General features: G+C 64.7%; 48 protein-coding genes (1 of these 48 running past the window's edge). 24 read left to right on the top strand and 24 right to left on the bottom strand.

What is annotated here, in order from left to right; genetic code table 11:
- A protein-coding gene (locus V1280_RS37040) for a YcjF family protein (protein ID WP_334535565.1) crosses the window boundary here: on the top strand, window positions 1-513 show its 3' end. 516 nt of this gene lie to the left of the window's left edge; the window shows 513 of its 1,029 coding nt (coding positions 517-1,029); its start codon lies off the left edge, out of view; the stop codon is at window positions 511-513.
- A gap of 392 nt (window positions 514-905) precedes the next feature.
- Here V1280_RS37040 and V1280_RS37035 read toward each other — a convergent pair whose 3' ends face one another.
- Window positions 906-2,474, bottom strand: a complete 1,569-nt coding sequence (locus V1280_RS37035) for a glycosyltransferase family 39 protein (protein ID WP_334538501.1) — start codon at window positions 2,472-2,474, stop codon at window positions 906-908.
- A gap of 327 nt (window positions 2,475-2,801) precedes the next feature.
- Here V1280_RS37035 and V1280_RS37030 point away from each other — a divergent pair, with 327 nt between their 5' ends.
- The 4 genes from V1280_RS37030 (at window position 2,802) to V1280_RS37015 (ending at window position 6,600) form a co-directional block, all read left to right on the top strand.
- Window positions 2,802-4,535 (top strand): adenylate/guanylate cyclase domain-containing protein, encoded by a 1,734-nt coding sequence (locus tag V1280_RS37030; protein WP_334535564.1) that lies wholly within the window; start codon window positions 2,802-2,804, stop codon window positions 4,533-4,535.
- A 135-nt stretch (window positions 4,536-4,670) separates the two neighbouring features.
- Entirely contained in the window at window positions 4,671-5,870 is a 1,200-nt protein-coding gene (sorA, locus tag V1280_RS37025) for a SorA family sulfite dehydrogenase catalytic subunit (RefSeq protein ID WP_334535563.1), read from the top strand.
- Between the two features lie 12 nt (window positions 5,871-5,882).
- Window positions 5,883-6,191: a SorB family sulfite dehydrogenase c-type cytochrome subunit gene (gene sorB, locus V1280_RS37020; protein ID WP_334535562.1), complete on the top strand. Its 309-nt coding sequence runs from the start codon at window positions 5,883-5,885 to the stop codon at window positions 6,189-6,191.
- Between the two features lie 208 nt (window positions 6,192-6,399).
- The gene (locus V1280_RS37015; RefSeq protein ID WP_008134691.1) at window positions 6,400-6,600 is read left to right on the top strand and encodes a cold-shock protein; all 201 of its coding nucleotides are present in this window, start codon (window positions 6,400-6,402) and stop codon (window positions 6,598-6,600) included.
- Between the two features lie 167 nt (window positions 6,601-6,767).
- Here V1280_RS37015 and V1280_RS37010 read toward each other — a convergent pair whose 3' ends face one another.
- Window positions 6,768-7,229 carry an Lrp/AsnC ligand binding domain-containing protein gene (locus tag V1280_RS37010; RefSeq protein ID WP_018317238.1) on the bottom strand — a complete coding sequence of 154 codons (462 nt, stop codon included), beginning with the start codon at window positions 7,227-7,229 and terminating at the stop codon, window positions 6,768-6,770.
- 113 nt (window positions 7,230-7,342) lie between these two features.
- On the opposite strand from V1280_RS37010, the gene putA reads away from it, so the two are divergent.
- Window positions 7,343-10,363, top strand: a complete 3,021-nt coding sequence (putA, locus tag V1280_RS37005; RefSeq protein ID WP_334535561.1) for a bifunctional proline dehydrogenase/L-glutamate gamma-semialdehyde dehydrogenase PutA — start codon at window positions 7,343-7,345, stop codon at window positions 10,361-10,363.
- On the opposite strand, the gene V1280_RS37000 is transcribed toward putA, so the two are convergent.
- Window positions 10,348-11,475, bottom strand: a complete 1,128-nt coding sequence (locus V1280_RS37000) for an L-dopachrome tautomerase-related protein (protein ID WP_334535560.1) — start codon at window positions 11,473-11,475, stop codon at window positions 10,348-10,350. The two genes, putA and V1280_RS37000, sit on opposite strands and share 16 nt — an antisense overlap.
- A gap of 172 nt (window positions 11,476-11,647) precedes the next feature.
- Between V1280_RS37000 and V1280_RS36995 the strand changes: the two genes are divergently transcribed.
- Window positions 11,648-12,010: a winged helix-turn-helix transcriptional regulator gene (locus V1280_RS36995; RefSeq protein ID WP_334535559.1), complete on the top strand. Its 363-nt coding sequence runs from the start codon at window positions 11,648-11,650 to the stop codon at window positions 12,008-12,010.
- Between the two features lie 35 nt (window positions 12,011-12,045).
- Here the strand turns inward: V1280_RS36995 and V1280_RS36990 are convergent, their stop codons facing one another.
- Window positions 12,046-14,139, bottom strand: coding sequence for a tetratricopeptide repeat protein (locus tag V1280_RS36990; protein WP_334535558.1), 2,094 nt, complete (start codon window positions 14,137-14,139; stop codon window positions 12,046-12,048).
- Between the two features lie 227 nt (window positions 14,140-14,366).
- Here V1280_RS36990 and V1280_RS36985 point away from each other — a divergent pair, with 227 nt between their 5' ends.
- Both V1280_RS36985 and V1280_RS36980 read left to right on the top strand, forming a co-directional pair.
- A complete protein-coding gene (locus V1280_RS36985; protein WP_334535557.1) occupies window positions 14,367-15,572 on the top strand; it encodes a CaiB/BaiF CoA transferase family protein in 1,206 nt (401 codons plus the stop codon).
- 283 nt (window positions 15,573-15,855) lie between these two features.
- A complete protein-coding gene (locus tag V1280_RS36980) occupies window positions 15,856-16,503 on the top strand; it encodes a glutathione S-transferase family protein (protein WP_334535556.1) in 648 nt (215 codons plus the stop codon).
- Between the two features lie 360 nt (window positions 16,504-16,863).
- On the opposite strand, the gene V1280_RS36975 is transcribed toward V1280_RS36980, so the two are convergent.
- The 3 genes from V1280_RS36975 to V1280_RS36965 form a co-directional block, all read right to left on the bottom strand.
- The gene (locus V1280_RS36975; RefSeq protein ID WP_187436817.1) at window positions 16,864-17,028 is read right to left on the bottom strand and encodes a hypothetical protein; all 165 of its coding nucleotides are present in this window, start codon (window positions 17,026-17,028) and stop codon (window positions 16,864-16,866) included.
- A gap of 17 nt (window positions 17,029-17,045) precedes the next feature.
- The gene (locus tag V1280_RS36970; protein WP_334535555.1) at window positions 17,046-18,614 is read right to left on the bottom strand and encodes a hypothetical protein; all 1,569 of its coding nucleotides are present in this window, start codon (window positions 18,612-18,614) and stop codon (window positions 17,046-17,048) included.
- Window positions 18,615-18,708: 94 nt separating this feature from the next.
- Window positions 18,709-19,677: a hypothetical protein gene (locus tag V1280_RS36965; RefSeq protein ID WP_334538500.1), complete on the bottom strand. Its 969-nt coding sequence runs from the start codon at window positions 19,675-19,677 to the stop codon at window positions 18,709-18,711.
- Between the two features lie 282 nt (window positions 19,678-19,959).
- Between V1280_RS36965 and V1280_RS36960 the strand changes: the two genes are divergently transcribed.
- Together V1280_RS36960 and V1280_RS36955 are read left to right on the top strand one after the other, a co-directional pair.
- Window positions 19,960-20,331: a Crp/Fnr family transcriptional regulator gene (locus V1280_RS36960; RefSeq protein WP_334535554.1), complete on the top strand. Its 372-nt coding sequence runs from the start codon at window positions 19,960-19,962 to the stop codon at window positions 20,329-20,331.
- Window positions 20,328-21,140 carry an MBL fold metallo-hydrolase gene (locus tag V1280_RS36955; protein ID WP_334535553.1) on the top strand — a complete coding sequence of 271 codons (813 nt, stop codon included), beginning with the start codon at window positions 20,328-20,330 and terminating at the stop codon, window positions 21,138-21,140. The genes V1280_RS36960 and V1280_RS36955 overlap by 4 nt, the downstream gene beginning before the upstream one ends.
- A 126-nt stretch (window positions 21,141-21,266) precedes the next feature.
- Here the strand turns inward: V1280_RS36955 and V1280_RS36950 are convergent, their stop codons facing one another.
- Genes V1280_RS36950 through V1280_RS36940 form a run of 3 tightly spaced genes read right to left on the bottom strand, consistent with a single transcriptional unit; the run spans window position 21,267 to window position 23,272 of the window.
- Entirely contained in the window at window positions 21,267-21,764 is a 498-nt protein-coding gene (locus V1280_RS36950) for a TPM domain-containing protein (RefSeq protein WP_334535552.1), read from the bottom strand.
- Between the two features lie 5 nt (window positions 21,765-21,769).
- Window positions 21,770-22,648 carry a TPM domain-containing protein gene (locus V1280_RS36945; RefSeq protein ID WP_334535551.1) on the bottom strand — a complete coding sequence of 293 codons (879 nt, stop codon included), beginning with the start codon at window positions 22,646-22,648 and terminating at the stop codon, window positions 21,770-21,772.
- Window positions 22,649-22,663: 15 nt separating this feature from the next.
- Window positions 22,664-23,272, bottom strand: a complete 609-nt coding sequence (locus V1280_RS36940) for a LemA family protein (protein WP_148772383.1) — start codon at window positions 23,270-23,272, stop codon at window positions 22,664-22,666.
- 172 nt (window positions 23,273-23,444) lie between these two features.
- On the opposite strand from V1280_RS36940, the gene V1280_RS36935 reads away from it, so the two are divergent.
- From V1280_RS36935 to V1280_RS36925, 3 genes are read left to right on the top strand one after another with little or no spacing between them, the layout of a single operon-like run.
- On the top strand, window positions 23,445-24,296 hold the full coding sequence (locus V1280_RS36935; protein ID WP_334535550.1) for an enoyl-CoA hydratase: 852 nt from the start codon (window positions 23,445-23,447) through the stop codon (window positions 24,294-24,296).
- Between the two features lie 4 nt (window positions 24,297-24,300).
- Complete coding sequence (locus tag V1280_RS36930; protein ID WP_334535549.1) at window positions 24,301-25,449, top strand: acyl-CoA dehydrogenase family protein; 1,149 nt, start codon at window positions 24,301-24,303, stop codon at window positions 25,447-25,449.
- Window positions 25,450-25,464: 15 nt separating this feature from the next.
- Complete coding sequence (locus V1280_RS36925) at window positions 25,465-26,661, top strand: acyl-CoA dehydrogenase family protein (RefSeq protein WP_334538499.1); 1,197 nt, start codon at window positions 25,465-25,467, stop codon at window positions 26,659-26,661.
- Window positions 26,662-26,766: 105 nt separating this feature from the next.
- Here V1280_RS36925 and V1280_RS36920 read toward each other — a convergent pair whose 3' ends face one another.
- Window positions 26,767-29,088 carry a xanthine dehydrogenase family protein molybdopterin-binding subunit gene (locus V1280_RS36920; RefSeq protein ID WP_334535548.1) on the bottom strand — a complete coding sequence of 774 codons (2,322 nt, stop codon included), beginning with the start codon at window positions 29,086-29,088 and terminating at the stop codon, window positions 26,767-26,769.
- 114 nt (window positions 29,089-29,202) lie between these two features.
- A complete protein-coding gene (locus V1280_RS36915; RefSeq protein ID WP_334535547.1) occupies window positions 29,203-30,078 on the bottom strand; it encodes a dihydrodipicolinate synthase family protein in 876 nt (291 codons plus the stop codon).
- Window positions 30,079-30,190: 112 nt separating this feature from the next.
- Here V1280_RS36915 and V1280_RS36910 point away from each other — a divergent pair, with 112 nt between their 5' ends.
- The 3 genes from V1280_RS36910 (at window position 30,191) to V1280_RS36900 (ending at window position 32,440) form a co-directional block, all read left to right on the top strand.
- Entirely contained in the window at window positions 30,191-31,024 is an 834-nt protein-coding gene (locus tag V1280_RS36910; protein ID WP_334535546.1) for a transporter, read from the top strand.
- A 181-nt stretch (window positions 31,025-31,205) separates the two neighbouring features.
- The gene (locus V1280_RS36905; protein ID WP_334535545.1) at window positions 31,206-32,072 is read left to right on the top strand and encodes a S1C family serine protease; all 867 of its coding nucleotides are present in this window, start codon (window positions 31,206-31,208) and stop codon (window positions 32,070-32,072) included.
- A complete protein-coding gene (locus V1280_RS36900) occupies window positions 32,069-32,440 on the top strand; it encodes a response regulator transcription factor (protein ID WP_334535544.1) in 372 nt (123 codons plus the stop codon). Before V1280_RS36905 ends, V1280_RS36900 begins: the two co-directional genes overlap by 4 nt.
- 10 nt (window positions 32,441-32,450) lie before the next feature.
- Here the strand turns inward: V1280_RS36900 and V1280_RS36895 are convergent, their stop codons facing one another.
- The 6 genes from V1280_RS36895 to V1280_RS36870 form a co-directional block, all read right to left on the bottom strand.
- Window positions 32,451-33,692: an amidohydrolase family protein gene (locus V1280_RS36895; RefSeq protein WP_334535543.1), complete on the bottom strand. Its 1,242-nt coding sequence runs from the start codon at window positions 33,690-33,692 to the stop codon at window positions 32,451-32,453.
- Between the two features lie 29 nt (window positions 33,693-33,721).
- Entirely contained in the window at window positions 33,722-34,810 is a 1,089-nt protein-coding gene (locus tag V1280_RS36890) for a sensor histidine kinase (RefSeq protein ID WP_334535542.1), read from the bottom strand.
- Window positions 34,797-35,489, bottom strand: a complete 693-nt coding sequence (locus tag V1280_RS36885) for a response regulator transcription factor (RefSeq protein ID WP_334535541.1) — start codon at window positions 35,487-35,489, stop codon at window positions 34,797-34,799. Before V1280_RS36885 ends, V1280_RS36890 begins: the two co-directional genes overlap by 14 nt.
- A gap of 97 nt (window positions 35,490-35,586) precedes the next feature.
- Entirely contained in the window at window positions 35,587-36,144 is a 558-nt protein-coding gene (locus V1280_RS36880; protein WP_334535540.1) for a hypothetical protein, read from the bottom strand.
- A 120-nt stretch (window positions 36,145-36,264) separates the two neighbouring features.
- Complete coding sequence (locus V1280_RS36875) at window positions 36,265-38,601, bottom strand: Tex family protein (RefSeq protein ID WP_334535539.1); 2,337 nt, start codon at window positions 38,599-38,601, stop codon at window positions 36,265-36,267.
- Between the two features lie 1,083 nt (window positions 38,602-39,684).
- A complete protein-coding gene (locus V1280_RS36870; RefSeq protein WP_334535538.1) occupies window positions 39,685-41,103 on the bottom strand; it encodes an IS1182 family transposase in 1,419 nt (472 codons plus the stop codon).
- Window positions 41,104-41,291: 188 nt separating this feature from the next.
- Here V1280_RS36870 and V1280_RS36865 point away from each other — a divergent pair, with 188 nt between their 5' ends.
- The 3 genes from V1280_RS36865 (at window position 41,292) to V1280_RS36855 (ending at window position 44,910) form a co-directional block, all read left to right on the top strand.
- Window positions 41,292-42,410 (top strand): ring-opening amidohydrolase, encoded by a 1,119-nt coding sequence (locus tag V1280_RS36865; protein WP_334535537.1) that lies wholly within the window; start codon window positions 41,292-41,294, stop codon window positions 42,408-42,410.
- Window positions 42,411-42,518: 108 nt separating this feature from the next.
- Window positions 42,519-43,994: an amidase gene (locus V1280_RS36860; RefSeq protein WP_334535536.1), complete on the top strand. Its 1,476-nt coding sequence runs from the start codon at window positions 42,519-42,521 to the stop codon at window positions 43,992-43,994.
- Window positions 43,995-44,028: 34 nt separating this feature from the next.
- The gene (locus tag V1280_RS36855) at window positions 44,029-44,910 is read left to right on the top strand and encodes a DUF1186 domain-containing protein (protein WP_334535535.1); all 882 of its coding nucleotides are present in this window, start codon (window positions 44,029-44,031) and stop codon (window positions 44,908-44,910) included.
- 9 nt (window positions 44,911-44,919) lie between these two features.
- Here V1280_RS36855 and V1280_RS36850 read toward each other — a convergent pair whose 3' ends face one another.
- Complete coding sequence (locus V1280_RS36850; protein ID WP_334535534.1) at window positions 44,920-45,234, bottom strand: hypothetical protein; 315 nt, start codon at window positions 45,232-45,234, stop codon at window positions 44,920-44,922.
- A gap of 149 nt (window positions 45,235-45,383) precedes the next feature.
- Between V1280_RS36850 and V1280_RS36845 the strand changes: the two genes are divergently transcribed.
- Together V1280_RS36845 and V1280_RS36840 are read left to right on the top strand one after the other, a co-directional pair.
- A complete protein-coding gene (locus V1280_RS36845) occupies window positions 45,384-46,292 on the top strand; it encodes a PaaI family thioesterase (RefSeq protein ID WP_334535533.1) in 909 nt (302 codons plus the stop codon).
- A gap of 66 nt (window positions 46,293-46,358) precedes the next feature.
- Window positions 46,359-46,724, top strand: a complete 366-nt coding sequence (locus V1280_RS36840; protein ID WP_187436821.1) for a hypothetical protein — start codon at window positions 46,359-46,361, stop codon at window positions 46,722-46,724.
- Between the two features lie 161 nt (window positions 46,725-46,885).
- On the opposite strand, the gene poxB is transcribed toward V1280_RS36840, so the two are convergent.
- The 3 genes from poxB to V1280_RS36825 all read right to left on the bottom strand — a co-directional run bounded on the left by poxB (window position 46,886) and on the right by V1280_RS36825 (window position 50,265).
- Entirely contained in the window at window positions 46,886-48,622 is a 1,737-nt protein-coding gene (poxB, locus tag V1280_RS36835) for a ubiquinone-dependent pyruvate dehydrogenase (protein ID WP_334535532.1), read from the bottom strand.
- A gap of 81 nt (window positions 48,623-48,703) precedes the next feature.
- Complete coding sequence (locus V1280_RS36830) at window positions 48,704-49,336, bottom strand: 2-dehydro-3-deoxy-6-phosphogalactonate aldolase (protein ID WP_334535531.1); 633 nt, start codon at window positions 49,334-49,336, stop codon at window positions 48,704-48,706.
- Between the two features lie 14 nt (window positions 49,337-49,350).
- Window positions 49,351-50,265 carry a 2-dehydro-3-deoxygalactonokinase gene (locus V1280_RS36825; RefSeq protein ID WP_334535530.1) on the bottom strand — a complete coding sequence of 305 codons (915 nt, stop codon included), beginning with the start codon at window positions 50,263-50,265 and terminating at the stop codon, window positions 49,351-49,353.
- Window positions 50,266-50,485: 220 nt separating this feature from the next.
- Here V1280_RS36825 and V1280_RS36820 point away from each other — a divergent pair, with 220 nt between their 5' ends.
- Window positions 50,486-51,583 (top strand): LLM class flavin-dependent oxidoreductase, encoded by a 1,098-nt coding sequence (locus V1280_RS36820; RefSeq protein WP_334535529.1) that lies wholly within the window; start codon window positions 50,486-50,488, stop codon window positions 51,581-51,583.
- 57 nt (window positions 51,584-51,640) lie between these two features.
- On the top strand, window positions 51,641-52,195 hold the full coding sequence (locus V1280_RS36815) for a flavin reductase family protein (RefSeq protein ID WP_334535528.1): 555 nt from the start codon (window positions 51,641-51,643) through the stop codon (window positions 52,193-52,195).
- 185 nt (window positions 52,196-52,380) lie between these two features.
- Here the strand turns inward: V1280_RS36815 and V1280_RS36810 are convergent, their stop codons facing one another.
- Both V1280_RS36810 and V1280_RS36805 read right to left on the bottom strand, forming a co-directional pair.
- Complete coding sequence (locus V1280_RS36810; RefSeq protein ID WP_334535527.1) at window positions 52,381-54,231, bottom strand: sigma-54-dependent Fis family transcriptional regulator; 1,851 nt, start codon at window positions 54,229-54,231, stop codon at window positions 52,381-52,383.
- Between the two features lie 95 nt (window positions 54,232-54,326).
- The gene (locus tag V1280_RS36805) at window positions 54,327-57,632 is read right to left on the bottom strand and encodes an acetyl-CoA carboxylase family protein (RefSeq protein ID WP_334535526.1); all 3,306 of its coding nucleotides are present in this window, start codon (window positions 57,630-57,632) and stop codon (window positions 54,327-54,329) included.
- Window positions 57,633-57,671 lie beyond the last annotated feature (39 nt).

The raw sequence follows: 57,671 nt of genomic DNA, 5'->3' as shown, positions 1-57,671 counted from the left end.
GAAAGTCATTCCGGCGAAATCATCGACGGCGCCGACATGATCCGGCTTGCCGAGCGCGAGTTGATGTCGCCGCTGGATGCGGAGGCACGGCGATTGGTGTCGTCGGCGGCGCAGCGGGTATCGATCGTCACCGCCGTTTCGCCGCGCGCACTGTTCGACGTGCTCTTCGTGCTCGTGGCCTCGCTGCGCCTGATCCGCCAGCTCGCCCGGCTCTATGGCGGCCGGCCCGGCGCGCTCGGCATGATCCGCCTGCTCCGCCACGTCATCGCCCATCTCGCCATCACCGGCGGTCTCGCCGCCAGCGACAGCCTGGTGCAGCAGATGCTCGGGCATGGGATTGCAGCAAAACTGTCGCAGCGGCTCGGTGAAGGCATGCTCAACGGGCTGTTGACGGCGCGGCTGGGATTGGCCGCGATCGATGTCACGAGGCCGCTGCCGTTCGCAGCGCTGCCGCCGCCGAAGCTGTCGGATCTCGCGACGGATCTGCTGCGGAGAAAAGAGGACGAGGAGTAGTGCTCTTCCTACCCGCCCTGGAGGGCAGGGCAATCGCATATGGGTTTTACGAAGATTGTGCGGGCTTGCTCCGCCTCTCCCGCTTGCGGGAGAGGCCGACGCGCTCGCAGAGCGTGGCGGGTGAGGGCTCTCGCAACGCAGGGACATTCTCCGCAATCCGCGACAATCCCGACGCGGAGACACCCCCACCCCAGCCCTCCCCCGCAAGCGGGAGAGGGAGCACCAGTGCCGATGCCGCTGCCTCGTGCACTCCATATGCGATTGCCCTGCCCTGGAGGGGGAGGGTCGGCACGTGATCGAGCGAAGCGAGACATGAGACGGGGTGGGGTGACGGTCTCTCCGCATCCAACACTGCCCGCGTGGAGAGATCACCCCACCCCACCCCGCTCGCGCTACGCGCGATCGACCCTCCACCTCCAGGGGAGGGTAAGCAAGTGCGTGACTCTCATGCTGAACTCCCCCGCAAGCACCCGCCACTGGAATAGCGGCGAGTCCTTTGGCGGGGAAAGCTCCGGGGTCCAGCCGGTGAGCTTGTCGATTGTGTAGGTGTCGATCAGGGCGCCGCGCCAGCGGCGTTCGACCTGCCCCAATGGTGCGCGCGTCGCGGGGATCGACTCCCAGAGATGCGAACGATCATCGGGCTGGCGACCGACATAGATCCCCGCCTGCCCCTTGATCCGGTCCATGCCGGGATCACGGAAATCCTGGAAGCGACCGCGTTCGTTGATCTCGACCACGGGGACACGGCCGCGGAACAGCCAGCGCATCATGGCATAGGTGCGGTAATCCGTCGTCGCGATCCAGGTCGCGCCGGTTTCATCCAGTGCGGCCTGCGCGCGCGCGGCAACCTGCTCGTAGCCGGCCTCGGCGCCGATCGGATCCATCTTGCCGAGGAAATTCCAGGGCGCCGCGACGTAATAGAGCAACACAATCACGACAAAGGCGATCCCCGACACCAGCGCCGCCTTCGCCCAGAAGATGCACGACCGGATCATCCCCGCCGACCAGCCGTCCTCCGGCATCATCGCGAGGTTCACCGCGACGGCAGCGAAGCCGACCGGCCACATGAACATCGGCCAGGTGTCGCCAACCCTGAGCGTCAGTGACTTGAAGAAGAAATAGGCGAACGGCACCAGCACCGCGGTCGACAGCAGGATCGCAACCGGCTCACGCCGGCGATAACCGCGCCACACGGTCATCGTGAGGCCCAACAGCACCACAGGCAGCATGACAAAACCGACGAGGCCGAATTGCAGGCCGATAAAATCGCCGATGGTGCGCAGCGAGATGCCGTAATTGGCGGTGGCGCGCACGCCCTGGAAGCGGAACGAGGCCCAATCGTGCTGCGCGTTCCAGATCAGCACCGGCGAGAACATTGCAATCGCGATCAGCGCAGCGAGGTAGGGGTACGGGCTGCGCAGCCAGCGCCAGCGCCAATCCGGCACCAGCAGAAACGCGGCGACGGCAGGCGCGAACATGATGGCGGTGAATTTCGACAGCAGCGACAGGCCGGCGAACAGGCCGGCCGCGAGCCACCAGCGTCCATCCCCGCTCTGCGTCAGCCGCACCAGCGACCACACCATCGCCACCGCAAACGGGATCATGACGACGTCGGGGGCGACCTTGGCCATCAGCAGGCCGTAATAGAGCGCGGCCTCCGGCATCAGCACCGCCACTATGATCGCGCGCACATCATGGGTGAGGCGGCGGACGATGTCGGCCAGCAAAAGCTGGGTCACCAGCATCGCAACGATGCCGCCAAAGCGGACCCCAAGCACGGTGTCGCCGAAAATCGCGGTGCCAAAACGGATCAGCCAGGCGATGCCGGGCGGATGATCGAGGAAGCTCAGCGCCGCCTCCTTCGACCAGGTCCAGTAATAGGCCTCGTCGGTGCGCAGCTCGATCACGGAGGCATAGACGATGCGCAGCACCGTCATCGCGGCGATCACCAACGCGGCCATGACAAGCGGCCGGCGCGACGCGCCGTTGGGCTTCACAGTGATGTCCGGAGCGATCGTCACGGCCGCGCTTTTCCCCGACTTGGGAAGGGGAGTCAATGTGGTGGGTGTTGCGATCGATATCTGTCGTCTCGCGCAACTACCGTAGGGTGGGCAAAGGCGCTCTGGCGCCGTGCCCACCACTCCCAATGGTGGGCACGCTTCGCTTTGCCCACCCTACGAGACTTACCGTTACGTAACCTTGTCGCTTATGTGATCCGTCTGGCCCCTCGCCCGCGGAATTTAACTCTCCGCTGGCTGTTCTCCTCAGTGAACTGGTACAACCGAATCATGGCCACGACCGCCCTTTCACGATTGCCCGAACTCGTTCGCTCGACCAGCGCGCGGCAGGTGCGGCTGGTCTGCGGCGTCATCCTGTTCTCTTACGTGGTGAGCCATTTCCTCAACCATGCGCTCGGCAATATCTCGGTCGATGCCATGCAGATCGGAGTCTATTACCACACGTCGTTCTGGCAGTTCCTGCCCGTCGCGATCGTGTTCTATGGCGCAGCTCTGACCCATATGGGGCTCGGCGTCTATGCGCTGTATCAGCGCCGCCAGTTCCACTGGCGGACGATCGAGCCGCTGCAGCTCGTGCTGGGCTTGAGCATCCCCGCGCTGGTGATGGCGCATGTGATCGGCGTGCGGCTCGCCCGGACGCTGTACGGACACGAGAAGCTGTATCCGCAGGAGCTCTATCTGTTCTTCGTCGCGGCGCCCGGCCGGCTCTGGACGATGACGATCCTGCTGATCATCGCCTGGGTGCACGGCTGCATCGGCATCTATTTCTGGCTCCGGCTCAAACCGTTCTTCATCCGCGCGGCGCCGTATCTGCTGGCGGCCGCCGTGCTGATCCCGACGCTGGCGCTGCTCGGCATCTACCAGGGTGGCCGCAGCGTCGCCGCCGAGAGCGAGGACGGCGAGTGGCGCACGCATAATTTCACGCAGCGCCAGGTCGGTACGGTCGCAGAGGCGGATACGCTCGATCGCATCACCGGCGGACTGATGATGGGTTACGTCGGCCTGCTCGGACTGGTGCTGCTCGGGCGCGGTGTGCGCGGCTGGCGCGAACGGCGCGGCGGCATGATCGCGCTGTCCTACGGCAACGGCAAGACCGTGCGCGTGCCCAAGGGCCTCTCCGTGCTGGAAGCCAGCCTGCGCCACAACGTGCCGCATGCCAGCGTCTGCGGCGGCCGCGCCCGCTGCTCGACCTGCCGCATCCGCATTATCGGCGACCACGGCACCTTGCCCGAGCCGTCGCAGCGCGAGGCCTTCGTGTTGGCCCGCGTCGGCACCGCCGATCCCTCGATCCGGCTGGCCTGCCAATTACGGCCGACCTCCGACCTCTCCTTCTTCCAGCTCTTCATGCCGCAGACGCTGTCGGCGAACACTGCGTCGTCACCGGCCCGGATTGGCCAGGAGCGCTACCTCGTCAGCCTGTTCGTGGACATGCGCGGCTCGACACAGTTGGCCGAGAAGCGGCTGCCGTTCGACACCGTCTTCATCGTCAATCGCTTCCTTGGCGCGGTGTCGCAAGCCGTGATCGAGAACGGCGGCCAGCCGAACCAGTTCGTCGGCGACGGCATGCTGGCGCTGTTTGGCCTCACGAGCGACCCGCAGACCGCCTGCCAGCAGGCGCTGAAGGCGGTCGCGAGCATTGCGACCCACGTGGACGAGCTCAACGAGCTCTTGAGCCACGATCTGCGCCAGCCGATCCGTTTCGGCATCGGCGTCCACGGTGGCGAGGTCATCATCGGCGATATCGGCTACCGCGACCACATCGTCTTCACCGCGCTCGGCGACGCCGTGAACGTCGCGGCCCGGCTTCAGGACATGACCAAGACGCTGGCCTGCGAGGCAATCGTCTCCGAGGAGGTCCGCCGCACCGCCGGCCTTCACGACGATGCGCTGCCGCAGCAGGAGGTCGCGATCCGCGGCCGCGACGAGCCGATGGTGGTGCGCGTCATCACCGACACCAGGACATTGTCCGCCCTCATTGCCGGCGGCGAGCGCGTCGCCGCGTAACACCGGCTTGTTGCAGCGCAATGGCATGGGCTTGCTGCGAAAGCACGAATTGACTTCGCCCGAGTCGTTGCGACAGATGAGCACGGGATCGCGGTGATGACCGCGAGCCAACGAAAAGCTCCGGGAGGAGACTCAATGTTCGATCGACGCGACCTGCTCAAAGGAGCGGGACTTGCCGCTATTGCCGCCGCACTGAACTCAACCAAAGCCCTCGCGCTGGACACCGTCACCCTGCCCTTCGCCAATGGCGAGCGGCCGCTGGTGAAATATCCGCAGAAGCGGCCGATGATCGGGCTGACCAGCCGACCGCCGCAGCTCGAGACGCCGTTTGCGATTTTCAACGACGGCCCGATCACGCCAAACAACGCATTCTTCGTGCGCTATCACCTCGCCGACCTCCCCTACAATCTCGATCCCGACAAGTTCACGCTCGAGGTGAAAGGCAAGGTCGACAAGCCGCTGAAACTGTCGCTGAAAGACATCAGGAAGATGAAGGCGACCGAGATCGTCGCCGTCAACCAGTGCTCCGGCAACAGCCGTGGCCTCGTCGAGCCGCGCGTCGCCGGCGGCCAGCTCGGCAATGGCGCGATGGGCAATGCACGCTGGCGCGGCGTGCCGCTGAAGGCGGTGCTCGACATGGCGGGCGTGCAGGCCGGCGCCAAGCAGGTCGTATTCGCCGGCATGGACGGGCCGGTGAGCGACAAGACGCCCGACTTCGCCAAGGCGCTCGACCTCGCTCACGCCACCGACGGCGAGGTGATGCTGGCCTATGGCATGAACGGCGACGATTTGCCGTTCCTCAACGGCTTTCCGCTGCGTCTGGTCGTGCCCGGCTATTACGGCACCTATTGGGTCAAGCACCTCAACGAGATCACCGTCGTCGACAGCGTCTATGACGGCTTCTGGATGAAGTCGGCCTATCGCATTCCGGACACGCCGGACAATTCGGTCGCGCCCGGCACCGCGCCGAAGGCGACGATCCCGATCAACCGCTTCACCATCCGCTCCTTCATCACCAGCGTGACTGATGGCGCCAAGCTGAAGGCGGGACGTACGACGCTGCGCGGCATCGCCTTCGACGGCGGCAAGGGCATCAAGGACGTGTCGGTCTCCACCGATGGCGGCAAAACCTGGGCTCCCGCCAAGCTCGGCAAGGATCTCGGCAACTACTCATTCCGCGAATGGAAGCTGCCGGTGAAGCTCGCCGCGGGCCAGGTCGAGCTCAGGGTGCGCGCCACCAGCAATTCCGGCGAGACGCAGCCAGAGACGCCGCGCTGGAACCCGGCGGGTTATTTGCGCAACGTCGTCGAAACCGTCCGCGTCAGCGTGGCCTAAAGGAGAATGATCATGCAGCGCACCGTTCTCCTCGCCATCACACTTGCCGTCGCCACTGCTGTGGGTCCTGCCATCGCGGCGCCGGTCGATTACAGGACGCCGGATGAGGTCGCAACCTTCAAGTCCGGCCCCAATCTCGAGGTGGTTCAGGGCAATTGCGCCGCCTGCCACTCGTCCGACTACATCGCCACGCAGCCGCCGATGAAGGACAAGGAAGCGTTTTGGCAGGCCGAGGTGACCAAGATGATCAAGGTCTATGGCGCACCGATCGACGATGCCGACGTCGGCAAGATCGTGGATTATCTGGCCGCGACTTATTGACGGAGGGCGCGGTGCGTCCGGGACAATTGACCGCGAAACGGGCAAAACCGGTAAAAACGCCGCGAAGTTGAGCGAATTTCCGCGAAATGCCGATGTGGTTTGATCTACCAAGCCCGCCACATTCCGCGTATCCTGTTAGGACCGAACCGGCCGGTTGGCGGGGACTGGCGGTTCGCGATCTCGGAGGAAGACCCGCGGAGAAGACGTGATGGCTAAAGGTACGGTCAAGTGGTTCAATCCGACGAAGGGTTATGGGTTTATCCAGCCTGCGTCGGGCGGCAAGGATGTGTTCGTGCATATCTCGGCAGTGCAGAAGGCCGGTCTGTCCTCCCTCAACGAGGGCCAGACGGTTGAGTATGAAGAGATCGCAAACCGGGGCAAGACGTCCGCAGAGAACCTCAAAGTATAAGCCCGCCAGCCTTCGTGCCTCCCGGATCTGTCCGGGAGTTGGGCCAAGAAAATTTTAGAAGACGATCAGTGCATTCGACGACAGGCGTTGCGACTGCGCGCGGAAACTATTTGCCCGTAGAGATCGCCGATCAACGCCGCAGCAGCGACAATCGCGACCGCATTTCGTCAGCCAACCGGCAACGGTGCGTCGCGCTTGATCTCCTCCATCACCGCATAGGTGCGCGTCTCGCGCACACCCGGCATCGACAGCAAGGTCTCGCCGAGGAAGCGCCGATACGCGGCCATGTCGGCGAGCCGCGCCTTCACTAGATAGTCGAAGCCTCCGGCAACCATGTGACACTCCAGCACTTCGGGCGCGAGTTTTACTGCGCGCGCAAAACGCTCGAAATTGTCAGGCGTGGTCTTGTCGAGCAGCACCTCGACGAACACCAGAAGCCCCAGGCCAAGCCGGTGCGGATTGAGCCGCGCCCCATAGCCCTCGACGAAGCCCTCGCGCTGCAGGCGCTTCAGCCGCTCACCGATCGAGGTCGGCGACAGCCCGATGCGCTCGGCCAGCTCGACATTGGCGATTCGCCCATCCTCCTGCAAAATCGAGAGGATCTTCCGGTCGATTCGATCGAGTTCCATATTTTATACGGTTTTGTTGCTGCCACGCTTCATTTCCTAAGGCAAATTGGCTATCTTGTCTATCGAACTACGGTCACGCGGGCATTATCCTGATTTCAGCCACAGGACACGCCATGCCGAACATCCCGCCGCCCTTCTCCGCCCCCTACGCGCCCGACGATGCCGACATCGCTGCGCGCCTGCTGGCGTCGGCACATCTAAGCCCGCCGCAGGAAGCACGGATCGACCGCACCGCGACCCGGCTGATCGAGGCGATCCGCAAGCGCGACGACCGGCTTGGCGGGGTCGAGGACATGCTGCGCGAGTTCGCGCTCTCGACCAAGGAAGGGCTGGCGCTGATGGTGCTGGCGGAAGCGCTGCTGCGCGTGCCGAACGCGCGCACCGCCGACCAGTTCATCGAGGACAAGCTCGGCGAGGGCGATTTCATCCATCACGAGACCAAGTCCACGGCGTTCCTGGTCAACGCCTCGGCCTGGGCGCTCGGCCTGTCGGCGCGGGTGATCCAGCCCGGCGAGACACCCGACGGCACGATTGGCCGTCTCGTGAAGCGGCTAGGCGCGCCGGCCGTGCGCACCGCCACGCGCCAGGCGATGCGGCTGATGGGCAGTCATTTCGTGCTGGGCGAGACCATCGAGCAGGCGCTGGAGCGGGGCAAGCCGCGCTCCGGCCAAAAGCCGCGCTACTCCTTCGACATGCTCGGCGAAGGCGCGCGCACGGCGGCCGACGCCAAGCGCTATTTCGACGCCTATGCGAGCGCGATCGAAACCATCGGCAAGGCGGCGGGCAATCACCCCCTGCCCGACCGGCCCGGCATCTCCGTAAAGCTCTCGGCGCTGCATCCGCGCTTCGAGGCGATCAGCCACGCGCGCGTGATGGCCGAGCTGGTGCCGCAGCTGCTGGATCTGGCCCGGCGCGCCAAGGTGCACGATCTCAACTTCACCGTCGATGCCGAGGAAGCCGACCGGCTCGAGCTGTCGCTCGACGTCATCGCGGCAACGCTCGCCGATCCCTCGCTCAAAGGATGGGACGGCTTTGGGCTCGCGATCCAGGCCTATCAGAAGCGCGCCAGCGCGGTGATCGATTACGTCCACGAGCTTGCGCGGGTGTACGACCGCAAGCTGATGGTGCGGCTGGTCAAGGGCGCCTATTGGGACACCGAGGTCAAACGCGCGCAGGAGCGCGGGCTCGACGGCTATCCGGTGTTCACCCGCAAGGCGATGACGGATCTGAATTACGTCGCCTGCGCATCGAAGCTCTTGAGTCTGCGGCCGCGCATCTTCCCGCAATTTGCGACCCACAACGCGCTGACCGTCGCAACCGTGCTGGAGCTCGCCGGCGAGAACGGTGGCTTCGAATTCCAGCGCCTGCACGGCATGGGCGAGGCGCTCTACGAGAAGCTCGCCAAGGACCACCCCGATAGCGCCTACCGCACCTATGCGCCGGTCGGCAGCCATCGCGACCTGCTCGCCTATCTGGTGCGGCGGCTGCTCGAGAACGGCGCCAACTCCTCCTTCGTGGCGCAGGCGGCCGACTACCGCGTCCCGGTTCCGGCGCTTTTGAAGCGTCCGGCCGATCTCATCGTCCGTCCCGATCACGCGCATCACGCCAAAATCCCCCTGCCGGGTGATCTCTTTGCGCCGGAGCGGCACAATTCGGGCGGGATCGAGTTCGGCGAGCGCGCCGCGCTCGAGCGTCTGCTTGCCGACGTCAAGGCCGAGACGACCAATCTCAAGCCGGTCACCGATGCAACGCCCGAGCAGGCGGGCACAACGATCGCCGCAGCGCGCGCGGGCTTTGCGGCCTGGAGCCGGACGCCAGCAGCCACACGCGCAGCAGCGCTGGAGCAGGCCGCGCATTTCCTGGAGAGTCGCAGCGCACATTTTATCGCGGCTCTTCAGCGCGAGGGCGGCAAGACGCTCGACGACGCGCTCTCCGAGCTACGTGAAGCCGCCGATTTCTGCCGCTATTATGCAGCGCAGGGCCGAAAACTGTTCGGCAGCGAGGTCGCGATGCCGGGCCCGACCGGCGAGAGCAACGCGCTCGCCATGCGCGGCCGCGGCGTCTTTGTCGCGATCTCACCGTGGAATTTTCCGCTGGCGATTTTCCTGGGCCAGGTCGCCGCTGCACTGATGGCCGGCAACAGCGTCGTTGCAAAGCCCGCCGAGCAGACACCACGCATCGCGCGCGCGGCGGTCGCCCTGCTGCACGAGGCCGGCATTCCGAAAAGCGCGCTGCATCTCGTCACCGGCGACGGCCGCATCGGCGCGGTGCTGACCGCGCATCCCGATATTGCAGGCGTCGTCTTCACCGGCTCGACCGAGGTCGCGCGTCACATCAACCGGACGCTCGCCGCCAAGGACGGACCGATCGTGCCGCTGATTGCGGAAACCGGCGGCATCAACGCCATGATCGCCGATGCCACCGCGCTGCCCGAGCAGGTCGCCGACGATGTCGTCACCTCCGCGTTCCGCTCCGCAGGCCAGCGCTGCTCGGCGCTGCGGCTGCTGTTCGTGCAGGAGGACGTTGCCGACCGCATGATCGAGATGATCGCGGGCGCGGCGCGCGAGTTGAAGATCGGCGATCCCAGCCAGGTCGCGACCCATGTCGGCCCGGTGATCGACGCCGAAGCCAAGCAGCGGCTCGACGCGCACATCGCGCGGATGAAGACGGAGGCGCGGCTGCACTTTGCAGGCGCAGCGCCAGAGGGCTGCTTCGTCGCACCGCATATCTTCGAACTCAAGGACGCCGGTCAGCTCACCGAGGAGGTGTTCGGCCCGATCCTGCATGTGGTGCGCTACCGCGCCGAGACCCTCGCGCGAGTCCTGCAGGCGATCGAGCGCACCGGCTACGGGCTGACGCTCGGAATCCACTCCCGCATCGACGACACGGTCGAGGCCATCATCGACCGTGTCCAGGCCGGCAACATCTACGTCAACCGCAACATGATCGGCGCCGTGGTCGGCGTCCAGCCGTTCGGCGGCAACGGCCTGTCCGGCACCGGCCCCAAGGCCGGCGGCCCGCATTATCTGGCACGCTTCGCCACCGAGCAGACCGTGACGATCAACACCGCTGCCGCCGGCGGCAACGCTGCGCTGCTCGCCGGCGAGGCGCTCGCACCTTATCGGGAGATGTAGCCCGCGGCCTCCGGCTTGAACCGATAGATCAGATAGGGCGTCTTGTTCTCTGCCTTTCCATTGTGAAACATTGCGGCTGCAGAGACCTGGGACGCAGAGACGTACATATACCCGTCGGGAGACGCCGTAATGCCGTCCGGCCACACCATGTCGGGGTCATTGAGATAGGTTCGATATTTCCGGTCCGACCCGATGATGCCGATCGACTTGGATTCGACGGCGGTCAGGTAGATATTTCCCGCGTAGTCGATTGATAGCCCGCCATTGTTCGGCTTGTCGGAGTAGCGTTCGACCCTCTTGCTCAATTCTTCCGAGGCGAGCTTCTCGTTACTGAGGTCGGCGGCCTTGATCCGATAGAGAGATCGGCCGCTGAGCGGAGCGAAGTAGACCCACTCCGAATTGACGTCCATCGTGATGCCATCGCAGCCGACCTTGATGACGGACTGCTTACCGTCCTTGCCCGGCACGGTCAGATCGTTGCCGTCCACCGTGATCGGGATATTTTCCGGAACGGTCGATCGATCGCCATCCAGCACGCGCCGCACGGCACCGGTGTCCATGTCGATCACGATGATCGCCGCGTGAGAGCCGTCGCCTCCCGGCCCGATGTTTTCGTCGGCGATATAGAATTTGCGATGCTTCTGATCGATCACGATGTCCTGCGGCTGAGATCCCGCCACCGTGACCGGCTCCGGCATGTAGTAAATTCGCTCGAGCTTGTTCGCCCGCGTATTCCAGCCGACAAGCTTTGGCGTAATCCGGGTTCGAAACCCCATATCGATGATCCATACGATTCCGCTTTCGTCGGATCGCAAACCCAGCACGTTGTCGAGGTACTGATCCGTTCCCTTCCTTGGCGCGTTCCACTCGGCATTCGGAAAGGGCTCGAAAGTCGTCGGCGATGTGAGCCTGGCTACCCTCAGATCGGGCTCATAGAATGGATGGTGACTGAAGATCAGCTGATTGTCCGGCGTGAACGCAATATTGCCGACGGACTGCGGCAGCCTGGCGAAGATCTCCGCCTTGCCCTCCCGATCCCCGGCCTGCGCCGCTCCACCCAGACATGCAGCGGCTATCGAAGCACAGATCAGATTACGCCTCACAGTTTTCATGTGTCTCACTCCCCTGGTCGTCATTGTTGTTTATGAAGGCTTGGATGTTTCGAGGACCGCAGCTTCCGCCCGCATGTGGCAGTCGCCGACTTGTCCGAACCACCGTTAGCCGCTAGCCTCAGATCTTGCGATACGCACAAGAATTGCCACTAGTATCGAAAAGGATACCGTCATGGCCAAACCTCGGCATTCGCGCTTCGATTGCGCACCGGGCTGCACGGTGGAAGCCGCCATCAGCCTCATCGATGGAAAATGGAAATGCGTCATCCTCTTCCACCTTCTGGAAGGGACGGTTCGCTTCAACGAAATCAAGCGGCGCATTCCCGCCGTCACCCATCGGACTCTTACAAACCAACTCCGCGAACTCGAAGTGGACGGATTGATTGTACGAACGGTCTATCCGCAGGTGCCGCCGAAGGTGGAATACAGTCTGTCAGAATTGGGAAGAAGCATGACGCCTGTGCTGACGGCGTTGAAGACCTGGGGAGACTCCAACATCGGCCTCTTCAGCAACCGCGAGTCCGTCGCGGCCTGACACGCGACGCCATCTCACTCTGTCGCGCTTATCGGCTACAGACAGGTGTCGTCCTTGCTGCCGCGCCCGGAGCTGCCGCAAGGGGTGCGCTTCGAGAGTTGCTGGATCTTCAGCTTGGACTGGGTCTGCGCCGCGATATCGAACACGTTGGCCGGACTCATCTGGGTGGCGCTGCGATAATCGCCGGTTGCCTTGTCCACATCGCCCTTGGCCTCGTAGACGCCCGCGCGCGCGAAATAGCGCTCGATCGTCGGCTTCTGCGCGATCGCCTTGCCGAGATCGTCCAGCGCCTTGTCGTATTGCTTCATCGACGTGAAGGCGATCCCGCGCAGGCTGAGCGCGTCCGCATCGTTTGGCCGCGTCCCCAGCACCAGATTGAGGTCGGTCATGGCGCCGGCGGCGTCCTTCTTGCCGAGATAGGCTCGCGCGCGGAGCGTTCGCACGAACGCATCGAAGGCGGGTTCCTTGCTGATGATCTGGTCGAGCGCGACGATCGCACGGTCATATTGCCCGGAGAGCAGCATCGCCAGCCCCTGGCCGAGTTCGGCGACCTGGTTGTTGGGATTGCGGTCGAGCGCGTTCTTGACGTCGACGAGGCCCTCCGCGTTGTTGCCCTTCAGCAGCAACACCAGCCCGCGGGCGGCGCGCGCGGTGTCGTTGACGGGATTGAGAACCAGGGAACGGTCGAAATCGACGACGGCCTTGTCGATCTGGTTGAGCCCCATATAGGCCTGACCGCGTTCGGAGAAGGCCATGTAGTCCTTGTCGTTGAGCGAGATCGAGCGGTCGAAATCGGCGAGAGCGTCCTGGAATTTTCCGGTCAGGCGGTACGCCATGCCGCGGCAGATATAGGCGGCCGCATCGTTCGGATTGACGCTGAGCGCCTGATTGGCATCGGCCGTGGCCTGGTCGAACTGCTTCAGGCCGAGTGACGCCACGGAATGGGACACCAGCAAGGGTCCATCGTTCGGCTTCATCCTGAGCAGGGTATCGATGTCGGTCCGCGCCTCCGCGAAATGAGACAGCGACAGATTCGCGGCAACCCGGAGTCTTAGCGCGGCCTGGTTGCGCGGATCAGCCGCGAGCACCGAGTTCAAGCGCGGCAGCGCTTCGGTATATTTCTTTTGCGTCATCAATTGCGCCGCCTCGGTCAAAGACGGCGGCGTCGCCGGGAACGTTCCTTTCGGTATTGTTGCCATCGGGACCGTCGCTTGCGGCGCGACAGCCGCCGGGGCGGCGGCGGCCTCATTGGGTGCCGCCACAGCGGGCTGCCCGCCATGCACCTTCGCAAGCTCGGCCTGCATGGCGATGGCGGACTGCTTCTGCTGCTGCGCGGCGGGATCGTTCGGCGCCACCGACAGCACCTTGTCGAAATCCGCGATCGCGCGCGCATAGTCGCCCTTGGAGCTGAACAGCTGTCCCCGCGCGAAATAGGAGGCACGATCGGGCTGCGGCGTCTGCGCGATCGCGCGCGAAAAATCCTCGATGGCGTGCTCGATGTCGCCCTTGCGGCGATAGACCTGGCCGCGCCAGAAGAAGGCGTTGGGCAGGCTCGCACTCATCGAGATCGCGGTGTTGAGGTCGCTCATGGCCTGGTCGAGCTGCGACGTCTCGACATAGGTCCGCGCGCGCCCGACATAGGCCAACGCGAAGTCCTGCCGCAGGCTGATGGCCTGGGTGAAATCCGCGGCAGCGTCGGTCCATTGCTTCTGGTCGATTTTCACCCCGCCGCGCGAGGCAAACGCATTCGGGCTCTTGGGGTCGAGCTCGATGGCCTGGTTGATGTCGGCGAGCGCGCCGTCAAGATTGCCTTTGCGCTGCCGGGCGAATCCGCGCGACAGCAGAGCGGGCACGGATTTCGAGTTGAGCTGGACCGCGGCATCGGCGTCTGCCAGACCCGCATCGAGGTTGGCGCGCCCCATGAAGACACGCGATCTGTTCACATAGGCGCGCAACCGCTCCTCTACGGCGCGCGATTGATCGTTGATGATCGCGGTGCAGCCGGCCTCGACCTTCTCGGACGGCGGGCCGTTACAGTCTTCGAGATCGCCTGCCAGGGCCAGACCGGGCATGCCGCACAGGATCATGAACGTGGCCGATACCATCAGGCGAACGAACGGGATCGACATGAGCGGATCCTTGAACGAAGGCGCGCCGGCCCGGCGAGATTGGACAGGCGCAGAAGCTGTACAACCGGGGCGAGCCGATTGCCATAACCGTCTGGCATGACGACCCCGAGAAAGCGATGGCCGGACGGCGTTGCATCCCGCCGGAACATCGGTCAAATGGTTGGGCGGTCAGGGATTACAGAATTCCAGCCAGCGGGAAACAACAAGAGCGAGGGAGCAACGCCGCGATGGAAAAAGGCATTTTTGCAGGTCTCAAGGTTCTGGACTGCGCGAGCTTCATCGCGGCGCCCGCGGCCGCGACTGTGCTGTCCGATTTCGGCGCCGATGTCATCAAGATCGAGCCGCCTGGCGCCGGCGACCCCTACCGCAATCTGCCCAACCTGCCCGGCTATCCCACCAGCGAGCACAATTTCGCCTGGCTGCTCGAGGCCCGCAACAAGAAGAGCCTCGCGCTCGACCTCTCCAAGCCAGAGGCGCAGGCCGTACTCTACAAGCTCGTCGAAGAGACCGACGTCTTCATCACCAACATGCCGCCGCCGGTGCGGACCAAGCTCGGCATCACCTATGATCACCTCGCTCATCTCAACGACCGGCTGATCTATGCCTCCTTCACCGGCTATGGCGAGAAGGGCGAGGAAGCCAACAAGCCAGGATTCGACAGCAACGCCTATTGGGCCCGCTCCGGCCTGATGGACCTCGTCCGCGCCGACACCAACACCACGCCAGCCCGCTCGGTCGCCGGCATGGGCGACCATCCCTGCGCCATGGCGTTGTACAGTGCGATCGTCACGGCGCTCTATCAGCGCGAGAAGACCGGCAAGGGCTCGCATGTCGCCTCCAACCTGATGGCCAACGGCGTGTGGGCCGCGAGCGTGCTGGCGCAGGCCAAGCTCTGCGGCGCCAAGTTCGGCGAACGGCGGCCGCGCGAACGCGCGCCGAATGCGGTGGGCAACCACTATCAGTGCAAGGACGGTCGCTGGCTGATCCTGTCGCTGCTCAGCGAGGATAAGCAGTGGCCGACGCTTGCCAAATGCCTCGGACGCGAGGACCTGATCGCCGATCCGCGGTTCGCCACCAAGCCCGACCGTCACGCCCGCTCGATCGAGCTGATCAAGATCTTTGACGAGACCTTTGCCACCAGGGACCTCGCCGAATGGCGAAAAATCCTCGACGGCAACGGACTCGTCTTCGGCATCGTCGGCATTCTGGACGACATCCCGAACGACAAGCAGATGCTCGACAATGAGGTGCTGGTGCCGTTCGAGAACGACACCATGCTCACCATCTCCAGCCCGATCTGGATCGACGGCACCAAGAAGGTGCGGCCGCGCAAGCCGCCCGGCGTCGGCGAACACAGTGACGAGATTTTGCGTGGCGCGGGATATGATGAGGCCGCGATCAAGCAGCTGCGGTCGAAGGGGGCTGTGGGATAATAAACAGCGACGCACTGGCGCCCCATATTCCGCTGTCGTCCCGGCGAACGCCGGGACCCATAACCCCAGGGAGCAATTTGGCGAAGACTGGTCGTTCCGTACTCCTACCGACCACAATAGATAGATTCCGCGGTATGGGTCCCGGCGTTCGCCGGGACGACACCGAACAAGCAGGAACACCTCGACGACGGATGCATTGCTGGATTGCTTCGCTGCGCTCGCAATGACGGCGTGGAACGATCTCGCTATAAACTCACGGCAACATCGCGTCTCGTGAGGTCCCATGCCCCTCTATCGCCTGCACTACTTCCCCGAATCCGGCAACAGCTACAAGCTGGCGCTGATGCTCACGCTTTGCGGCGAGACGTTCGAGCCGGTCTGGACCGACTTTGGCGGCGGCGTCACGCGCACGGCGGAGTGGCGCAAGGCCGTCAACGAGATGGGCGAGATTCCCGTGCTCGAGGTCGACGGCGCGAAGATGACGCAGACGGCTCCGCTGCTGCTGAAGCTTGCCGAGCAATATGCCCGTTTCGGCGCCGAGACCGCGGACGAAAAGTTCGAGCTGCTGCGCTGGTTGTTCTGGGACAACCACAAGCTCACCGGCTACATGGCGACCTACCGCTTCATGCGCGCCTTCACCGAGAAGAACGATCCGCAGGTGCTGAAGCACTTTCGCCGGCGGCTGGAGGACTTCCTCGGCATTCTCGACGGACATCTTCAGCACAATGCCTTCGCGATCGGCACCAGGCCGACCGTCGCCGATATCTCGATGATGGCCTATCTGCACTATCCAAGCGACGAGCACGGTTTCGATTTTGCGACGAGCCATCCCGCCATCCACGCCTGGCTCGGCCGCATGGCCGCGTTGCCCGGCTGGAAATCTGCGTATGAGCTGCTTCCGGGACGACGGATGACCAATTACGCGAAGTGAGGGCGCGGGCTACCGCATCCAAGCGGGCTTGGCTCCCAACTCGCCGCTCCACCCCCAATCTCGAAACATCTCCTGAAATGATGTTAGGCAAAACTCTTCGTCTGGCCGAGGTTCGTCGACTACCGAGAAACCGTAGCCAGCATCCTTCAATTCCTGAACATGGCCACGAATTTCATCGAAAGCGCGAAACAAGAGCATTCCATTTGGAGCTCCAAGATTGGCAATTCGTGCAACCGTGACGACGGCTCGACCACCGGGCAGCATAGGCCGAAATCCGAGTTCGGCCCGTAGACCGAGCGCGGAACATGCTCGCCAAACCCATGTCGCTGATTGACTCACGGCTGAAATGGGTTCGCCTCGTTACTTCAGCGCCAGCCAGCCGAGCGTGAACAAAATCCCGCCGATGATGACAACGACTGCGACCGCCCAGGTGCTGACGCGGATGCTGCCGGTGACCTGTTTGGCTTCCTCATTGCGCGCGATCTCGCGATTGCGCTCCTTGTTGGCGTCGCTGGTATCCGTCATGGGTCATCCAAATCGGTTTAGCGCGTCTTGATGAAGCACATGCCTATGCGGCTCGGGGCCGCGGCGGCCTGACAGGTGAGACCTTTAGCACAGGTCCATGACGTAAAACTCTTATCCGGCGTTCCCGATCCCTCATTTTGCAAAGAACAATGCGCCCCCCAGCCGTCCTGATATTCGGTGCCGGCGAGCTCCCGGCTGCCGCGGGTCTGCGGCCGGCTGGCAAATCCGCGTGAGAAATCAGGGCGTTTGCCGGCGGCAAAGGCGGTCAGGATGTCGCGGCGGCGGAGCTGGTCGCCGACAAAATGCGGTGAGGCCGGCACGATGGTGGAATTCGACGCCTTGTCCGTCAGCCAGTCCACGCCAGGAAAATGGAAGCCGCCGATGCCGCGGGTCTGGTGGCAGCCCGAGCAGGTGACGTCGTTAAGGCGACGCTGGAAGCCCGCGACCGAGCGGATGTTCTCCATGGTGATGCCGCGTGCCGCGGCCTGCTTCAGCGCGCCGACGACGTCGTTGTCGGTGAAGACGGGATCGCTCCTGCCTTCGCCTCTGCCTTCCCCCTGCATCAAGCCGAACTCCGGCTGCATCGTCGAGGCGTCGAGGCCCGCAGGTGTCGGCGCCACCGCGCCCTTGGCGAGATACTGCTCCGGGATCAGCACGGTGCCGCGATCGAACTCGCGAAGATTCGCAGGGGTCAGCAGCCAGGCCTTGAAGTCGCGCCGGAGCGCGTCATCGGCAAGGATACGATCGCGGTCGATCTGGTTCTCCAGCGTCGATTCCTCGAAAATCTTCGTGGCCGCGTCGTATTTGAACACCTTGAGCAGATAGTCGGAGCGGAAATCGTGCAGCGCCGATTTCGGTGCGATCGAGATCTGGATGTTGGTCTCGATGCGATCGATCATGGCATCGTAAGGAGTAGTGCGGCTGCCGATCAGCCCTTGCCAATCGCCATTGTCCAGCCACCGTCGCGCGACCTCGGCGCAGGTGACGGGCTTGCCGCTCGCATCAGTTTGGCGTGCATCGCGCGCCTTCATCACCAGATTGAACGTCATCGGCAGGCGCGTCGCGGACTTGCTGCCGTCGGCATTGGTGTCGAAGCGCGCCAGGCGATAGATCAGCCGGATCTCGCCGCATTGCTCTTCCGAGACATAGGCGCGGTCCATGCGATTGACGATGCCGGCCAGCACGAAGCGCGTGTCGGCGGCTTTCAGGTTGGCTCGATCAAACAGCTGGACGTCGAAACCCTCGCCGACGCCGATGGTCTCGCTTGGCGAGGCCGCCTTGTGCTGAGCGATATAGCGATCGAACTCCGCATCGATCGCCGGCGGAATCGCCTTGAGCTGCGGCAGCGAGGCGAACAGCTGATCGCTGGTCAGCGGAACGTCCGCGTTGCGCTCAGGCTGCAACAGGCGGGAAATCGACAGCGCATCGCTCTGGTCGAGCTTGCGCAGAAAGTCGGGATCGGTGATCGCGGTGCCGCGCGCGAGCGGCGCGTTCTCTGCTGCCGAGATCGACATGACGCTGCCAAGCAGCAGAATGGCAGCCAGATGGATTTGGGCAGCCAGGAGAATTCGCAGCGCACGGCTCATGCCTCCAATAACACCGCGCGTGACGGCCTATTCAAGTAAAAAGGCGCTTCACGCGGTGGTGAAGCGCCTCTTTGAAAAGCCGGATATCGGATGCTTAGCGCGAAACGATCAGGCCCTTGCTGGTGACGACCACCCAGCGGCCGTCCTGGCGACGAATCGCATCGACGCGGCCGAGGCCCGGGATCGGATCGCCGGCATAGACCTCGTAGAGGCCGTCGCGGCCCTCGATCAGCGCGCCGCCATTGGCGACGTCGCGGAGCCTCCAGCCGTCAATCGTCGGCAGGCGGCCGAGCTCAGTCTTGGGCGCGGCCGGCGCGGGAGCCGGGGAAGCAGCTGCCGTCGCGACCTGGGTCGGAGCCGGCGTGATCGAGCCGGTGGTCTCCTTCGCGGGCGCTGCGGCTGTGGCCTGCGCGGGGGCTGCCGGCGGCGTAGCGCGGAGCTTGTCGACGGTCTCGGACAGCTTGGCGAGCTTGGCCATCGGTTCGGCCTGCGCCTTCTCGAGCTTGTCGAGACGGTCGTTGGACCGGTTGAACTGGCTGAGGCCGGTCTTCGAATTATGCTCGATATTGGCCTTGAGCGCGACGATATCGGCATCGATCCGGGAGACGGACGCATCCAGCGCACTGGTGTCGGCAACTTGCGCCGGTGCGGGGCTGGCGAAATGCATCATGCCGGCGGTCGCGAGCGCGCCACTGACGGCGCCGACGCAGGCCGCGATCGCCACCACCGCGGCCATCGCCGACAGGCGGCGCTTGCTGCCGGTGTCACGCACCTCGTCGGCCTTCACGTGCGGGGCAAACTCTTCGCGGTCCCAGGACCGTTCGGAGGGTGCCATGACAATCAGCTTGCCGGGTTTCGGCTCCGGCTTGGTCTCGGCCTTGGTTTCAAGCCTCGGCACCTCAATCCGCGGGGGCTCGACCTGCGGAGCGTCCTCCTTGGGCGGCGTCTCATGGTCGGGGGCGATCGAGGGGGCCTCGATGCCGGCGGCAGCATCGGCGGCCTGCGGCGCGGTTGCAGCGGCGTCGGTCCGGTCACCCGCCTCTTGGCCGGCCAGTTCGGGCATTGCTTCGCTCACGGCTCAAATACTCCAGTCCAGGTTGACTTTTTGGTAACTTTCATTGCTTGCGAATTCCTTACCTCGGGACCCGCTTACCGAAATTTTAGGAACTCGTCCGGGGCCGAATTGGGTCGGGAAAGTGGAACCGGCGTGGCGGCGTGCAACAAATTGTCAACCGATGCTGCCCTGCGGTAAGCCGCGCGGCTTAGCCGAAGGGGTTGTTTGCCCGTCACTGTTCCCCGGCTAACATGGGCCGTCCCGTCAGCCAGAAGGCGTTTGGGGAGTGCCATGACGATCGAGAAATGCATCAACGCGTTTGCCGTCGATGACGTCATCTTCGAGGAGGGCTCGACCGGCCGTGAGCTGTTCGTCGTGCTCGACGGCGAGGTCGAGATCGCCAAGGTCGACGGCGCGCACAAGACCAGCATCATCAAGCTCGGCAAGGGCGAGTTCTTCGGCGAGATGGCCGTGATCGACGGTTCGGCCCGTTCGGCAACCGCGATCGCATCGGCGCCGAACACGAAGGTGATGCGGATCAACCACGCCCGCTTCGTCTATCTCGTCAGCCAGCAGCCGGCGTTCGCGCTGATGGTGATGGACGCGCTTTCGAAACGCCTGCGCGCCTCCAACGCGGTCACCTACCGGGCGGCGCAATCATGAGCGAGCGGAAGCCCACCGCATTCCCGACCCTGATGAAGAACGACATCTGCTCGCTGATCCAGGCGGCCGATGACGTCTACCAGATCCGCTTCTCCAACCGCGCCGCCAACGCCTATCTGGTGCGCGCCTCGGCGCGCACCATCCTGATCGATGTCGGCCTGTCCTCGAACTATCCGGCCATGGTTGAGTGCCTCAACTTCGTGGGATGCCCGCCGGAGAAGATCGACATGGTGGTGCTGAGCCACGAGCACCTCGACCACATCGGCGCGGCCTGGCACTTCAACGAACGCCGCACCTACGTCGCCGCGCATCGGCTCGCCGCCAACAAGATCATGCTGCGCGACGATTTCTCGATGCTGCGCAAGATGTTCAACGAGCCGAACGTGCCAATCAACATCGACATCTGGCTCGAGGAAGGCAATCTGATCGACCTCGGCAATTTCCGCCTCAACGTGATGTACACGCCGGGCCACACCTCGGCCTGCATCACGCTGTTCGAGCAGGACAAGGGCCTGCTGTTCGCCGCCGACACCCTGATGCCGGGTGGCGTGATGGGCGGCGTGTTCGGCTCCGGCAGCATCTCCGACTACATCCAGTCGCTGGAGCGCATCAAGGGCCTGAACACCAAGATCCTGCTGTCAGGGCACGGAAGGCTGTCCGACACGCCACAGGACGACGTGCGCATTGCCATTGCGCGCTCGCACGGCCTGCTGGAGGACACCGCACAATTGTTCGACGCGCTGGATGCGCGTTCGAATTTCGAGCCGATCATGCAGTCGGTGCGGGATTTGAACAAGCTGGATGATTGAGAGGCGGTAGCGCCTCAGCCACCCCCGTCATTGCGAGGAGCGAAGCGACGAAGCAATCCAGAATATCTCCGCCGAGGCAGTCTGGATTGCTTCGCTACGCTCGCAATGACGGCGGAGAGAGCGGCGCTACATCACCACCGGCTCATCCGGCAGCTCGTTCGGATGCGGGCCGCCCGGCGGAAAGTGCTTCGCCAGTTCCTGCGATACCGCCGCGATGCCATTGATCACGCCCCGTTCGAATTGCCCGGCCCCGAACTCCGCCTCCATCGCGCGGCAGATCGTCTCCCAGCCGGCAGCTCCGACCTTCGCGTCGATGCCGCGATCGGCGATGATCTCGACGTCGCGGTCGGCGAGCAGCAGGTAGATCAGCACGCCGTTGTTGTGCGCGGTGTCCCAGATCCGCAAATGCGAGAACACGTCGAGCGCGCGCTCGCGGCCATGCTGATTGCGAAACAGCGGACGGCCGTCGAGCGCGCCTTCCACGACGAAACGGACCTGGCCGGAGTGCGTTGTTTCGCTTTGCTTGATCGCCTGCTCGATGCGATCGAGCACGTTTTGCGGGAAAATCTGCTTCGCCCGCCAATGATGCTGCACGAGATGTCTGGCAATGCGCTTGATGCTCATGACCGCTACCAGCTCCCCGAGGCGCCGCCGCCACCAAAGCTGCCGCCGCCACCGCTAAAGCTGCCGCTGTCACTGGACGATGATCCGCTGCTCCAGCCGCCCGACGAGGAGCCGCCCGACCAGGAGCTGCCACGCGATGGTCCCGTGGACTTCGGAAAAAGATCGGCGATGAACGCCAGGAAGAAACCGATGAACCCGACGATCACGGCAATGCCGACGGATCCGACAAAGAACAACGCCAAAACACCGATCAGGCTGCCGGTCGCGACCGAGCCCAGCAGTTGCCCCAACAAGGTGCGCAGGATTCCGCCGATGATGAACGAGGCAAACAGCGTGACCGGGATGATCGGTCCGATGTTTTCCAAATTGCCGAAGTTCACGCTGCGCGAGGGAACCGGCAGCGGCTCGCCGTCGACGACGCGCATCATCCGCTCGACACCGGCCGAGATGCCGCCGGCGAAATCACCGTCTCTGAATTTTGGCGTGATGACCTCGTCGATGATCCGCCGCGAGGTCACATCGGTGAGGGCGCCTTCGAGGCCGTAGCCGACCTCGATACGCAGGTGATGGTCGTTCTTCGCGACGACGAGGATCGCGCCGTCGTCGACCTTCTTGCGGCCGATCTTCCAGGCCTCGGCAATGCGGATGGAGAATTGGTCGATCGTCTCCGGGTCTGTCGTCGGCACGATCAGCACAGCGATCTGACTGCCCTTCCGCTTTTCGAAATCACTCAGCTTTTGCGACAGCGCGGCGACGTCGCTGCTCGACAGCGTGCCGCTCCGGTCGACCACGCGGCCGGTGAGTTGTGGCACCGCCACGTCAGCTAAGGCGGCAAACGCCCAGCCAAGCAGCAGTGCAAGCATGAAGGCCTTGACGGCGCGCATCGGGGCCAGGCGCACTTACTTCGACGGCGCGGGCGCGGGATTGAAATCGACCTTGGGCGCGGTCGAGATTTCCTTCTCGTTCTCGACCGAGAAGTTCGGCTTCTCCTTGTAGCCGAACATCATCGCGGTGAGGTTGTTCGGGAACGATCGGACGGTGACGTTGTAGTCCTGCACCGCTTTGATGTAGCGGTTGCGTGCGACCGTGATGCGGTTCTCGGTGCCTTCGAGCTGCGACATCAGATCCTTGAACAAGGCATCCGACTTGAGCTGCGGATAGTTTTCCGTGACGACGAGGAGCCGCGACAATGCGCTGGAGAGTTCGCCCTGAGCGGCCTGGAACTTCTGCAGGGCCGCAGGGTCGTTCAGCACCTCGGGCGTCGCCTGGATGCTGCCGACCTTGGCGCGGGCATTGGTGACGCCAAGCAGCACGTCCTTTTCCTGCTGCGCAAAGCCCTTCACCGAATTGACGAGATTGGGCACGAGATCGGCGCGGCGCTGATACTGGTTCACCACCTCGGACCAGTTCGCCTTGATCTGCTCGTCCTCGCTCTGGATCGCGTTGTAGCCGCAATTGGTGAGGCTGAGCGAGGCCAGCGCCGCCAGCACGGTGAGGATCTTGCGCATCAAATTTCTCCCGGTGGAATCGGCCGCAAACTACCAGATTGAGCACACGCGGCGCCAGCTATCCCGCGCGGACGGCGCGAAAAGCAGCCGGCTGACGCAAGCCTCTTGCCTATCACCCGGTGACATAGTCAACTCGAAGCAAACAAGACGAAAAATGGTAGGGGAGCGCGCCATGTCCTCGTTCGAGACCATCCTCGTGGAGCGGCCTGAGCCGGCGATTGCCCGGATCGTGATGAACCGGCCCGACGCGCGCAACGCGCAAAACCTGCAAATGACCTACGACCTCAACGCCGCCTTCGACGCGGCGGTGCAGGACGACGCGGTCAAGGTGATCATCCTCGCCGGCAACGGGCCGCACTTCTCCTCCGGCCACGATCTGCGCCCCGGGGCCAAGAATGCCGCAGGTCTCGATTTTGCGCCGATCGGGAATTGGGGCGGCTTTGCCGAGACCAACGCCCACGGCCGCTTCGCGCGCGAGCAGGAAATTTATCTCCAGATCACGCGGCGCTGGCGTAACCTCGCCAAGCCGACGATTGCGGAAGTGCATGGCAAGTGCATCGCCGGCGGGTTGATGCTGGCCTGGGCCTGCGACTTGATTGTTGCCAGCGACGACGCGCAGTTCTGCGATCCCGTCGTCACCATGGGCGTCTGCGGCGTCGAATGGTTCGTGCATCCCTGGGAGCTCGGCCCACGCAAGGCCAAGGAATTTCTGTTCACGGCCGACAGCTGGAGCGCGCAGGAGGCGCATCAGCTTGGCATGGTGAACCAGGTCGTACCGCGTGCGGAGCTGTCAGCACGGGTGCTGGAGCTCGCGCGCCGGATCGCATCAAAACCGTCCTTCGCACTGAAGCTGACCAAGGAGGCCGTGAACCGCTCCGTCGACGTGATGGGCCAGCCCGCCGCGATCGACCAGGCCTTTGCGCTGCATCAGCTCTGTCACGCCCACAATCTTCAGGAGTTCGGCATGGTGGTCGATCCATCCGGACTGCATCCCTCCGTGCGCAAGCCGGCGGCCGCGGAGTAAGGACATGGATCTCAATCTCAGTGACGAGCAACGGCTGCTGCGCGAGAGCGCGGAACGCTTCGTGGCCGAGAGCTACGATGCCGACCACCGCCGCAAGACGGCCAACGATCCGCTCGGCTTCAGCCCGGCGGTGTGGAAGCAGTTTGCCGAGCTCGGCTGGCTGGCGCTGCCGATCCCGGAAGAGTTTGACGGGCTCGGCGGCGGGCCGGTCGAGATCGGCATCTTGATGGAAGCCTTTGGCCGCGGACTGGTGTCCGAGCCCTATGTGGCAACAATCGTACTCGGGGCCGCGCTGATCGACAGATGCGGCAGCACGGCGCAGAAGCAGGCCAGCCTGCCCAAGATCGCGGACGGATCGTTGAAACTTGCGTTCGCGCATTCCGAGCGTGCCGCGCGGTTCGATCTTGCCAAGGTCACGACCACCGCCAACAGGACGGTACAGGGCTGGCATCTCTCCGGCAGCAAGATTGCCGTGCTCGACGGCCACGCCGCAGACGAGATCATCGTCTCCGCGCATCTGCATGATCATCAGGGACCATCGGGGCGCATCGGCCTGTTTCTGGTGCCGGCAACGGCGCAAGGCCTTGCGATCTCCGACTATCCGCGCCTCGGCGGCGGACGCGCCTGCAACATCGAATTGTTAGACGTGGAGCTGCCGGTGGATGCCCTGCTCGGCGACGGCAAGGACGCTCTGCTTGCGATCGAATGGGCCGTCGATCGCGCCATGGCCGCGCTCGGTGCGGAAGCTGTCGGCATCATGCAGACGCTGCTCGACACTACGCTCGACTACACGAAGATCAGGAAGCAGTTCGGCCGTCCGCTGTCCGCCAACCAGGTGATCCGCCATCGCCTCGCCGACATGGCCATCCAGGTCGACGAAGCCCGTTCGATGGCGCTGCGTGCCGCGCTGAAGGCCGACAACCCGCCGATTGAGCGTGCCCGAGCCGCCTCGGCTGCGAAGGCGAAGATCGGCAAATGCGCCCGCTTCGTCGGCGAGCAGTCGATCCAGCTTCACGGCGGCATGGGCGTCACCGAGGAGCTCGAGGTCGGCGCCTATTTCAAGCGCCTCATCGCCTTCGACACGCTGTTCGGCGGCAGCGCGCACCACTATAGCCGCCATGCCCAGCTTGGCCGCACCACCCAGCCCGCCTGACACGAGGAGCGCATGATGGACCTGTCGTTCAATGCCGAAGAGCGCGCCTTCCAGAGCGAAGTGCGCGGCTTCATCGCCGCGAATCTCACCGAGGAGATGAAGCGCGCCACCGCGCTGACGCCGTCGGTGTTCTCCGACCCCGACATCGGCATGGCCTGGCAGCGCGCGCTGCATAAGCAGGGCTGGGGTGCGCCGGGCTGGCCGGTCGACCACGGCGGGCCGAGCTGGACGCCGGCGCAGCGCTGGATCTTCGAGAGCGAATGCGCGCGGGCTGGCGTGCCCAATGTCAACGTGATGGGCGTGAAGATGGTCGGGCCCGTCATCATCGGCTTCGGTTCGCCCGAGCAGAAGAATTTCTACCTGCCGCGCATTCTTTCCGGTGAGGACTATTGGTGCCAGGGCTATTCCGAGCCGGGCTCCGGCTCCGATCTCTCCTCGCTGAAGACGCGCGCGGTGCGCGACGGCGACGACTACATCATCAACGGCACGAAAATCTGGACCACGCATGCGCACCTCGCCAACCGCATGTTCGCGCTGGTGCGCACCAGCGACGGCCCGCGGCAGCAGGACGGCATCAGCTTCATTCTGATCGATATGAAGACGCCGGGCATCACCACGCGCCCGATCCTGACCATCGGCGGCGATCATGAGGTCAACCAAGTGTTTTTTGACGACGTGCGCGTACCCGTCGCCAACCGCGTCGGCGACGAAGGCAAGGGCTGGACCTACGGCAAATATCTGCTCGAGTTCGAGCGCGGCTCCGGCATCGCATCCGCCAAGCTGCGCGAAGGTCTGCGCGCCATTACCGAGCTGGCGGAGTCCGATCTCACGGGACGCGCAATCGACAGCCCCGACATCGCCACCCGTATCTCCGAGGTCGAAATCGACATCGACGCGTTGGAGATGACCGAGCTGCGCGTGCTCTCGGCGCTGCAGACGGGACAAAATCCCGGCGCGGTATCGTCGATCCTGAAGCTGCGCAACAGCGAGATCCGCCAGGCCGTGACAAAACTCGGCGTCGACGTGATCGGCCACGATGCACTCGCCGTCGAGCCGATGCGCCCGCTCTACAAGCTCAACCGCGAGCCGGCGCTGCCGGAGGACATGCTGACAGTCGTGCCGGAATATCTCAACGGCCGGGCCTATACGATCTTCGGCGGCACGTCGGAGATCCAGCGTGATATCATCGCGAAGATGATGCTGGGGATTTAGCCCGGCTTCGTAGCCCGGATGGAGCGCAGCGCAATCCGGGACGGTCTTCCGCGAGGTAGCGGCCCCGGATTTCGCTTCGCTCCATCCGGGCTACGCACCGAGCCACTAACTCACCTTCGCGTCCTTGATCGCCTTCCAGATCTTCTGCGGCGTCAGCGGCGTGTTGAGCTGGGTGATGCCGAGTTCGGCGAGTGCATCCATCACGCCGTTGGTGACGCAGGGCGGGCCGCCGATGGCACCGGATTCGCCGCAGCCCTTGGCGCCGAGCGGATTGGTGCGGCAGGGCGCGGAATCATCCAGCGTCACCACGATCGGCGGCACGTCGTCGGCGCGCGGGATGCAATAATCCTGGTAGCTCGCGGTGAGGAGCTGGCCGTCGGTATCATAGGAGACGCCCTCATACAGCGCCTGGCCGATGCCTTGCGCCACGCCGCCATGGATCTGGCCGGTGACCAGCATCGGGTTCACGGCCACGCCGACGTCGTCGACGGTGGTGTAGCGCACGACCTTGGACACGCCGGTCTCCGGGTCAATCTCGACCTCGCAGATATGCGTGCCGTTGGGCCAGCTGGGGCCATCCACCTCGCCTTCGGAATCGACGCTGAGTTTTGCGCCGCTCTCCTTCTCGGCGATGTCGAACAGGCTGATGCGGCGGTCGGTGCCGACCACGGTAAGCATGCCGCCCTGGTACTCGATGTCCTCGACCGAGGTCTCCAGCATGTTCGCCGCCTTCTCGCGCGCCTTCTGGATCAGATCGTTGGAGGAGACCGCCACCGCCGTGCCGCCGACGAACAGCGACCGCGAGCCGACGCTGCCAAAGCCCATGGCGAGATCGGTATCGCCCTGGACGACGTCGATCTTGTCCATGGGAATACCGAGCGAGTCGGAGATCATCTGGGTGTAGGTGGTCTGCAGCCCCTGCCCCATCGCCATGGTGCCGGAATGCAGCACGACGCGGCCTTGCGAGGTCGCATGCAGGCTGACCTTCTCGGTATGGGCGCGACCGCCGGTCCATTCGATGTAGGAGGTCAGGCCGCGGCCATAGAGCAGGCCCTTCTTCTTCGCGGCCTTCTTGCGCGCGGCAAAGCCATCCCAGTCCGCGAGTTTGACCGCGCGATCGAGCATGTGGGCGAAGGCGCCGGAATCGTACACCTGACCAGCGGCGTTGGTGTAGGGCAGCTGCGCCGGCTTGATGTAGTTCGCCTTGCGGATCGCGCGAGGATCCATGCCGATTTTTCGCGCGGCAGCGTCGAACAGGCGCTCGACGATGAAGACGGCTTCTGGACGACCAGCGCCACGATAGGCACCGACCGGCGCGGTGTGGGTCATCACCGACTTGATCTCGAAATGCACCAGCGGCAGGTCGTAGACGCCAGTCTGCACGAAGGGGCCGAGCACCAGCGGAATGATGTTGGCCGCGCCCGAGGAATAGGCGCCGGTGCAGCCGATCGAGGTGACGCGATAGGCCAGCACCTTGCCCTCCTCGTCCAGCGCGAAGGACGCCGTCGAGGTGAGATCGCGGCCGTGGGTGCCACCGACGAACTCGTCGGTGCGGTCGCCGCGCCAGCGGATCTTCCTGTTCAGCTTGGTCGCGACATAGGCGACGATGCCGTCTTCCGGATAGAGATTGGTCTTCTGGCCAAAGCCGCCACCGATGTCGCCGACCAGCACGCGCACGCTGTCCTTGGGACGCTTCAGCACGGCTTCGGCCAGCACGTCGCGGGTCGAGGCCGGCGTCTGCGACTGCACGTGCAGGAGGAGACGTCCGGTTGTCTTGTCGATCTCGGCAATGGTCGAGCGCGGCTCCATTGCTGACGGCACGAGGCGCTGGCTGACGAGATCGAGCTCGACCGTGTGCGCGGCCTTGGCGAAGGCCTCGTCCACCTTCACGGCGTCGCCATAGCTCATCGCGCCGACGATGTTGTCGGGCGCCTCAGGCCACACCAAGGGCGCACCCGGTTTAACGGCCTCGACGGGATCGACCACGGCGGGCTGCACGTCGTATTCGATCACGATCACTTCGGCCGCGCTCTGGGCCTCCGCACGCGACGAAGCCACCACCGCCGCCACCGCCTCGCCGGTGTAGCGCACGACCTCATGGGCGAGCAGCCGGCGCGGCGGCACCGTCATCGGTTTGCCGTCGGGGCGCTTGAAGATGCTCAGCGTCGGGATGGTGCCGACGTCGTCCTTGATCAGATCGGCGCCGGTATAGATCGCGGTGACGCCAGCCATCGATGCCGCCGCGCTGGTGTCGATCGAGACGATCTTCGCGTGCGCATGCGGCGAGCGCAGCACGTGCAACCATAGCGCGCCGTCCTCCGGCTTGTCGTCGATGAATTGCCCCTTCCCGGTGAGCAGCCGCTGGTCTTCCAAACGCTTGACGGGCTGGCCCGCTCCGAAACGCAAATTGCCGGGAAGAATGTTCATTCCGCAGGATCCTCGGGGTCTCTTGAAATTCGGGCTGCCTTTTAGCGGATCGAGCCATGCGAGACCAGCCGCGGTTTTGGGCGGTATGTCCATGATTCCGGCATGCCGCGAAGGCTACGCGAGCTCCCGCAATGCAGCTTCCACGACCTTGCGCGCGTCTGCTGTCAGAGGGGCCTGCGGCGGGACGGGATCGCCGACGTCATAGCCCTGGATCGCAAGCCCGGCCTTGATGCAGGCGGCGAGGTTGAAGCGGGCGAAGGCCTCGTTGATGCGCCACAGCCTGCGCTGGAGCGCCATGGCCTCATCCCAGCGGCCGGCCTGGCAGAGGTCGTAGAGCGCGACGCTCTGGCGCGGGATGATGCAGGCCGGTCCCGCCATCCAGCCAAGGCCGCCGATCAGCATCACCGCGGCCGGGATATGGGCGGAGGCCGAGAACACGCGCAAGCGATCGCCGCAGCGGTTCATGATCGAGAGCAGCCGTCCGGTGTTGGTCGAGGCATCCTTGATGTAGCCGATGCGCGGATGCTCGGCGAGGCGCGCGATGATTTCGAGGGTCAGGTCGGAGCGCTGGAATTGCGGATTGGTGTAGATGACGACCGGAATGTCGACTGCGTCGGCGATGCTGCGGAAATAAGACTCGACCTGGGCATCGGCGAGCGGGAAGTAGGCCTCCAGGATCGCCAGGATGCCGTTGGCGCCGAGCTTCTGGTAGGCCTGCGCCTGAGCCACCGCATCGGCCGTCGAGGTGGAGGCGACGCCGGCGACGACCGGCACGCGGCCCTTCGCGGCCTCGATCGTGGTCTGCACCACCGCCATGCGCTGCGCGGCGTTGAGATAGGCGAACTCGCCGGTCGAGCCGAGCGGCGTCAGCCCGTGCACGCCGGCCCCGATCAAATCGTCGCAGAGCTTTGCAAGCACGTCGGTTCGCACCGTCCCATCAGTGCCGACGGGCGAGACGAGATAGGGAAAGACGCCGCGAAAATCGGTCATGTCGGGAATAAATTCCGGGGAAGGTGAGTCCTGTCTGGCAGGCCCGCGATCCGTCGGGTGCTACCATGGGGTCGTATTGCCAGCAAGCGACCTGCTTTCGAAGAGCGTATTTGTGGTTTTGGGAATTGTCCTGCAGCTTTGGCGGGTTTCGTTGTGTTGCGTCGGCCTCTTTGCCACCGCGCTGTGCCCCGGCATGGCCCAGGCCGGCGAATGCCCCTCGCCGCAATCGGAGATCGCGACCGATCGTCCTGACGTGACCAATTCCAGCCTGGTCGTGCCTGATGGCAGCATCCAGATCGAGAACGGTCTGAACACGTCCGGCCAGAGTACGGGTAAGGGCTTTGACGGCAGCAACAGCCGTCTCCGCTTCGGCATCGCGCCCTGCCTCGAAGTGCTGGTCGATGTTCCCAGCCATGTCGGGCGGCTGACCGGCACGGTCGACAGCGGTTCCACCAATGTCACCCCCGGCGTGAAATGGCAGGTCAGCGGGCTGCCTGAGCCTGCGAACCTCTCGGTGGTGTTCGGCGTCGGCCTGCCGACCGGCACGCCCGCAATCACCGGCGCAGGCGTTCAGCCCTATCTGCAATTCCCCTGGTCCTACGAGCTCGGCGGCGGCTGGGGCATCAGCGGCATGTTCACGAGCTTCTTCCGGCCATCGAATCTCGCCAATCACCAGACCAGCGAGGCGACCTTCGTGCTCGAACGCAAGGTCAGCGAGAAGCTGGCTCTGTTCGCCGAATATGTCAGCGACACTCCGTCACGCGGCGCGAGCACGGCGCTCTTCAATGTCGGCGGCGGCTATCTCTTGAACCGGACCGAGCAGCTCGATTTCCACCTGGCCTTCGGCCTCAACCGGAATTCGCCGGATTACATCATCGGCGTCGGCTATTCCTACCGCTGGGACAACGTCCTCGGCACGGCAACGAGACCGATGCTTCGGCGCTGACGGTAGCTCGCTCGCTGAAATCCCTGAGGCTGTAAGGCTCAATTTGGCGATTGCTACACGTTCCCGTGAGCGGCTCCCAATCACATGTTCGTCGGCCGTGGCCCAGGGAGGACTGGCCACCCGGCCAGTTTCGCAATAGCCCGTGACATCCCAGATTGTGGACAGCTTACAGGAGCCTTCCATGACCGACTTCACTCCTCTCACCTCGCTATCCTCCGCGCTCGCGGATGTCGTGGCGCGCATCACGCCGTCCGTCGTCTCCGTGCATTCGCATCGCTCCCGCTCAACCGGCTTCGTCTGGAAGCCCGGCCTGATCGTCACGGCCGACGAGGCGCTGGCCGATGAGGGCGAGGTCCAGATCGTTCTTCCCGATGGCAGTACCACGGCCGCCAAGATCGTCGGCCGCGACCACACCACCGATATCGCGCTGCTGCGCGCCGATACCAGCATCACCCCGGTCAAGCTCGCCGCGACGGTCCCTGCCCTCGGCACGCTCTCGGTCGTGGTCGCCACCAATCGCGATGCGCAGAGCGCGGCGCTCGGGATGGTGTCGGTTTCAGGCAAGAGCTGGCGCTCCTTGCGCGGCGGCGAGATCGATGCGCGGATCGAGCTCGATGTTCGCCTGCGTCCGAGCCAGGAGGGCGGCCTCGCCCTCGATGCATCCGGCGAGGCCTTCGGCATGACCGTCTTGGGACCGCGGCGCGTGCTGGTGATCCCGACGGCGACCATCGAGCGCGTCGCGGCCCAGCTCGAGACACGCGGCCGCATCGCCCGCGGGTATCTCGGGCTCGGGCTGCAGCCGCTGCGGCTCGACGACGGCATCGGCGCGATGGTGATGAATGTCGACAAGGCAGGCCCGGCGGCCACGGCCGGCATCCGCCAGGGCGACGTGATCGTGGCGGTCAACGACCAGAAGCTCTCCGGCGTGCGCGCGCTACTGCGAACACTGGGACCCGCGAGCGTCGGCCAGGTGATCGATGTCGCGGTCCGCCGCGGCGGCGAGCCGGCGAGCTTCAAGGTCACGATTGGCGAGAGGCCGGAAGCGTGAGCGAGGACAACGCACCCGAGATCGTGCTGTCCCTCGAGATCGACGATCCTGCGCTGGCCGACCGCCTCGCGACGCTGCTCGGCAGTGTCGCGGGGCTTCGCCTTGCCACGCCCGGCGAGACAGCCACGGCGAGCGTCGTCGCGCGCGATCCGCGCGTCATGCCCGACGACATCAGCCTGACGCAGCGCGAGCTGGACGTGCTGGCGCTGATGGCGGAGGGTTCCTCCAACAAGATGATCGCGCGGCAGCTCAACATCTCCGTGCATACCGTTAAATTCCACGTCGGCTCGCTGCTCGACAAGTTGGATGCGACCGGCCGCACCGACGCGGTGGCGCACGCGGCGCGCCGCGGCGTGATCGAGCTCTGAGTAGTGCGCATCAGTCGCTGACTGCGATCTGCGCCAGCTCACGCATGCGGTCGACATCGACGATGCGGCCATGGCTGATGACGACGCGGGGCGGCGCGTGGAAGCGTAGCGCATCAGTGACATCGCCCTGGTCGAGAATGACAAGGTGGGCGGCGCAGCCGAGCTCGAGGCCATAGCGCTCCAGATTCATCGCCGCGGCGGCACGCGTTGTGATCATGTCGTAGAGCGACTCGAGCTCGCTCTTCTTCGTCATCCACAGGAGATGCGAGGCGAGGAAGGCCACCTCCAGCATGTTGTTGCGGCCAAGCGGATAATACGCGTCCGAAATGTCGTCCTGGCCAAGGCAAACGTTGATTTCAGCGCCCAGCAACTCTTTCACCCGCGCATGCAGCGGGCCGGTATGGGGATCGCTGACGACACTGACGCGCGCCTTCCCGAGCAGCGCCGTCAGCTCGCGGAGATAACTTTCGGGATAGAGCGCCATCGCCCGGCAGTGATGGGCGAGCGCCCGGCCTTCGACGCCGCGTGCGATCACCGTGCGCGCCATCATGTCGAGGGTGCGCATATTGGCATCACCGACATCGTCCAGCAGCATGGAGATTTCGGCGCCGTGTTCGGCCGCAAGGTCGAAGCAGAAATCGACGTGGCGCCGCATGTCCTGCTCATCGGCTTCGAACCAGGGGATGCCGCCCACGACATCGGCGCCGAGCGCCATCGCCTTGCGCATCAGGCCATCAGCGCCGGGCTCGCGAAACAGGCCGTCCTGCGGGAAGGCGACGACCTGGATATCGACGATGCCGCGAAACTCCTCGCGGATCGCGAGTAGCGCCTTGACGCCTTCGAGCCGGGCCTTGGTGTCGACATCGGCGAAGGCGCGGATGTGGAGATTGCCGTGGAGTGCGGCGAGCGCCACCGCGCGCCGCGCGTTCGGGACGATCCAGGCGGCGTCGTAATTGCTCTTCACGACCGCGGCGAGATCGATTGCCCTGGCTGCCTCACTCATGCCGGCGCCCTGATAGGCCTCGAGCGCTGCCTCCGACATCAGCGGCAACGTCCAGACCTTGCAGAGATGCAGGTGCGGATTGACATAGGCCGGCGTCACCAGGCCACCTCTGGCATCGACGAAGGATTGTGCGCCGGTCTCGAGCCGGCTGCCGATCGCGGTGATCACGCCGTCGGTAATCGCGATGTCGACGACCTCCCGGCTGCGCATGCGGGCGTTGGTGATGACGATGTCGGGCAGGCGGGACATTGCAGGACTTTCGCTCGGTATGCGTGCGATCATGCAAGTTGGGTGCCGGGCCGGTGCGGCGGGAAGCTAAGCTGGACCGTCAGGCCCGGCGCCTTGTCATGCAGCACGATCTCGGCGCCGTGGAGGCGCGACACCGCCGCGACCAGGCTCAGGCCCAGGCCGTTGCCGGGCGTATAGCGGCTCTGCTCGAGCCGGTAGAAGCGTTTGAACACGTGATCGTGCTGATCGGCGGCAATGCCCGGACCATCATCGGCGATGGCGATCGTCGCGCCGTCCCCGGTGTTGCGGCATGTCACCGTAACCTTTCCGCCCGGGCGGCCATGCTTGATCGCGTTGTCGACCAGATTGGCGATGGCATCAAACAGCAGATCGCGGTCGCCGGTGACGGCGACCTCACGGTCGCCACTGATGCTCAGGCGCGTCGCAACCTGTTCGGCGGCGGCGTCATAGAGTTCGACGACCTCGCCAGCAATTTCCGCAAGGTTGAGCGCGCGAAACGCGCTCCGGCGGGCACGGGTCTCGATCTCCGAGATCCGCGTGATCGAGGCGAACATGCCAAGCACCGCATCGAGGTCGGCGATGGTATCGCCGATCAGCGCCGCATCGGCCTCACTGTTGCGCTCGTGGTGATAGGCCTTTTCCAGCCGGCCGCGCATGCGGGTCAGCGGCGTGCGCAGATCGTGGGCGACATTGTCGCTGACCTGCTTGACCTCGCCCATCAGCGTCTCGATGCGGTCGAGCATCAGGTTGAGGTTTTCGGCGACGCGGTCCCACTCATCGTGGCTGCCGCGCAAGGGAATGCGGCGATCGAGCCCGGACAGCATGATGGCGCGGCTGGTGGCGTTGATCTCCTCGATCCGCCCGACCGTGCGCCGCGTCACCAGCACGGCGGCGAGGCCTGCCAGCACCAGGAGCAACACCGCAACCGCGATCATCGCAAGCTCAAGCATCGCGACGAAGCCGCTGTTGTCGCCGACATCGCCAACCCGGCTCCGCACATAGGCGAGCGTACCGAAATAGACATACGCCATGATCGCCGCAACGATCAGGCCGAAGATCGCGATCGCGATCAGCGCCAGGCGGAAGGTCGAGGACCGAAGCGTATTAACCAGGAGCACGGAGGCAATATCCAATGCCGCGAATGGTGTGGATCAATGGATAGGCCTGGGCGTCGTCGACCTTGCGACGGACGCGTCCGACATAGACGTCGATGATGTTGGTGGAGGGATCGAAATGCAGGTCCCAGACATGCTGGAGCAGCATCGCGCGCGAGACCACGCGGCCCTCATTGCGCACGAGATATTCGAGCAGTTGAAACTCGCGCGGCAGCAGCGGAATCTTGCGGCCACGGCGGCTGGCATTTCGCGCGATCAAATCGACCGCGAGATCGCCGACGCGCAGAATCGTTTCCTTGGCGATGGTCTCGCTGCGGCGACCGAGCGCTTCGAGGCGCGCGAGCAGCTCGACGAAGGAGAACGGCTTGACGAGATAATCGTCGCCGCCGGCGCGCAAGCCGCGCACGCGGTCGTCGACCTCGCCGAGCGCGGAGATGATCAGGAAGGGCGAGGCAACGCCGTCGTCACGCATTTGTCGCATCACGGTGATGCCGTCGATGTCGGGCAGCATGCGGTCGATGGTGATCACGGCATAGTCGCGCGCGACGCCATGGCTGAGGGCTTCACGCCCCGTGGCGGCAAGGTCGACATCATAGCCTGAAATCGTCAGCTCCTCGACGAGCTGGCCTGCGGTTTCCGGATCGTCCTCGACGACGAGGATGCGACGGTGGCCTCCGGTCATGACAAACTCCGCGCGACGATCGCCACCAGACTATCCCGTTCCGGGGCTGAGCGGAACCACCCGGTGGCGATCGCGACAATGGTGCGGTCCAGCGATGCTAGTACCAATTCTCCCCGCACACATTGACCCATTGCCACCCTGAGGGCGTCAAGCTCCTGCGCCAGCAACCATCGTCATAATAGTTGGAGTAGTAGTAAGGCGCGCCGAACACGGCGAAACGGCGGAAGTGGTGATGGTGGAAGAAGAAGGCATGCCGGCCGATGAAGGGCCGACCGTGCCAGCCGGCGCCAGCGCCGGCGAAGCGCGGCCCGATCGCCGCATGCGCGAAGCGCGCACCGCCGAAGGCAGGTCCACTAAAACCCGGTCCACCGACATGGGCGAAGTGCGCACCTCCGCCCATGCCGCCGACATGCATTCCTCCGAAGCCGCTGGCGTGCATGCCGCCACCGAAGCCACCACCGTGCATCCCGCCACCGAAGCCGCCGCGTCCACCACCGCCGAAGCCGCCACCGCCGTGGCCGCCACCGCCGAAGCCGCCACCGCCGTGGCCGCCACCGCCGCCCCCGCCTCCACCTCGGGCGAGCACGGGCGAAGCGAGTGCCATCACTGCAGCGATCGTCGCCGCAGTGAGACCTTTGAGAAGCCTGTTGTTCATCGAACCATCCTCCTTGCAGTGCGGCGGTGACCGCGCCGCACGAGGATGCTCAGATGAGGAGAAGGAGCGCTCTCCTTCAACTTACAAATGCGCCAGATTCTGACGCGGGTGTTAGGGAGGCTAGACGCGCTTGCCGCCGTTCTTCTCCGCAGCACGGCGCATTGCCTCGGCGAGGGCTCCGCCGCCGGAAGACTCCTGATTGCGCGGGGCCGAGGAGGTCATGCGAGAGGGATTGCGTGCGCCGTTGTCGCGCTGCATGCCGGGGGCGTCCTTCTTGGCGCCGACCTCGTCGTCGAGACGGAGGGTCAGCGAGATGCGCTTGCGGGCGACCTCGAAGTCCAGCACCTTCACCTTGACGATGTCGCCGGGCTTCACCACCTCGCGCGGGTCCTTGATGAAGGTTTTTGACATCGCCGAGATGTGAACGAGGCCGTCCTGGTGCACGCCGATGTCGACGAAGGCGCCGAACGCAGCAACGTTGGTCACGGTGCCCTCGAGGATCATGCCCTTCTGCAGATGCTTGATTTCCTCGACGCCCTCCTTGAACACCGCGGCCTTGAACGCCGGACGCGGGTCGCGGCCGGGCTTTTCCAGCTCGCGCAGAATATCGGTGACGGTCGGCAGACCGAAGGTTTCGTCGACGAAATCCTTCGGCTTCAGCGTACGGACGACCTCGCTGCTGCCGATCAGCGCCTTGATGTCGCTCTTGGTGGCGCTGAGAATCCGGCGCACCACCGGATAGGCTTCCGGATGCACGCCGGAGGCATCGAGAGGATCCTCGCCGCCGAGGATGCGCAGGAAGCCGGCGCACTGCTCGAACGCCTTCGGACCGAGCCGCGGCACCTCCTTCAGCGCCTTGCGCGACTTGAACGGGCCGTTGGCGTCACGGTGCGCCACAATGCTCTGGGCAAGACCCGAGCCGACGCCCGACACGCGGGCGAGCAGCGGCGCCGAGGCGGTGTTGACGTCGACACCGACCGCGTTCACGCAGTCTTCGACCACCGCGTCGAGCGATTTGGCGAGCTTGGCCTGGCCGAGATCGTGCTGATACTGGCCGACGCCGATCGCTTTCGGCTCGATCTTGACCAGCTCGGCGAGCGGATCCTGCAGACGACGGGCGATCGAGACCGCACCACGCAGGGTGACGTCGAGCTCAGGCAATTCCTCCGAGGCGAAGGCCGAGGCCGAATAGACCGACGCGCCGGCTTCCGACACCACGATCTTGCTCATCTTCAATTCGGCGAGGCCCTTGACGAGATCGCCCGCGAGCTTGTCGGTTTCGCGCGAGGCGGTGCCGTTGCCGATCGCGATCAGTTCGACGCGGTGCTTGATCGCAAGCTTGCCGAGGATCGCGAGCGACTCGTTCCACTGCCGTTGCGGCTCGTGTGGATAGATCACGGCGGTATCGACCACCTTGCCGGTCGCGTCAGTGACGGCGACCTTGACGCCGGTGCGGTAGCCGGGATCGAGCCCCATGGTGGCGCGGGTGCCGGCGGGCGCCGCCAGCAGGAGGTCGCGCAGGTTCGAGGCGAACACACGCACGGCTTCGGTCTCGGCCGCATTCCACAACCGCATGCGCAGGTCGATATTCAGATGAACCTGGATCTTGGTGCGCCAGGCCCAGCGCACGGTGTCGATCAGCCAGCGGTCGCCGGCGCGCTTGAGGTCGGCGATGCCGAACCGCTTCATGATCTTCAGCTCATAGGCGCCCGGGACGCCCGCCGGCGGCACTTCGGCCTCGGCCTGGATCTGGAGATCGAGGATCTCTTCCTTCTCGCCGCGGAACATCGCGAGGATGCGGTGCGAGGGCAGTTTTGTCAGTGGCTCGGAGAATTCAAAGTAGTCGGCGAACTTTTCGCCCTCGGTCTTCTTGCCGTCGCGCACCTTGGAGGCCATGCGCGCATTGGTCCACATCTCCTCACGCAACACGCCGATCAGATCGGCGTCTTCGTCAAAACGTTCGACCAGGATGGCACGGGCACCGTCGAGCGCAGCCACGACATCCGCGACGCCCTTCTCGGCGTTGACAAAACCTTCGGCGACGACCTTGGGATCGTTGCCGGACTCTGCGATGAGCTGATTGGCGAGCGGCTCGAGGCCGGCCTCCTTGGCGATCTCCGCCTTGGTGCGGCGCTTCGGCTTGAATGGCAGATAGATGTCCTCGAGGCGCGCCTTGCTGTCGGCAGCGAGAATGGAGGCTTCGAGTGCGGCATCAAGCTTGCCCTGCTCGCGGACCGATTCGAGGATCGCCTTGCGGCGGTCTTCGAGCTCGCGCAGATAGCCCAGGCGCTCCTCCAGGGTGCGCAATTGCGCGTCGTCGAGCGCACCGGTCGCTTCCTTTCGGTAGCGGGCGATGAAGGGAACCGTAGCGCCGCCGTCGAGCAACGTCACCGTCGCCTCGACCTGCTCCGCCCGTACCCCAAGCTCCTGCGCAATTTTCTGGTTGATATTTGCCACGCGAGAATCCCTTTATAGCCAAGCACGCGACGCAAACCGAAATCCGGTCGCGGGACGCCGCTTATGGACCAACCAAGGTTGATTCATCAAGGTGCGGCGCGCAACCGTCGACAGAGGATTTTTTGTGGGACCGATGCGATCTCGCCACAATCGTGGGGATGTCCAAGCATCTGGGGCACAAAAGTAAGGTTCGGCGCATACGCCCTCCACGTTGTCATTGCGAGCGCAGCGAAGCAATCCAGAATCCCTCCGCGGGAAGACTCTGGATTGCTTCGCTGCGCTCGCAATGACGGAGTATGAGGCAATAGCGTCACTCTTCCAGCTGACATTTCATCCCGCAGACACACCTTCGCACTCTCGCGGCGCAATCCGCCCGAGTTTTGCTTTTCGCTTCACGCCCTCAGAACAAAGGGCGCAGGGAAGGCCGGGTGCCGGCTGGCACCCGCGGTCTGCTGCGCGAAAATGTAGCGCAAAGAGACCGCACAGCAGCATACAGGTGTAGCCGAACACACGGCCTTCCCTGCGCAGTGGTTGGACGGCTTATGCCGTGCTCTCCCGGGAGCCGAATTCCTTCTGGCCTCCCTCGCCTCACGGAAGTCGCCGACACCGCGCCGGTTGACGCCAATGCCGCCTCCGCAAGGCTTGACCGTAGCGACGACGGCCAGGACCACACGGTTTTGCCGTACGCAAGCAATTCCTGTTCAGGCCCAAGGGCCTGGCAGGACAAAGCGCCGTTCGTACAACGCGGCTTGCAAGTCGCTCACGGGGCTCGGCTCAATCCACTGCCCCGCCCTACCACCCGCATCCGCGACGGCGCCGCTCGCGTCCACCGCAGCCCGATCCGCGGCTCGTGACGACGTACGACCGCCCCTTTTCGCCGGATCAGGATGGGCGACACATACGACAAATCCGAATTTCGGTAAAGTGGAATATTTTTGGCGAGCGGGATTGACAGACCAGCGAAACAGGGGCGCGGGTGACCGCCGGCGCGCGCAACACATTCAGTGTCGTCCTGGCTTTCCAGGCCGTGCGAGAAGTCGCGCTGATGCTGGGACGATTGAGCGGGAGGCAAAAGTGCCCCTGTCAGGCCGCAGATGGTGCCAACGCTCCCAGCAAGGCCGGCACGCCGAGGATGTTGGCCACCCGCTTGAGATTGTAGCAGAGGACACCCAGGGCGAGCTCGGCTTTTGCCTTTTTCAACCCCTTCACCAGGAAGCGCGGACCGGCCATCAGCCATTTCATGGTTCCGAACGGATGTTCGACGGTCTCCCGCCGGTGCGTCATCCAGCTCGGATCGGCGACGGCCCGCCGGTGCATCGCTTCACGCTCATCCTCGTAAAAATGACGCACGATCACCCGCCGCGCAGCGTTCGTGCACTGCGCCTTGAGCGCGCAGGCGCCGCACGCCCGGCTGGCGTATTCCTTCTGCTGCTGGGTCTGCGAAGTCTTGAACAGGCTCAGCGTCTCCCCGGCCGGACAACGCCAGGTGTCGCTCTCATGGTCGTAGCTGAACCGATCCCGGCTGAAGTATTGGGGGCCCTTCGGATTGACCACCTCTGGCCGCGGCACGATCGCGGTGATCCTGTCCTGCTCGCAGAGCGCCCCATGTTCGCCGTTCGAATAGCCGGTGTCGGCCACGACCGTGATCTCGTCGGCCTCGACCGCAGCCTTGCCCTGCACCGCCATCGGATGGAGCTGCTGCAGGTCGTTGCCCTCGTTCGTCAGATCGAACGCCACGATCAGCTTGTGCTCGGCATCGACCACGGTCTGCGCATTGTAGGCGACCGCGTGGCCGTGCGGCGTGCGCATCAACCGTGCTTCCGGCTCGGTCATGACCTCCTGCTTGAGCCCGCGCGCCGCCAGATCTTGCGCCTGAGCTTGTAGTTGATCCTTTTGCGCCTTGAGAGCTTCGATCGCAGCCGCAACATCGACAGGCTTGCCGACCGAGCCCGCCTCCGTCCGGTCGGCGTCGTCCATCGACGCCAGATAATCCGCAATCCGGCGGTCGATCGCCGCGTTCATCTTCGCGATACGTTGCGGCGTCACCACCTGCTTGCGGCTCGCCACCGCCGCGATCTTGGTCCCGTCGATCGCCAGCAACTCCGCCCCGAACAGCGACTGCTCCCCGCAGAACCGAATGAAGGCGCGGCATACCTTCACGATCGCTTCTGCATGGTCCTTGCGGAAGTCCGCTATCGTCTTGAACGACGGCGTCAGACGGTTGAGCAGCCACATCACCTGAATGTTGCGCCGCGTCTCGGCCTCCAGCCGACGGCTCGCCCGCACCCGGTGCAAGTACCCATAAATATACAGTTTCAACAGGTCGCCCGGCGCGTAGGGCGGTCGTCCCATCTCCTCCGCAATAGCCTTGGAAAACCCGAGCTGCTCCAACTCGAGCCCCGCGACAAACGCGTCGATCACCCGAACCGGATCGTCCCGGCCCACAGCTTCGTCCAGAACCTCCGGAAAAAGCGTCGTCTGGTATCGCGATTGTCCCGTCACGTGCCCCATCATCGCCTCGAATCAAGCCAAACCCAAAACACCATAACTCGCTGGGTTTTCACACAGCCTGGTTCGCCAGGACGACGTTGGAGAAGCATCGGCGTGATCACATCGGCACCTTGACATCCGCCCCGCTTCCACGGCTGGTTGCCCCTGCCGGACCATCGAACTTCCCACGAGGACTATCCATGCGGACGACATCGGTCAGCGTCTTCAAGGTCGCCACCAGGGGCCCCGGCGACGTTTCCGGCCTCATGAGCCTGATCGGCTCCGGCGCGATCGATCCGGCTTCCATTCTGGCGATCCTCGGCAAGACCGAGGGCAATGGCGGCGTCAATGATTTTACCCGGGAGTATGCCGTGGCTGCGCTGTGCAGGGCGCTGGCGCCGAAGCTTGATCTGACGCCGCACGAGGTCGAGCAGCGCATTGCGTTTGTGATGTCCGGTGGCACCGAGGGCGTGCTCAGCCCGCACATCACGGTGTTCACGCGCCAGCAGGTCGCGACGCCGCCCGGAGGCATCACCGGCAAGCGCCTGAGCATCGGCATGGCGCAGACCCGCGATTTTCTGCCTGAAGAGCTTGGCCGCTCGGCACAGATCACCGAGACCGCCAGGGCGGTGAAGGCCGCGATGGCGGATGCCGGCATCACTGATCCCACTGATGTCCATTTCGTCCAGATCAAGTGCCCGCTGCTCACCAGCGAACGTGTCGAGGCAGCAGCCGCGCGCGGCAGCAAGACGGCGACGATCAGCGCCTACAGCTCGATGGCCTATTCGCGCGGCGCTTCAGCACTCGGCGTTGCAGTTGCGCTCGGCGAGGTCGCATCCGACATCAGCGATGAATTCGTGCTGCGGCGCTACGATCTGTTCTCGAAGGTCGCCTCGACCTCGTCCGGGATCGAGCTGATGCATAACGTCGTCATCGTGCTCGGCAATTCGGGGGCGTCAGCGAGCGAATTCGAGATCGGGCATGCCGTGATGAGCGACGCGATCGATGCCGCGGCGGTCTTGTCGGCATTGAAGAGCGTTGGGCTTGATGTTGATCTTGGCACCACACCGCAGTCGGGCCGCGAGCTCGTCAACATCCTCGCCAAGGCCGAGGCCTCGCCTGATGGCACCGTGCGCGGCTTCCGCCACACCATGCTGGAAGACACCGATATCAGCTCGACACGCCACGCCCGCGCGGCGGTCGGCGGCTTGATCGCCGGCCTCGCCGGCACCAGCGCGGTCTACGTCTCCGGCGGCGCCGAGCATCAGGGACCGGCCGGCGGCGGACCGGTCGCAGTGATTGCCAGGATCAAGGACTGACGCCGCGACCTCTCCGCCCGGCGCAACCCTGCCCTTCGCGCCGGCTCAGTTGATTCACGCGGGCCCTTGCGAAAAAGGTGGCGCCCGCACCTTGAGGGATTTGACTTCATGACTTTGCCGATGAGCTGGAACGAATGGGCGCAGCACGATGGCGTGGGGCTGGCGGCGCGCGTCCGCAAGGGCGAGCTGACGGCGAAGGAACTGGCTCGTCAGGCTGCAGCGGCCGTGGCCAAGGTCAATCCGACGCTGTCGGGCGTGGTCGAGCTGTTCGATGACGTGATCGCCGATCCCGCCAAGGACGGCGCCAATCTCGGCGGGCCATTCGCCGGCCTGCCCCTCCTGATGAAGGATCTGGGGCCGACCATGAAGGGCCGGCTGCAGGAGATGGGATCGCTGCTGATGCGCGGCAATCGCGCCGCCGCCGACACGTTCCTGACCGGCAAATTCCGCCAGGCAGGCCTCAACCTGATCGGGCGCACGACGACGCCGGAATTCGGCGTGTGCAGCTCGGCCGACAATCCCGCCGTTTATGTCACCCGCAATCCCTGGAATACCGACTACACCACCTGCGGCTCGTCGGCGGGCAGCGCCGCGATGGTCGCGGCCGGCGTGGTGCCGATCGCGCACGCGACCGACGGCGGCGGCTCGATCCGCATTCCCGCCGGCGTCAACGGCAATATCGGGCTGAAGGTCTCGCGCGGCGTGTTCTCGCTGGCGCCGCACATGTCGGATCTCACCGGCCTCGTCTCGATCCAGGGCTGCCAGTCGCGCACGGTGCGCGACACCGCCGCCTTCGTCGACAATGCCCGTGGCCCTGCGCCCGGCGAGTTCATGCCGTTCTGGACCACGGCGCAGCCTTACAGCGAGATGATCAAGCGCGATCCGTCCAAGCTTCGCATCGCGCTGTCGCATACCTGGGGCGACTACACCGCGACGCCTGAGATCGCCGCCGAGCTGGAGAAGACCGGCCGCTTCCTCGAGGGCCTCGGCCATCACGTCGATTACGCGCTGCCCGAGCTCGATTTCCGCGCCGCCTTCGCGGCGCAGACCACCTGCTACATCTCGAACTTTTCCGTGGTGATCTCCAACATGCTCGCCGTGCGCGGGCTGGAGCGTCCGCCCGAAGATCTGATCGAGCCGATGAACATCCGGATCTGGGAAGCCGGGCTTCACACCAGCTTTGCCGATCGGGCCAAGATGCAAGGCGTGTTCAACACGACGTCGCGCGGCTTCGGCAGCTTCTTCGAGCAGTGGGACGTGATCCTGACGCCGATCACCGCGCTGCCGACGCCGAAGGTCGGTACCAGGGAATATCTCACCATCTCGGATAATCCTGATGTGCTCGACTGGTTCGGCAATCTCTGGCGCTTCTTCGCCTTCACGCCGCTTGCGAACCTCTGCGGCATGCCGGCGATCTCGATGCCGATGGCCGCGCAAGAGCACGACCTGCCGCTCGGCATCCAGGCGATCGCGAAGCAGGCCAATGACGGCCTGCTTCTGCAACTCGCCGCCCAGATCGAGCGCGCGCTCGACGGCAAGTGGAACGGCGGCAAGACCGCAAAGGTGCATGTGACCAAGGGATGAGGTAACGTTACGCTGATCCGCCGGAGGACACGACTTGGACCCGTTACAGATTCTGGAGAGCCTCAACGAGAAAACGGGTCTTCCGACCGAAGCGATTCAGGCGGCGCGGGCCGACAAAGACTCGGTTATTCCCGTCTTCTTGCGTGCCTTCGAAGAAGTCGAATCGCCTGATCGAACGGATTACAAAGCAGCGTTGTTCTTTGCGTTCCACCTCCTTGGCGAATGGCGTGTGAATCTTGCCTACCCGGTGCTTGCAAGATTCTTGCGCAAGCCCCCCGACATCGTGGATGCGATCTTGGGCGGTGCGATCACCGAGACGACTCACCGCGTGATGGCCTCCGTCTACGATGGCAACCTGCAGCCATTGTGCGACATCATCCACGATGAAGATGCCGAAGAATTCGTTCGTTCACGCATGATCGAGGCGATCGCACTATTGACCTTGCGTGGAGACGTATCGCGCGCATGGTCCGAACAATTCTTGCGCGAGTGCTACGACCGGCTTCGGCCGCGAGATTATTGTTATGTCTGGTCCGGTTGGCAGCAATCGATTGCCTGGCTTGGACTCTCCAGTCTGAAGCCGTTGGTTGAACGCGCCTTTGCACGAGGATTCATCGATAAATCGTGGCTTTCATACGCGGATTTCGAAGGAGATCTGCAATACACGCTCGCCAATCCCGGTGCTCCGCCGTTCCGCGCCGAAAACGATTTGACCTTATTCGACGACACGATTCTGGAACTGTCCACGTGGGCTGCCTTCAATCCGGAGCCTCGCGAAAAGAAGGGATCGGCGTCGGTGTCATTCTATGATCCCAAAGCCAATCCGTTTCTCAAAGTTGGCCGCAATGATCCCTGCCCCTGCGGCAGCGGAAAGAAATTCAAGAAATGCTGCTTGAACGCGAGTCCCGCCGGCTGACTACCGATCTCAGTTCTTCACCGCCGGGATCGCTTCGTCCGGCTGCTGCTGTCCGAGCTTGAGCATCGCGAGCGCCTTGTCGAGCGCTTCGCGCAAGGCCAGTGCTGCGGCCGGGCTGCAGCGCAGATGCGCGGTCTGGACCACGTCGACCCTGACGGCGGCACCGACCGGCATCAGCAAGTTCGCGGCAAGCTCGATCTGGATGGCGCCGTTGTGATGGCCGAAGCAGGATGCGCCGTCGAAATAGATAATCGGCGCTCGCTCGGAGCTTGAATTGGAGATGATGACGGGCCCCTGGCTGGTGGGCGTTTCGGGATCGGCCATGGGCACTCCTTGGGGCTAGTCGACGGGCGAAGCGCTCACCATCGTTGCTTCGGCGCGCCCTGTCGAGGCCAAACCGGTTCCTGACAGACCTGCCGTGCGCGCGCATTCTGGGTTTTGCGCGGCGCTCGGCACTGGTCTAGTACGTCACCATGTCCAGCTCACCGACCACGCTTCCCTTCGAGGAACTCGCCGAGGCCATCAAGGGCCGCCGTTCCGATTACGGCCATATCAGCGGGCTTCAGCTCGACCGGTTCGCGCCGGGCGAGGCCTGGTCGAGCCTGCCCTACCGCCCCGCCTTCGTCGGCGACACCGAGACCGGCGTGCTGCATGGCGGCGTCGTCACCGCGATGCTCGACGAGAGCTGCGGCATGGCGGCGCAGCTCGCGCTCGACGGCACCAGCGCGATCGCGACGCTCGATTTGCGCATCGACTACCAGAAACCGGCCACACCCGGGCTCGCCATCAAGGCGCATTCGATCTGCTACCGCACCACCCGGTCGATCGCCTTCGTGCGCTCCACGGCTTACCAGGAGTCCGAGGACGATCCGGTGGCGACCGCCACCGCCTGCTTCATGATCGGTGCCAACCGTACCAACATGCTTGCGGACCGCAGGATGGATTCGCGCAGCATTCCGACACTGGACGCGCCGGAGGATCCGGACGGCCCGTTCGCCAACAGCCCGTTCGCGCGCTGCCTCGGTATTCGCGTCAATGATGACAGTACGCTGACGATGCCGTTCTCGCCAAAAATCATCGGCAACCCGATCCTCCCCGCCATCCATGGCGGCATGACCGGCGCCTTCCTCGAGACCACCGCGATCCTCGGCGTGCGGCGCGAACTCGGCATCGCGACACTGCCGAAGCCCATTGGGCTCACTGTCAACTATCTGCGCTCCGGCCGGGCGCTGGACACCATCGCCAATGTCTCGATCGTGAAACAGGGCCGGCGTATCGTCGCCTTCGAGGCGCGGGCCTGGCAGGACGATCCGGGCAAACCGATCGCCTCTGCTTTCGGTCATTTCATGCTGCGCCCGACGCCTGGAAACGACGAAGAATAGGCGTATTTTACTTGACGACCGGGATTCGGGACACAACGATAGCGCGTCCCCACGAGAGGTATTGGGTTGCGGCATCCGATCGACATCATCGCCATGTTTGCCGCCATCTGGCTGTTGGCGTCGATGGTGCTCGACGCGCTGACGCCGAAAGAGCTGACGGCAGTCATGATCGCCATCGCGATCGGGCCCGCCGTGGTCATCACCGCCGTGTTCTACTATCTGCGCTGCCCGCGAACGGATTTCGCGGTGATGTTCGCAGCACTCTGGCTGATCTCGGACATCGCCATCGCCTTCATCTCGCCGAAGGAATTGCCGCACTTCCTGATCGTGCTCGGCTTCGTGCCGGCGGCGATCATCGGCATCGTCCTGCACTGGCAGCGCTTCCAGCGCCGCCATGAGCGGTTGCCCGTGCCGTCAGCGAAGCGCGGCTGATGGGGGTTGTCCACCTCTCCCCGACGGGGAGAGGTCGGATTGCGCAGCAATCCGGGTGAGGGGCCGTAACATACAGCGAGAGTGTAACCCCTCACCCGGATCGCATTTTCAATGCGATCCGACCTCTCCCTTCGGGAGAGGTGAATCACGCCTCAGCCCAATCAACGCGATAGCAGATTGGTCTTCGCGAGGTCGATGACCTCGTCGCCACGGCCACTCATCACCGCGCGCAATACCCAGAGGCTGAAGCCCTTGACCTGTTCGGCCGTGATGGTCGGCGGCATCGACAACTCCTGCTTGGCGGTGACGACGTCGAGCAGCGCCGGGCCATTATGGGCCAGCATGTCCTTCATCGCACCCGGGAGCTCGCCGGGGTCCTCGACGCGCTTGGCGAAGATACCCATCGCGCGCGCCATCGCGGCGAAGTCGGGATTCTCCAGATCGACATTGGTGTCGACGAAGCCTGCCGCCTTCATCTCCAGCGCGACGAAGCCGAGCACGCCGTTGTTGAAGACGACGATCTTCACTGGCAGCTTCATCTGCGTCAGCGTGATGAGATCGCCCATCAGCATGGTGAAGCCACCGTCGCCCGACAGCGAGATCACCTGGCGGCCGGGCTGCGAGGCCTGCACGCCGATCGCCTGCGGCATGGCGTTGGCCATCGAGCCGTGCACGAAGGAGCCGATCAACCGGCGGCGGCCGTTCATATTGAGATAGCGCGCAGCCCACACCGTGGGCGTGCCGACATCGGCGGTGAAGACGGCGTCGTCAGAAGCGTGATCGCTGATGACTTTTGCGAGATATTGCGGATGGATCGGCTTAGCTCCGGGCGTGCCCTTGGCGAGCGAGTCGAGGCCCTCACGCGCCTTCTTGTAATGCGCGACGGCGTCGTCGAGATGCTTGCGCTGCGTCTTGGTCCTGAGCAGCGGCAGCAGCGCCTCGATCGTCAGCTTGACGTCGCCGACGAGGCCGAGATCGATCTTGCAGCGCCGGCCGAGATTTTCCGGACGAATGTCGATCTGCGCGACCTTCGCATCGGTCGGGAAGAACTGCTTGTAGGGAAAATCCGTGCCGAGCATCACCAGTGCGTCGCAGGCGTGCATGGCTGCGTAGCCCGAGGAAAAACCGATGAAACCGGTCATGCCGACGTCGTAGGGATTGTCGTATTCAACATGCTCCTTGCCGCCGAGCGCATGCACGATCGGGCTCTTCAGGGCTTCGGCGAGTTGCATCAGCGGTGCATGCGCGCCGGCACAGCCACGGCCGCAAAACAGGGTGATACGCTCGGCGCCGTTGAGGAGATCGGCGAGCGCCTTCAGCTCGTCGGCCTGCGGCACGATTTTTGGTGCTGCGAGCGCAAGCCCGCGTGGCGTCGACAACGCGCGCTTCGGCGGCGAGCGGAAGGCGACGTCGCCGGGCATCGCGACGACGGCAACGCCGCGCAGGCCCACGGCCGCGCGGATCGCGTTCTCGAGCACGAAGGGAAGCTGGCTCGGATCAGAAACGAGTTCGCAGTAGTGGCTGCATTCGCGGAAAAGATTCTGCGGATGCGTCTCCTGGAAATAGCCGCCGCCGATCTCGGCCGACGGGATCTGCGCCGCGATCGCCAGCACCGGAACGCGGCTGCGATGCGCATCGAACAGGCCGTTGATCAGATGCAGATTGCCCGGCCCGCAGGACCCGGCGCAGACCGCGAGGCTGCCCGTCATCTCGGCTTCGCCGGCGGCGGCGAAGGCCGCGACCTCCTCGTGACGGACGTGCACCCATTCGATGGCGCCGCGACGGCGCAGCGACTCCGTGATCGCGTTCAGGCTGTCGCCGACAATGCCATAAATGCGCTTGACGCCGGCCTGTTCGAGCGTTGCCACGAACAGATCGGCTATGTTGTTGATCGCCATGTCGGTCTCCTGATCTCACCGGGTGCAGCAAGATAGGATACAAAGCCGCTGTGACGGGATCACGGCTTGTTTATTGCCGGATCAGTCTTTCACAACCGCCCGATCATAGGCCGCGATTGTCGCCTTCGCGCGGGCCGCAACATCGGCCGCGGTCATGCCGGGCTTGTAGAGGCTGGAACCGAGCCCGAACGCCGTCACGCCGCCCTTGATGTACTCCGCAAAGTTCTGGTCGGAGACGCCGCCGACCGCGGCGATCATCACCCCGGCCGGCAGCACGGCGCGGATCGCGGCGATGCCGGACGCGCCGAGCACGCTCGCCGGAAAGAACTTTAAGCCGGATGCGCCGGAGCGCGCCGCAAGCAGCGCCTCGGTCGGCGAGAACACGCCGGGCAGCGTGATCATGGCGTACTGATGTGCACGCGCGAGCACCTGCGTATCCACATTCGGCGAGACCATCAGCGTGCCGCCGACGTCGTTGAGGCGATCGACATCCGCCGTGGTCAGCACGGTGCCCGCGCCGATCAAGACGCCGGCCGGTGCCTGCTTCACAGCAAGCCCGATCGAGCGGAACGGATCCGGCGAGTTCAGGGGGATCTCGATTGCGGTCATGCCGGCCTCGATCAGCACGCCGACGATGGCCTCGGTCTCCTCGGGCTTGACGCCGCGCAGGATTGCGACCAGGGGCCGCTTCATCGCCGGAAAGGGAACGCTCATCTCAAGAATCCTTTTTACTTCGTCCAGATCGCCGCAGCGGCCATCGACAGGCCGCGGCGCACCGCGTCATCGGCATCGGTCGGGTTCACGTCGACCTTCAGCGCGTCGAAGGCCTGCCGGTACAGAGCCGCCAGCCGCCCCGACGCGATCAGTGTGATGCCGGCTTTCGGCACAGTGCCAGAGAGGCCTGCGGCGAGCTCGGCGCCGATCAACGTGCCTGACAATGTCTCGCGGGCCGCCGCCGGCGTGCTGCCGAACAGCAGCTGACGCGACCTTGCGGTGAACAGGAGATTGGCCGTGAAGGCCGGCGCTTCGTAGGCGGCTTTCACGGCCGATTTGAAGCTCGTGACATCCTCGGCCTCATCGGCACCGGCGACCGCGAGCGACAAGATCGTCTCGCGCGACACGACGCTGAAGAGCTCGCCGGTCATGAAGGTCGAAAAATGCGCGACCGTGCCGTCCTTCACCCGCACCCATTTCGAATGGGTGCCGGGCATGCAAACCAGCGCTTCACCAGCAGGATCGAGGCCGAGGGCGCCGAGCAATTGCGTCTCCTCGCCGCGCATCACGTCCGGCGCTTTTGTGTCGCGCTGCGCGATGCCCGGCAGGATGCGGATGTCGCGCGCCTCGCCCGGCACCCGCGCGGCCTGCTTCAGGACGGCCGACAGTGGCGCCGGCGTGTCGACATAGCCGGCCTCGACCCAGCCAGTCTTGGCGCCGGCCATGCCGCAGACGAGAACAGGCAGATGAGCGGGCGCTGCAACCGCGGCAAGGTGCGATTGCAGCACGCCGGGAAAGCCGGCCCTGGCCGCGGCCATCATGCCCTCATCGCTGCGGCGCTCGGCCAGCACGTGGCCTGTGCGATCGACCAGCCAGAGCCGGAAGCTGCTGGTGCCCCAGTCCACCGCGACAAAAGCGGGTTCGGTCATTTCGAATCGTATCCTCGTCTCACGGTCAAGACGCCGTCTCGCGACAATGAGACGGACGCTTGGCAAATCCGCTCCGGGATATCGGCTATTGCGGCCTCAAACCAGCGTTTTCTCGCGGGTCTGGGGCGCGGGGCGCGCTGGCACACCGCTTGCTGAAGCTGTTCCTGTTCACGTCAGCGAACGCGCAAGCAAGACGCGTCAACATCAGATGAGGAAACCCATGGAGATCGGCTATTTCACGATGCCTTCGCATCCGCCGGAGTGCGGGCTGAAGGAAGGGAACGACTGGGACCTGAAGGTCATGCGCTGGCTCGACGAGCTCGGCTATCAGGAGGCCTGGGTCGGCGAACACCACACGGCACCCTGGGAACCCAATCCCACGCCGGATCTTTTGATCGCGCAGGCGCTGATGCAGACCAAGAATATCCGCATCGGGCCGGGCGGCTTCCTGCTGCCCTATCACCACCCGGCCGAGCTCGCCAACCGCGTCGCGATGCTGGACCATCTCTCGGAGGGCCGGCTCAATTTCGGCGTGGCGGCCTCAGGGCTGCCGAGCGACTGGGCGATGTTCAACGTCGACGGCATGAGCGGGCAGAACCGCGACATGACCCGCGAGGCGCTGGAGATCATCCTGAAACTCTGGTCCGATCCCGCGCCCTTCACCTACAAGGGCAAGTTCTGGACGGTGACCAAGCCGGACACCATGTTCGACTTCCTCAAACCGCACATCAAGCCGTTGCAGGCGCCGCATCCGCCAATCGGCGTCGCGGGTCTCTCGAAGAACTCGGACACGCTCAAGCTCGCCGGCGAGCGCGGCTTCATCCCGATGAGCCTCAACCTCAATCCGGCCTATGTCGGCAGCCATTGGGACTCGGTCGAGATCGGCGCCGCCAAGACCGGGCGCAAGCCGAACCGCGCGGACTGGCGGCTGGTGCGTGAGGTGTTCGTTGCCGACACCGACGAAGAGGCCTGGAAGCTCTCGACCGGCGACATGATGGGCCGGATGATGGGCGAGTATTTCCTGCCGCTGCTCGGCCATTTCGGCTTCAAGGACTATCTCAAACACACGCCCGACGTGCCCGATACCGACGTCACCGTCGAATATTGCGCCAAGCGGAACTGGATCGTCGGCTCGCCCGCGACCGTCGCCGAGAAGATCGAGAATATCTACGACGAGGTCGGCGGCTTCGGCGTCCTGCTGGTGTTCGGCTTCGACTACAAGCACAAGGCCGAGGCCTGGCACCACTCGCTCTCGCTGCTCAAGAACGAGGTGATGCCCCGCCTGAAGCATCTCGGCTCCGCGAAGAAGGCAGCTTGACCGAATGCGGGTGCGGCGCGAACCTGCCGCACCCGCATTCATTTCGGAGATTTTGGCGTGAGCGTCGACGCAAAGGATTTCAAGCAGGCGATGCGCCAATGCGCCGGCGCGGTCGCGCTGGTCACGGTCGGCGCCGAACACGGCAAGCGCACCGGCCTCACGGTAACGTCGGCCTGCTCGCTGTCGGACAATCCGCCGTCGCTGATCGTCTGTGTCAACCGCAACGCCAGCGCGCATGCCCGCATCCGCGAGGAAGGTGCCTTCGCGATCAATTTCCTGCACGAGGACCACGCGCTGCTGGCGCTGACCTTCAGCGGCCAGAAGGGCGTCAATGGTGACGACCGCTTTTCGTTCGGGCAATGGACGCGCGGTGTGACCGGGGCACCCGTACTGAGCGATGCGGTCGCAGCGTTCGATTGCGTGCTGGCACAGGAATTCGAGACCAAGACGCATTCGATCTTCGTCGGCGAGGTGCGCTACGTGTCGCACTCCGACGGAGCCGCGCCGCTCGTGTATCTGCGCAGCAGCTTCCACGTCCCTCATGAAATCCGCGGCACCGTGACAGTCGGCGACCTCGATTCCCGGCATCTGAGCTGGAGCGATTTTTCGTAAGGAGCGCGCCGAACTCGCTGCTCTTCCCTTCTCCCCTTGTGGGAGAAGGTGGCGCGAAGCGCCGGATGAGGGGTATCTGTCCGCGCACACGATAAGCAGAGTGGATGCGGAGAGATACCCCTCACCCGTCTCGCCGCTTCGCGGCGAGCCACCCTCTCCCGCAAGGGGAGAGGGAAGAAAGAGCACTACTGCGCAGTCTCGATCTTCAGCTGCTTGATTTTGCGATAGAGCGTCGCGCGACTGAGCTTTAGCGCGCGGGCCGCTTCCGTGACGCGGCCACCGTTCTTGCGCAGCGCCTCGATGATCGTCGCGCGTTCGGCCGCTTCGAGATCGGTCTGCGTCGCCCTTCCGCCAAACGGCGGCAGGTCGAGATCGGCATCGGTGATCACACCATCCTCCGCCGTGCAGCCGGCAAGCCGCAGCACATGGCGGAGCTGGCGCATGTTGCCGGGGTAGGGATAGGCCGAGAGCAGCGTCCACGCCTCGTCCGACAGCCGGCAGTTCGGCGCCTCCTCGCGCGCGATCTGGCGGATGATGTCATCCCGGTCGGTGCGCTCACGCAAGGCCGGCAGCCGCACCTCCATGCCGCGCAGACGGAAATAGAGGTCGGCGCGGAAGGCGCCCTCCTCGGCCATGCGGCCGAGATCGCGATGGGTGGCGCTGATCAATCGGATATCCACCGGCACGGGCTTCAGCGCACCGAGCGGCCAGACCTCACGGTTCTCCAGCACGCGCAAGAGCCGCGTCTGCAGCGCGATCGGCATGTCGCCGATCTCGTCCAGAAACAGCGTGCCGCCGTCGGCCTGCACGATCAGGCCCTTCGAGCCGTCGCGCCGTGCGCCGGTGAAGGCGCCGGCCTCGTAGCCGAACAGCTCCGCATCGATCAGGCTCTCCGGCATCGCCGCGCAGTTCAGCGCGACGTAGTTGTTACGGGCACGGTTGCTCGCCGCATGAATAGCGCGCGCGAACACATCCTTGCCGACACCGGTTTCGCCATGCAGCAGCACCGGCAGATTGTGATCGCCGATGCTTCTGAGCCGCTTCACGCTCTTGACGAGGCCGGGATCATTGCCTGCCAGCCGATGCAACGCATCAAACCGATCGACGGGCGCGTCACGACGCAACGTCGAGGACTTTGCACGCTGCGGCGACGCGACATGGCCCTGGCCCAGCGGCCGGCCATCGGCGCGGCGCAGCTCGACGATCTCATCTGCATGGCGCGAATGGTCGATCTTGACGTAGCGCGACAGATCGATGCCGGATGCGATCAGGCCGTCGGTCAGGCCCAGCAAGGCGCGCGCCGAGCGGCAGGCGCCGACGATGCGGCGATCGTCGTCATAGGCGAGCAGGCCGCTGCCGCCATCGCCCGGCACGGTCGCGATCCAGGCGTTGCGGAAATGATCGCGGAAGATCGCGCCCTCCATGCGCCGCGTCGCCTCCATCGTCACCGCGAGCGCAAGCTGATGCGCGGCGCGTTCGAGATCTTCGCGGCAGGAGGTGATGTTGACGGCGCCGGCGAGGCGCCCGGCCTGATCGAACAGGGGCGCCACCGCGCAGGAGAACATGTGCCATTGCGCGCGAAAATGCTCGTCGCGATGCACCAGGATCGGCTTCTGCTCCGCAAGTGCGGTGCCGAGCCCGTTGGTGCCCTCAAACGTCTCGGCGAAGTTCGAGCCGGTATAGATCTTCCAATCCATGAACATCCGCGCGTCGGCTTCGCCGGGAAGACGGCTGAACAGCATGGTCGCGTTCGCGTCAGCCAGATTGACGCAATAGCCGGCGTCGCGCAGCACGCGGGCGAGATCGTCGAGCTCGGGCGTGAGCAGCCGGATGGTCTCTTCCATCGGCTCGGCGACGTGACGGACTTCGGCTTCGCTGAGCGTCTGCGGCGGGCCCTGGCGGGCGGGATCGAGCTTGTGGCTGATCAGGCAGCGCCGCCAGGAGGTCGCGATCCGCGACTCCGCATCGACGTCGGCCACGTGATTGGCGACGGACAAGACACGGGCGACATGGTTCGAGGCCGAAAGGCTGGCCATCGCGGACGTCTCCACCCTGTATTATTGTGCAAAGTCTGGCACCACAGGCGGGGATGTCAATCGGGAACCGGGACGCAGCTATTGCTGCACTGCGCTCACCACGTGTCGATACACGGCCGCTTCTTCTCCGTCCGCACTGGCGGCTTCGGCACCGAACGGAGCCCCGCCATGATCCAGCGCCGCGTCTCGGCGGGGTCGATCACATTGTCGATCTCGAACACCGAGGCGATCGAGACCGCCTTGCCGTTGGCGTAGAGCTCGGCGACCTTGTTGCGGTAGTAGGTCTCGCGCTCTTCGGGATCGGCGATCGCCTCCATCTCCTTGCGGAAGCCGAGGCGGACATAGCCCTCCAGGCCCATGCCGCCGAACTCACCGGTTGGCCAGGCCGCCGTAAAGAAGGAGGCGTGGAAGCCGCCGCCGATCATCGACTGCGCGCCGAGGCCATAGCCCTTGCGCAGCACAATGCCGAACAGCGGCACGGTGAGGCTCGCGCCGGTGACGAACATACGCGAGACGTGGCGCACGATCGCGGTCTTTTCCGCTTCCGGGCCAACCATGAAGCCGGGCGTGTCGCACAGCGAGACGATCGGCAGGTCGAAGGCGTCGCAGAGTTGGAGGAAGCGCGCGGCCTTGTCGCCGGCATCCGCATCGATGGCGCCGCCGAGATGGCGCGGATTGTTGGCGATCAGGCCAAACGGCTTTCCTTCGATGCGGATCAGGGCGGTGACCATGCCGACGCCGTAGTCGCGGCGCAGCTCCAGCACGGAATCCTTGTCGGCGACGAGATCGATCACGCTGCGGATGTCGTAGACGCGGAGACGGTTCTCGGGGATGGCTCGGCGAAGCAGGCGCTGGTCGGCGGCCTGCCAATCCGTCACCGCGCCCTGGAAGTAAGACAGGTATTTCTGCGCGACGGATGTCGCCTCTTCCTCATCCTCGACCACGATGTCGATGACGCCGTTCGGCGACTGGAACGAGACCGGACCAACCTCGGCCGGGTGATAAACGCCGAGCCCGCCGCCCTCGATCATCGCCGGTCCGCCCATGCCGATCGAGGCGTTCTTGGTGGCGATGATGACGTCGCAGCAGCCGAGCATCGCGGCATTCCCGGCGAAGCAATAGCCCGAGACCACGCCGATCACCGGCACGAGACCGGAGAGTCTTGCGAACTGGACGAAGGACGGGCCGTCGAGGCCGGTCATGCCGAGCCGGTCGGTGTCGCCCGGCCGGCCGCCGCCACCTTCGGCATAAAACACCAGCGGCACGCGCCAGTCTTCCGCCAGCGTCAGCATGCGGTCGATCTTCTTGTGGTTCATGTGGCCCTGCGTGCCCGCGAGCACGGTGTAGTCATAGGCAACCACGATGCAGCGCGCCGCCTCACCGCCAAACTTTTCGGCGTTGACGGTGGCCACGCCCATCACGAGGCCGTCGGCCGGCGTGTTCTTGATGAGATCGTCGAGCTTGCGCCGGCGCCGCTGGGCGGCAATGGCGAGGCTGCCATATTCCATGAACGAGCCGTCGTCGACGAGCTGCGCGACGTTCTCGCGCGCGGTGCGCTGATTGGTGTTGCGGCGGCGCTCGACCGAGGCCGGGCGGTTCGCATCGAGCGTGTTGGCCTGGCGCGCGATCAGCTCGGCGAGATCGGGGCGGATATGGTCGAGATCGACATCAGTTTCGACAGCCGACGCATCGGCGGCGACGTCGAGCGGCTCGAGATAAAGGATCGGCTCGCCATGCATCAGCGTGACGCCGTCGCCGGCCGCAAGCTTCATGACACGGCCGCCCTGCTCGGCCATCACGAGGTGCTCCATCTTCATGGACTCGATCACGGCAAGCTGCTGGCCGGGACGCACGACCTCACCTTCCTTCACCTGAATGGCGACGATGGTGCCCTGCAGGGGCGCAGCGACCATCACCGCCCCCTCTGGCACGATCTGCGCGACGTGTGCCTCGGCGGCGTGCGCACCAACTCGCTCGGCTGCGGCAAAATAGAGCGGCTTGGCCGCGCCATCGGCCGCCTCGACCAGCTTTGCGATGTTGCGATCGATGAAGTCGGTCGCGATGCGATTGGTCCGGAAATCCGGGTGCGCCAGCACCGCCTGGAGGAAGGCCATATTGGTGACGACGCCGTCGATCCGGAATTCGCGCAAGGCGCGCGAGGCTTTCGCCACGACGTCGTGCCAAGCTTCGCCCGGCGTATGCACGATGACTTTTGCAAGTAGCGAGTCGAACGCGGCACTGGTCTTGTAACCGGCATAGCCAAAGCTATCGACGCGGACGCCTGGCCCAGAGGGCGGCTCGAACACCGCGAGCACGCCGCCGGTCGGATGCGTCGCGCCAGTTTCGTCCAGCGTCTCCATGTTGACGCGGAGCTGCATCGCATAGCCGCGGGCCTTCGGGATCGAACCCTGCGCCAGTCCGAGCGAGGCCAATGTGCTGCCTGCGGCAATCGCAAGCTGGGCGCGCACGAGGTCGAGGCCGAGCACCGCCTCCGTCACGGTATGCTCGACCTGAAGCCGCGGATTGGCTTCGATGAAGGCAAAGCTGTCCTCGGCCGTGCCGTCGACCAGGAACTCGAAGGTGCCAAGATTGTCGTAAGACGCGGCTGTCGCGAGCTGCTTGGCCGCCTCGATGATGCGGCCGCGCAAGGTCTCACTCAACGACGGGCTCGGCGCGACCTCAATCAGCTTCTGATGCCGGCGCTGGATGGTGCATTCGCGCTCCCAGAGATGCGAGATCGCGCCATGACGGTCACCGATGATCTGGACCTCGATGTGGCGCGCTTGCCGGATCAACCGCTCGGCATAGACGCCATCGAAGCCGAACGCCGCCTTGGCTTCGGACTGGCAGCGCGCATAGGCTTCCGCGAGATCGGATGCGTCCTCGACAACACGCATGCCGCGGCCACCGCCGCCGGCCATCGCCTTGATCACGATCGCGGCGTTGCTGCCGAGCGAGGAGAAGAACGCCGAGATCTCGTCGAGCGACGATGGGCCGCTGGTGCCGGCAATGATCGGCACGCCGCAGCGCTTTGCGAGTTGCCGCGCCGCCACCTTGTCGCCGAACAGTTCCAGCGCGGCCGGCTTTGGCCCGACGAAGGCGATGCCCGCATCGGCGCAGGCTTTTGCAAACGCCGCGTTCTCGCTGAGAAAGCCATAGCCGGGATGCACGGCATCGCAGGAGGCAGCCTTCGCCGCCTTCACCACGGCCGCAATGTCGAGATAGGCCCGCGCGCCGCGGCCGGGGATTTCGACCGCCGCATCCGCCACGCGAACATGCAGCGACAGCGCGTCATCCGCGGGGTGGATCGCAACCGTGGCAAGACCGGCGTCGGCCGCCGCGCGCGCGATGCGGATGGCGATCTCGCCGCGGTTGGCGATCAGGAGCTTTTTGAACGACATATAGCGGTCTCCATGCCCGCGTCGGGCGCGGTCGGCAGG

Source organism: Bradyrhizobium sp. AZCC 2230, assembly GCF_036924495.1.
Taxonomy (GTDB): Bacteria; Pseudomonadota; Alphaproteobacteria; order Rhizobiales; family Xanthobacteraceae; genus Bradyrhizobium; species Bradyrhizobium rifense.
This window is presented reverse-complemented; position numbering and strand designations above follow the sequence as displayed.

What these genes read in the sequence shown, in the direction of transcription:
- V1280_RS37035 (WP_334538501.1), bottom strand. Translation starts at nt 2,474, where the DNA reads ATGGCCGCGTTGGTGATCGCCGCGATGACGGTGCTGCGCATCGTCTAT.
- V1280_RS37030 (WP_334535564.1), top strand. Translation starts at nt 2,802, where the DNA reads ATGGCCACGACCGCCCTTTCACGATTGCCCGAACTCGTTCGCTCGACC.
- sorA (WP_334535563.1), top strand. Translation starts at nt 4,671, where the DNA reads ATGTTCGATCGACGCGACCTGCTCAAAGGAGCGGGACTTGCCGCTATT.
- sorB (WP_334535562.1), top strand. Translation starts at nt 5,883, where the DNA reads ATGCAGCGCACCGTTCTCCTCGCCATCACACTTGCCGTCGCCACTGCT.
- V1280_RS37015 (WP_008134691.1), top strand. Translation starts at nt 6,400, where the DNA reads ATGGCTAAAGGTACGGTCAAGTGGTTCAATCCGACGAAGGGTTATGGG.
- V1280_RS37010 (WP_018317238.1), bottom strand. Translation starts at nt 7,229, where the DNA reads ATGGAACTCGATCGAATCGACCGGAAGATCCTCTCGATTTTGCAGGAG.
- putA (WP_334535561.1), top strand. Translation starts at nt 7,343, where the DNA reads ATGCCGAACATCCCGCCGCCCTTCTCCGCCCCCTACGCGCCCGACGAT.
- V1280_RS37000 (WP_334535560.1), bottom strand. Translation starts at nt 11,475, where the DNA reads ATGAAAACTGTGAGGCGTAATCTGATCTGTGCTTCGATAGCCGCTGCA.
- V1280_RS36995 (WP_334535559.1), top strand. Translation starts at nt 11,648, where the DNA reads ATGGCCAAACCTCGGCATTCGCGCTTCGATTGCGCACCGGGCTGCACG.
- V1280_RS36990 (WP_334535558.1), bottom strand. Translation starts at nt 14,139, where the DNA reads ATGTCGATCCCGTTCGTTCGCCTGATGGTATCGGCCACGTTCATGATC.
- V1280_RS36985 (WP_334535557.1), top strand. Translation starts at nt 14,367, where the DNA reads ATGGAAAAAGGCATTTTTGCAGGTCTCAAGGTTCTGGACTGCGCGAGC.
- V1280_RS36980 (WP_334535556.1), top strand. Translation starts at nt 15,856, where the DNA reads ATGCCCCTCTATCGCCTGCACTACTTCCCCGAATCCGGCAACAGCTAC.
- V1280_RS36975 (WP_187436817.1), bottom strand. Translation starts at nt 17,028, where the DNA reads ATGACGGATACCAGCGACGCCAACAAGGAGCGCAATCGCGAGATCGCG.
- V1280_RS36970 (WP_334535555.1), bottom strand. Translation starts at nt 18,614, where the DNA reads ATGAGCCGTGCGCTGCGAATTCTCCTGGCTGCCCAAATCCATCTGGCT.
- V1280_RS36965 (WP_334538500.1), bottom strand. Translation starts at nt 19,677, where the DNA reads ATGCCCGAACTGGCCGGCCAAGAGGCGGGTGACCGGACCGACGCCGCT.
- V1280_RS36960 (WP_334535554.1), top strand. Translation starts at nt 19,960, where the DNA reads ATGACGATCGAGAAATGCATCAACGCGTTTGCCGTCGATGACGTCATC.
- V1280_RS36955 (WP_334535553.1), top strand. Translation starts at nt 20,328, where the DNA reads ATGAGCGAGCGGAAGCCCACCGCATTCCCGACCCTGATGAAGAACGAC.
- V1280_RS36950 (WP_334535552.1), bottom strand. Translation starts at nt 21,764, where the DNA reads ATGAGCATCAAGCGCATTGCCAGACATCTCGTGCAGCATCATTGGCGG.
- V1280_RS36945 (WP_334535551.1), bottom strand. Translation starts at nt 22,648, where the DNA reads ATGCGCGCCGTCAAGGCCTTCATGCTTGCACTGCTGCTTGGCTGGGCG.
- V1280_RS36940 (WP_148772383.1), bottom strand. Translation starts at nt 23,272, where the DNA reads ATGCGCAAGATCCTCACCGTGCTGGCGGCGCTGGCCTCGCTCAGCCTC.
- V1280_RS36935 (WP_334535550.1), top strand. Translation starts at nt 23,445, where the DNA reads ATGTCCTCGTTCGAGACCATCCTCGTGGAGCGGCCTGAGCCGGCGATT.
- V1280_RS36930 (WP_334535549.1), top strand. Translation starts at nt 24,301, where the DNA reads ATGGATCTCAATCTCAGTGACGAGCAACGGCTGCTGCGCGAGAGCGCG.
- V1280_RS36925 (WP_334538499.1), top strand. Translation starts at nt 25,465, where the DNA reads ATGGACCTGTCGTTCAATGCCGAAGAGCGCGCCTTCCAGAGCGAAGTG.
- V1280_RS36920 (WP_334535548.1), bottom strand. Translation starts at nt 29,088, where the DNA reads ATGAACATTCTTCCCGGCAATTTGCGTTTCGGAGCGGGCCAGCCCGTC.
- V1280_RS36915 (WP_334535547.1), bottom strand. Translation starts at nt 30,078, where the DNA reads ATGACCGATTTTCGCGGCGTCTTTCCCTATCTCGTCTCGCCCGTCGGC.
- V1280_RS36905 (WP_334535545.1), top strand. Translation starts at nt 31,206, where the DNA reads ATGACCGACTTCACTCCTCTCACCTCGCTATCCTCCGCGCTCGCGGAT.
- V1280_RS36895 (WP_334535543.1), bottom strand. Translation starts at nt 33,692, where the DNA reads ATGTCCCGCCTGCCCGACATCGTCATCACCAACGCCCGCATGCGCAGC.
- V1280_RS36885 (WP_334535541.1), bottom strand. Translation starts at nt 35,489, where the DNA reads ATGACCGGAGGCCACCGTCGCATCCTCGTCGTCGAGGACGATCCGGAA.
- V1280_RS36880 (WP_334535540.1), bottom strand. Translation starts at nt 36,144, where the DNA reads ATGAACAACAGGCTTCTCAAAGGTCTCACTGCGGCGACGATCGCTGCA.
- V1280_RS36865 (WP_334535537.1), top strand. Translation starts at nt 41,292, where the DNA reads ATGCGGACGACATCGGTCAGCGTCTTCAAGGTCGCCACCAGGGGCCCC.
- V1280_RS36860 (WP_334535536.1), top strand. Translation starts at nt 42,519, where the DNA reads ATGACTTTGCCGATGAGCTGGAACGAATGGGCGCAGCACGATGGCGTG.
- V1280_RS36850 (WP_334535534.1), bottom strand. Translation starts at nt 45,234, where the DNA reads ATGGCCGATCCCGAAACGCCCACCAGCCAGGGGCCCGTCATCATCTCC.
- V1280_RS36845 (WP_334535533.1), top strand. Translation starts at nt 45,384, where the DNA reads ATGTCCAGCTCACCGACCACGCTTCCCTTCGAGGAACTCGCCGAGGCC.
- poxB (WP_334535532.1), bottom strand. Translation starts at nt 48,622, where the DNA reads ATGGCGATCAACAACATAGCCGATCTGTTCGTGGCAACGCTCGAACAG.
- V1280_RS36830 (WP_334535531.1), bottom strand. Translation starts at nt 49,336, where the DNA reads ATGAGCGTTCCCTTTCCGGCGATGAAGCGGCCCCTGGTCGCAATCCTG.
- V1280_RS36825 (WP_334535530.1), bottom strand. Translation starts at nt 50,265, where the DNA reads ATGACCGAACCCGCTTTTGTCGCGGTGGACTGGGGCACCAGCAGCTTC.
- V1280_RS36820 (WP_334535529.1), top strand. Translation starts at nt 50,486, where the DNA reads ATGGAGATCGGCTATTTCACGATGCCTTCGCATCCGCCGGAGTGCGGG.
- V1280_RS36810 (WP_334535527.1), bottom strand. Translation starts at nt 54,231, where the DNA reads ATGGCCAGCCTTTCGGCCTCGAACCATGTCGCCCGTGTCTTGTCCGTC.
- V1280_RS36805 (WP_334535526.1), bottom strand. Translation starts at nt 57,632, where the DNA reads ATGTCGTTCAAAAAGCTCCTGATCGCCAACCGCGGCGAGATCGCCATC.